Annotated in this window: 67 protein-coding genes and 1 pseudogene (2 of these 68 cut by a window edge); 66 read left to right on the forward strand and 2 right to left on the reverse strand. The window is 31.3% G+C overall.

Annotated features, from left to right (window positions below; all coding sequences use genetic code 4):
- The 40 genes and pseudogenes from MSU_RS00315 to MSU_RS00495 form a co-directional block, all read left to right on the forward strand.
- Nucleotides 1-32 carry the 3' portion of a thymidine kinase gene (locus tag MSU_RS00315; protein WP_013609589.1) on the forward strand. Its footprint begins 598 nt before the window's first position, so the window shows 32 of its 630 coding nt (coding positions 599-630); its start codon lies off the left edge, out of view; the stop codon is at nucleotides 30-32.
- 5 nt (nucleotides 33-37) lie between these two features.
- Nucleotides 38-565, forward strand: a complete 528-nt coding sequence (locus MSU_RS00320) for a hypothetical protein (protein ID WP_013608759.1) — start codon at nucleotides 38-40, stop codon at nucleotides 563-565.
- Between the two features lie 4 nt (nucleotides 566-569).
- Nucleotides 570-2,414 (forward strand): GTP-binding protein, encoded by a 1,845-nt coding sequence (locus tag MSU_RS00325; protein ID WP_013609590.1) that lies wholly within the window; start codon nucleotides 570-572, stop codon nucleotides 2,412-2,414.
- A gap of 38 nt (nucleotides 2,415-2,452) precedes the next feature.
- Entirely contained in the window at nucleotides 2,453-3,232 is a 780-nt protein-coding gene (locus MSU_RS00330) for a hypothetical protein (RefSeq protein WP_013608761.1), read from the forward strand.
- Nucleotides 3,233-3,299: 67 nt separating this feature from the next.
- Nucleotides 3,300-4,298, forward strand: coding sequence for a hypothetical protein (locus tag MSU_RS00335; RefSeq protein ID WP_013609591.1), 999 nt, complete (start codon nucleotides 3,300-3,302; stop codon nucleotides 4,296-4,298).
- Between the two features lie 16 nt (nucleotides 4,299-4,314).
- Nucleotides 4,315-5,025, forward strand: a complete 711-nt coding sequence (locus tag MSU_RS00340; RefSeq protein WP_013608763.1) for a triose-phosphate isomerase family protein — start codon at nucleotides 4,315-4,317, stop codon at nucleotides 5,023-5,025.
- Between the two features lie 76 nt (nucleotides 5,026-5,101).
- Nucleotides 5,102-6,604, forward strand: coding sequence for a 2,3-bisphosphoglycerate-independent phosphoglycerate mutase (gpmI, locus tag MSU_RS00345; RefSeq protein WP_237696914.1), 1,503 nt, complete (start codon nucleotides 5,102-5,104; stop codon nucleotides 6,602-6,604).
- Between the two features lie 7 nt (nucleotides 6,605-6,611).
- Complete coding sequence (locus MSU_RS00350) at nucleotides 6,612-7,358, forward strand: phosphorylase family protein (RefSeq protein ID WP_013608765.1); 747 nt, start codon at nucleotides 6,612-6,614, stop codon at nucleotides 7,356-7,358.
- Nucleotides 7,330-8,616 carry a hypothetical protein gene (locus MSU_RS00355; RefSeq protein WP_013609593.1) on the forward strand — a complete coding sequence of 429 codons (1,287 nt, stop codon included), beginning with the start codon at nucleotides 7,330-7,332 and terminating at the stop codon, nucleotides 8,614-8,616. Before MSU_RS00350 ends, MSU_RS00355 begins: the two co-directional genes overlap by 29 nt.
- On the forward strand, nucleotides 8,616-9,914 hold the full coding sequence (locus tag MSU_RS00360) for a hypothetical protein (RefSeq protein WP_013608767.1): 1,299 nt from the start codon (nucleotides 8,616-8,618) through the stop codon (nucleotides 9,912-9,914). Before MSU_RS00355 ends, MSU_RS00360 begins: the two co-directional genes overlap by 1 nt.
- 67 nt (nucleotides 9,915-9,981) lie before the next feature.
- Nucleotides 9,982-11,103, forward strand: coding sequence for a hypothetical protein (locus MSU_RS04610; protein ID WP_013609594.1), 1,122 nt, complete (start codon nucleotides 9,982-9,984; stop codon nucleotides 11,101-11,103).
- Between the two features lie 143 nt (nucleotides 11,104-11,246).
- Nucleotides 11,247-12,656: an ABC transporter ATP-binding protein gene (locus MSU_RS00370; protein ID WP_013609595.1), complete on the forward strand. Its 1,410-nt coding sequence runs from the start codon at nucleotides 11,247-11,249 to the stop codon at nucleotides 12,654-12,656.
- Complete coding sequence (locus MSU_RS00375; RefSeq protein ID WP_013609596.1) at nucleotides 12,647-13,567, forward strand: spermidine/putrescine ABC transporter permease; 921 nt, start codon at nucleotides 12,647-12,649, stop codon at nucleotides 13,565-13,567. Before MSU_RS00370 ends, MSU_RS00375 begins: the two co-directional genes overlap by 10 nt.
- 123 nt (nucleotides 13,568-13,690) lie before the next feature.
- Entirely contained in the window at nucleotides 13,691-14,464 is a 774-nt protein-coding gene (locus MSU_RS00380) for an ABC transporter permease (protein WP_237696896.1), read from the forward strand.
- A 2-nt stretch (nucleotides 14,465-14,466) separates the two neighbouring features.
- Nucleotides 14,467-15,951 carry a type 2 periplasmic-binding domain-containing protein gene (locus MSU_RS00385; protein ID WP_013608772.1) on the forward strand — a complete coding sequence of 495 codons (1,485 nt, stop codon included), beginning with the start codon at nucleotides 14,467-14,469 and terminating at the stop codon, nucleotides 15,949-15,951.
- Nucleotides 15,952-15,965: 14 nt separating this feature from the next.
- Nucleotides 15,966-16,934 carry a tRNA (adenosine(37)-N6)-threonylcarbamoyltransferase complex transferase subunit TsaD gene (tsaD, locus tag MSU_RS00390; RefSeq protein WP_013609598.1) on the forward strand — a complete coding sequence of 323 codons (969 nt, stop codon included), beginning with the start codon at nucleotides 15,966-15,968 and terminating at the stop codon, nucleotides 16,932-16,934.
- 14 nt (nucleotides 16,935-16,948) lie between these two features.
- Nucleotides 16,949-17,188, forward strand: a pseudogene (locus MSU_RS04885) (S-adenosylmethionine synthetase N-terminal domain-containing protein); the annotation flags it as partial.
- 78 nt (nucleotides 17,189-17,266) lie between these two features.
- Nucleotides 17,267-18,097, forward strand: a complete 831-nt coding sequence (locus MSU_RS00395; RefSeq protein WP_237696897.1) for a methionine adenosyltransferase domain-containing protein — start codon at nucleotides 17,267-17,269, stop codon at nucleotides 18,095-18,097.
- Complete coding sequence (locus tag MSU_RS00400) at nucleotides 18,075-19,109, forward strand: tRNA ligase subunit PheS family protein (protein ID WP_013608775.1); 1,035 nt, start codon at nucleotides 18,075-18,077, stop codon at nucleotides 19,107-19,109. The genes MSU_RS00395 and MSU_RS00400 overlap by 23 nt, the downstream gene beginning before the upstream one ends.
- Nucleotides 19,109-20,497 carry a hypothetical protein gene (locus tag MSU_RS00405; protein ID WP_013609600.1) on the forward strand — a complete coding sequence of 463 codons (1,389 nt, stop codon included), beginning with the start codon at nucleotides 19,109-19,111 and terminating at the stop codon, nucleotides 20,495-20,497. Before MSU_RS00400 ends, MSU_RS00405 begins: the two co-directional genes overlap by 1 nt.
- Before the next feature lie 36 nt (nucleotides 20,498-20,533).
- Nucleotides 20,534-21,298 carry a PhoU domain-containing protein gene (locus MSU_RS00410; RefSeq protein WP_013608777.1) on the forward strand — a complete coding sequence of 255 codons (765 nt, stop codon included), beginning with the start codon at nucleotides 20,534-20,536 and terminating at the stop codon, nucleotides 21,296-21,298.
- Nucleotides 21,299-21,353: 55 nt separating this feature from the next.
- On the forward strand, nucleotides 21,354-21,779 hold the full coding sequence (locus MSU_RS00415) for a hypothetical protein (RefSeq protein ID WP_013609601.1): 426 nt from the start codon (nucleotides 21,354-21,356) through the stop codon (nucleotides 21,777-21,779).
- Nucleotides 21,772-22,695, forward strand: a complete 924-nt coding sequence (locus tag MSU_RS00420) for an ABC transporter ATP-binding protein (RefSeq protein ID WP_013609602.1) — start codon at nucleotides 21,772-21,774, stop codon at nucleotides 22,693-22,695. Before MSU_RS00415 ends, MSU_RS00420 begins: the two co-directional genes overlap by 8 nt.
- A 30-nt stretch (nucleotides 22,696-22,725) precedes the next feature.
- Complete coding sequence (locus MSU_RS00425) at nucleotides 22,726-24,516, forward strand: ABC transporter ATP-binding protein (RefSeq protein WP_013609603.1); 1,791 nt, start codon at nucleotides 22,726-22,728, stop codon at nucleotides 24,514-24,516.
- 283 nt (nucleotides 24,517-24,799) lie between these two features.
- On the forward strand, nucleotides 24,800-25,159 hold the full coding sequence (locus tag MSU_RS00430) for a hypothetical protein (protein ID WP_043885135.1): 360 nt from the start codon (nucleotides 24,800-24,802) through the stop codon (nucleotides 25,157-25,159).
- A gap of 22 nt (nucleotides 25,160-25,181) precedes the next feature.
- Entirely contained in the window at nucleotides 25,182-25,745 is a 564-nt protein-coding gene (locus MSU_RS00435) for a hypothetical protein (protein WP_013609605.1), read from the forward strand.
- Between the two features lie 109 nt (nucleotides 25,746-25,854).
- On the forward strand, nucleotides 25,855-26,409 hold the full coding sequence (locus tag MSU_RS00440; RefSeq protein WP_148221826.1) for a hypothetical protein: 555 nt from the start codon (nucleotides 25,855-25,857) through the stop codon (nucleotides 26,407-26,409).
- 171 nt (nucleotides 26,410-26,580) lie between these two features.
- On the forward strand, nucleotides 26,581-26,787 hold the full coding sequence (locus tag MSU_RS04425) for a hypothetical protein (protein ID WP_237696898.1): 207 nt from the start codon (nucleotides 26,581-26,583) through the stop codon (nucleotides 26,785-26,787).
- 174 nt (nucleotides 26,788-26,961) lie between these two features.
- Complete coding sequence (locus MSU_RS00445) at nucleotides 26,962-27,849, forward strand: hypothetical protein (RefSeq protein ID WP_013609608.1); 888 nt, start codon at nucleotides 26,962-26,964, stop codon at nucleotides 27,847-27,849.
- A 44-nt stretch (nucleotides 27,850-27,893) separates the two neighbouring features.
- Complete coding sequence (locus tag MSU_RS04325) at nucleotides 27,894-28,076, forward strand: hypothetical protein (RefSeq protein ID WP_013609609.1); 183 nt, start codon at nucleotides 27,894-27,896, stop codon at nucleotides 28,074-28,076.
- A 5-nt stretch (nucleotides 28,077-28,081) separates the two neighbouring features.
- Nucleotides 28,082-28,777 carry a hypothetical protein gene (locus MSU_RS00450; RefSeq protein ID WP_013609610.1) on the forward strand — a complete coding sequence of 232 codons (696 nt, stop codon included), beginning with the start codon at nucleotides 28,082-28,084 and terminating at the stop codon, nucleotides 28,775-28,777.
- Nucleotides 28,778-28,781: 4 nt separating this feature from the next.
- Nucleotides 28,782-29,810 carry a hypothetical protein gene (locus tag MSU_RS00455; protein ID WP_013609611.1) on the forward strand — a complete coding sequence of 343 codons (1,029 nt, stop codon included), beginning with the start codon at nucleotides 28,782-28,784 and terminating at the stop codon, nucleotides 29,808-29,810.
- A gap of 3 nt (nucleotides 29,811-29,813) precedes the next feature.
- On the forward strand, nucleotides 29,814-30,866 hold the full coding sequence (locus MSU_RS00460) for a hypothetical protein (protein ID WP_013609612.1): 1,053 nt from the start codon (nucleotides 29,814-29,816) through the stop codon (nucleotides 30,864-30,866).
- Nucleotides 30,867-30,869: 3 nt separating this feature from the next.
- Nucleotides 30,870-31,454, forward strand: coding sequence for a hypothetical protein (locus tag MSU_RS00465; RefSeq protein ID WP_013609613.1), 585 nt, complete (start codon nucleotides 30,870-30,872; stop codon nucleotides 31,452-31,454).
- Between the two features lie 3 nt (nucleotides 31,455-31,457).
- Nucleotides 31,458-31,991, forward strand: a complete 534-nt coding sequence (locus MSU_RS00470) for a hypothetical protein (protein ID WP_013608791.1) — start codon at nucleotides 31,458-31,460, stop codon at nucleotides 31,989-31,991.
- Nucleotides 31,992-32,126: 135 nt separating this feature from the next.
- Nucleotides 32,127-32,876: a hypothetical protein gene (locus MSU_RS00475; RefSeq protein ID WP_013608792.1), complete on the forward strand. Its 750-nt coding sequence runs from the start codon at nucleotides 32,127-32,129 to the stop codon at nucleotides 32,874-32,876.
- Nucleotides 32,877-32,883: 7 nt separating this feature from the next.
- Nucleotides 32,884-33,630 (forward strand): hypothetical protein, encoded by a 747-nt coding sequence (locus MSU_RS00480; protein WP_013608793.1) that lies wholly within the window; start codon nucleotides 32,884-32,886, stop codon nucleotides 33,628-33,630.
- Nucleotides 33,631-33,640: 10 nt separating this feature from the next.
- The gene (locus tag MSU_RS00485; RefSeq protein ID WP_013608794.1) at nucleotides 33,641-34,660 is read left to right on the forward strand and encodes a hypothetical protein; all 1,020 of its coding nucleotides are present in this window, start codon (nucleotides 33,641-33,643) and stop codon (nucleotides 34,658-34,660) included.
- Between the two features lie 4 nt (nucleotides 34,661-34,664).
- On the forward strand, nucleotides 34,665-35,639 hold the full coding sequence (locus MSU_RS00490; RefSeq protein ID WP_013609614.1) for a hypothetical protein: 975 nt from the start codon (nucleotides 34,665-34,667) through the stop codon (nucleotides 35,637-35,639).
- A 131-nt stretch (nucleotides 35,640-35,770) separates the two neighbouring features.
- On the forward strand, nucleotides 35,771-38,215 hold the full coding sequence (locus MSU_RS00495; RefSeq protein WP_013609615.1) for an HsdR family type I site-specific deoxyribonuclease: 2,445 nt from the start codon (nucleotides 35,771-35,773) through the stop codon (nucleotides 38,213-38,215).
- A gap of 82 nt (nucleotides 38,216-38,297) precedes the next feature.
- Here the strand turns inward: MSU_RS00495 and MSU_RS00500 are convergent, their stop codons facing one another.
- The gene (locus tag MSU_RS00500) at nucleotides 38,298-40,295 is read right to left on the reverse strand and encodes a hypothetical protein (protein WP_148221827.1); all 1,998 of its coding nucleotides are present in this window, start codon (nucleotides 40,293-40,295) and stop codon (nucleotides 38,298-38,300) included.
- A gap of 208 nt (nucleotides 40,296-40,503) precedes the next feature.
- On the opposite strand from MSU_RS00500, the gene MSU_RS00505 reads away from it, so the two are divergent.
- The 15 genes from MSU_RS00505 (at nucleotide 40,504) to MSU_RS00575 (ending at nucleotide 49,911) form a co-directional block, all read left to right on the forward strand.
- The gene (locus MSU_RS00505; RefSeq protein ID WP_013609617.1) at nucleotides 40,504-41,523 is read left to right on the forward strand and encodes a hypothetical protein; all 1,020 of its coding nucleotides are present in this window, start codon (nucleotides 40,504-40,506) and stop codon (nucleotides 41,521-41,523) included.
- 11 nt (nucleotides 41,524-41,534) lie between these two features.
- Nucleotides 41,535-42,122 carry a hypothetical protein gene (locus tag MSU_RS00510; RefSeq protein ID WP_013609618.1) on the forward strand — a complete coding sequence of 196 codons (588 nt, stop codon included), beginning with the start codon at nucleotides 41,535-41,537 and terminating at the stop codon, nucleotides 42,120-42,122.
- A gap of 8 nt (nucleotides 42,123-42,130) precedes the next feature.
- Nucleotides 42,131-42,640, forward strand: coding sequence for a hypothetical protein (locus MSU_RS00515; protein WP_013609619.1), 510 nt, complete (start codon nucleotides 42,131-42,133; stop codon nucleotides 42,638-42,640).
- 32 nt (nucleotides 42,641-42,672) lie between these two features.
- Entirely contained in the window at nucleotides 42,673-43,143 is a 471-nt protein-coding gene (locus MSU_RS00520) for a hypothetical protein (protein ID WP_013608802.1), read from the forward strand.
- Between the two features lie 16 nt (nucleotides 43,144-43,159).
- Nucleotides 43,160-43,900, forward strand: a complete 741-nt coding sequence (locus tag MSU_RS00525) for a hypothetical protein (RefSeq protein WP_013609620.1) — start codon at nucleotides 43,160-43,162, stop codon at nucleotides 43,898-43,900.
- 23 nt (nucleotides 43,901-43,923) lie between these two features.
- Nucleotides 43,924-44,400, forward strand: a complete 477-nt coding sequence (locus MSU_RS00530) for a hypothetical protein (protein ID WP_013609621.1) — start codon at nucleotides 43,924-43,926, stop codon at nucleotides 44,398-44,400.
- A gap of 7 nt (nucleotides 44,401-44,407) precedes the next feature.
- The gene (locus MSU_RS04615) at nucleotides 44,408-44,959 is read left to right on the forward strand and encodes a hypothetical protein (RefSeq protein ID WP_013609622.1); all 552 of its coding nucleotides are present in this window, start codon (nucleotides 44,408-44,410) and stop codon (nucleotides 44,957-44,959) included.
- 15 nt (nucleotides 44,960-44,974) lie between these two features.
- Nucleotides 44,975-45,487 (forward strand): hypothetical protein, encoded by a 513-nt coding sequence (locus MSU_RS00540; protein ID WP_013608806.1) that lies wholly within the window; start codon nucleotides 44,975-44,977, stop codon nucleotides 45,485-45,487.
- 3 nt (nucleotides 45,488-45,490) lie between these two features.
- On the forward strand, nucleotides 45,491-46,024 hold the full coding sequence (locus MSU_RS00545; protein ID WP_013608807.1) for a hypothetical protein: 534 nt from the start codon (nucleotides 45,491-45,493) through the stop codon (nucleotides 46,022-46,024).
- 6 nt (nucleotides 46,025-46,030) lie between these two features.
- A complete protein-coding gene (locus MSU_RS00550) occupies nucleotides 46,031-46,552 on the forward strand; it encodes a hypothetical protein (protein WP_013609623.1) in 522 nt (173 codons plus the stop codon).
- Nucleotides 46,552-47,088, forward strand: coding sequence for a hypothetical protein (locus MSU_RS00555; RefSeq protein ID WP_013608809.1), 537 nt, complete (start codon nucleotides 46,552-46,554; stop codon nucleotides 47,086-47,088). The genes MSU_RS00550 and MSU_RS00555 overlap by 1 nt, the downstream gene beginning before the upstream one ends.
- 43 nt (nucleotides 47,089-47,131) lie before the next feature.
- Nucleotides 47,132-47,920, forward strand: a complete 789-nt coding sequence (locus tag MSU_RS00560; RefSeq protein ID WP_013608810.1) for a hypothetical protein — start codon at nucleotides 47,132-47,134, stop codon at nucleotides 47,918-47,920.
- 6 nt (nucleotides 47,921-47,926) lie between these two features.
- Nucleotides 47,927-48,550 (forward strand): hypothetical protein, encoded by a 624-nt coding sequence (locus tag MSU_RS00565; RefSeq protein ID WP_013609624.1) that lies wholly within the window; start codon nucleotides 47,927-47,929, stop codon nucleotides 48,548-48,550.
- Nucleotides 48,551-48,770: 220 nt separating this feature from the next.
- Entirely contained in the window at nucleotides 48,771-49,259 is a 489-nt protein-coding gene (locus MSU_RS00570; RefSeq protein WP_013608812.1) for a hypothetical protein, read from the forward strand.
- A 4-nt stretch (nucleotides 49,260-49,263) separates the two neighbouring features.
- Nucleotides 49,264-49,911 (forward strand): hypothetical protein, encoded by a 648-nt coding sequence (locus MSU_RS00575; protein ID WP_013609625.1) that lies wholly within the window; start codon nucleotides 49,264-49,266, stop codon nucleotides 49,909-49,911.
- Between the two features lie 136 nt (nucleotides 49,912-50,047).
- Here the strand turns inward: MSU_RS00575 and MSU_RS00580 are convergent, their stop codons facing one another.
- Entirely contained in the window at nucleotides 50,048-50,269 is a 222-nt protein-coding gene (locus tag MSU_RS00580) for a hypothetical protein (RefSeq protein ID WP_013609626.1), read from the reverse strand.
- Nucleotides 50,270-50,363: 94 nt separating this feature from the next.
- Between MSU_RS00580 and MSU_RS04725 the strand changes: the two genes are divergently transcribed.
- The 11 genes from MSU_RS04725 to MSU_RS04335 all read left to right on the forward strand — a co-directional run.
- The gene (locus tag MSU_RS04725; protein ID WP_013609627.1) at nucleotides 50,364-50,657 is read left to right on the forward strand and encodes a hypothetical protein; all 294 of its coding nucleotides are present in this window, start codon (nucleotides 50,364-50,366) and stop codon (nucleotides 50,655-50,657) included.
- 81 nt (nucleotides 50,658-50,738) lie between these two features.
- The gene (locus MSU_RS00590) at nucleotides 50,739-51,374 is read left to right on the forward strand and encodes a hypothetical protein (RefSeq protein ID WP_013608815.1); all 636 of its coding nucleotides are present in this window, start codon (nucleotides 50,739-50,741) and stop codon (nucleotides 51,372-51,374) included.
- A gap of 2 nt (nucleotides 51,375-51,376) precedes the next feature.
- Nucleotides 51,377-52,006, forward strand: a complete 630-nt coding sequence (locus MSU_RS00595) for a hypothetical protein (RefSeq protein ID WP_013608816.1) — start codon at nucleotides 51,377-51,379, stop codon at nucleotides 52,004-52,006.
- 12 nt (nucleotides 52,007-52,018) lie between these two features.
- The gene (locus tag MSU_RS00600; protein WP_013609628.1) at nucleotides 52,019-52,681 is read left to right on the forward strand and encodes a hypothetical protein; all 663 of its coding nucleotides are present in this window, start codon (nucleotides 52,019-52,021) and stop codon (nucleotides 52,679-52,681) included.
- 18 nt (nucleotides 52,682-52,699) lie between these two features.
- On the forward strand, nucleotides 52,700-53,338 hold the full coding sequence (locus MSU_RS00605; protein WP_013609629.1) for a hypothetical protein: 639 nt from the start codon (nucleotides 52,700-52,702) through the stop codon (nucleotides 53,336-53,338).
- A 13-nt stretch (nucleotides 53,339-53,351) separates the two neighbouring features.
- Complete coding sequence (locus MSU_RS00610) at nucleotides 53,352-54,020, forward strand: hypothetical protein (protein ID WP_013609630.1); 669 nt, start codon at nucleotides 53,352-53,354, stop codon at nucleotides 54,018-54,020.
- Nucleotides 54,021-54,222: 202 nt separating this feature from the next.
- A complete protein-coding gene (locus tag MSU_RS00620; RefSeq protein WP_013609632.1) occupies nucleotides 54,223-54,798 on the forward strand; it encodes a hypothetical protein in 576 nt (191 codons plus the stop codon).
- A gap of 165 nt (nucleotides 54,799-54,963) precedes the next feature.
- Complete coding sequence (locus tag MSU_RS00625) at nucleotides 54,964-55,485, forward strand: hypothetical protein (protein WP_013609634.1); 522 nt, start codon at nucleotides 54,964-54,966, stop codon at nucleotides 55,483-55,485.
- Nucleotides 55,486-55,490: 5 nt separating this feature from the next.
- Nucleotides 55,491-56,387, forward strand: coding sequence for a hypothetical protein (locus MSU_RS00630; protein WP_013609635.1), 897 nt, complete (start codon nucleotides 55,491-55,493; stop codon nucleotides 56,385-56,387).
- A gap of 2 nt (nucleotides 56,388-56,389) precedes the next feature.
- Entirely contained in the window at nucleotides 56,390-57,250 is an 861-nt protein-coding gene (locus MSU_RS00635) for a hypothetical protein (protein WP_013609636.1), read from the forward strand.
- A gap of 158 nt (nucleotides 57,251-57,408) precedes the next feature.
- Nucleotides 57,409-57,671, forward strand: partial view of a hypothetical protein gene (locus MSU_RS04335; RefSeq protein WP_013609637.1) — the start only. It continues 418 nt past the right edge of the window; only the first 263 of its 681 coding nucleotides appear in the window; the start codon lies at nucleotides 57,409-57,411; the stop codon falls past the right edge of the window.

Raw genomic sequence — 57,671 nt, forward strand, 5'->3', positions numbered from 1 at the left:
TGGCTGAGCCTACAACATCTAATAACTCCTAATTAAAATGAATCCATTTATTGGAATCATTAGCTGATTTTCAGCTAAGTTTAGAGCTATTTCAAGAGCTTTCAACTTCTTTTGATGAATAGTCTATGATAATGGAATCCTTAGATTCCAGAATTATGTAAAAGGTATTTGAAATAAATATGTTTGAGTTCACATAACTTATGTACGTGACATTATTAAAGCTAAGTTATCTTTTCTTGCTTGGAAGGCTTTTCCTTCCAGAGCAAGTATGGAAGAAGTTGAAAAATATCAACTTTTTGTAGAAGCTATGGGAGGATGAGCTAATGTTTTAGCTTGCTCTTGTTCTGCCAGAAGCTGGCATTTCAAAATACTTCATAATTTTTTAATTGATTCCGAAAAAATAGAACAATTCGGAATGGAAATTCTCTTCTGAGAATGACCTTACCTTAAATTAGTTCCTAGAACATATTCAAAGTGAATCTTTAAGAGACTTAAAAGATTCACTGATATGCCAATAGGAATACATATTAGATATAAGAAGTCTTTCTATCATCCTAATTATTAATTAGATGTTGAAAGTAAGAAATTTCTGTATCATAGCTCATATAGATCACGGAAAGTCAACACTTTCCGATAGATTTATAGAGCTATGTTCTAATTTACCTACTTCTTCTATATCTAATTGTTTTCTAGATAGTATGGATCTAGAAAAAGAAAAGGGAATAACTATTAAGCTAGCAGCTATTAGATTAAGCTGAAAAGACTATTTCTTTAATCTAATAGATACTCCAGGACATATAGACTTTTCAGCTGAAGTATTTAGAAGTCTTAAAGTAGCAGACTCTGCTCTGCTACTTATAGATATAACTAAGGGAGTTCAGGCTCAAACAATATCTTTATTTAAGACTGCTCAAAAAGAGGGATTAAAAATAATCCCTGTCTTAAATAAGATAGATTCTCCCTTAGTTTCTGAGGGAAGAAAAGAGGAGGTTTTAGCTCAATTGAGAAAACCTCCTTTTTCTTTTGAAAAGTTTCACTTTATATCGGCTAGAACAGGAGAAGGAGTTCCAGCTTTGCTGGACAGCCTAATAGAGGAAGTGTCTTCCCCTGAGAGTCATAAATATGTATCTAAGTTAAATATCCCCTTCATAAAAGAAGGAGGATTGTGTGCTCTTATTTTTGAGGCAGAATATCACAATCAAAAGGGAACAATCTTAACAGTTAGATTGTTCTCTGGAGAAATAAAGAGAGGTGATGAAGTTTATTTAGTGAGATCAAAAATAAGAGTTAGGATTCGAGAAATAGAATTCCTAACTCCTAAACCTGTTAGATTTGACAAGATGGTAGCAGGAGATGTAGGAAGAATATATCTATTTCTTCCTAAAAATATTCAGTTAGAAAGTGGAGAACACATTTGTTCTTTTCCTCCACCAGAGGAAAAGCAATTAAGTCTTCTTCCGCTAGATAAGATTGGTGGATTAAAGCCAATGATATTTAGTTTTATAGCTCCATATGATGAATCACAGAGAACTTCTTTTTCTAGTGCTTTGCAAGCACTGAAGTTATCTGATTCATCATTTCAATATAGCTTTACACAGTCTTCTTCACTTGGATTCGGAGCAAATATAGGAGCTTTAGGCCCACTACATCTGGAAATACTTATTTCCAGATTGGAAAGAGAATTTAATGTAAAGCTAATAAGTGGACCTTCCACTATTGAGTACAAAGCAATTATGAAGAATGGAGAAGAATTCTTTTTCTCTGCTAGTTCACAAATGCCTGATGTGACTACAGTTAAAGAATTCTTCGAGCCTTATATATTCTTAACTCTTTCTCTTTCTGCCGAATATGAGAAAGAGTTTATGAGTTTCATTTCATTTAGGAGATCAACTTATTTGATCTCCTTACAAAGAGAAGGAATAGAAGAAGTTAACTTAACTGTAGAGTATTCTCTACCGTTAAGTGAGTTAAATTCTCACTTTGTACATTCCCTGTACTCTATAACTAAGGGATATATTACATATAGTTACATAGTAGGGGATTATCATCCCCTATCTTTGTCTAAGGTAACTATATGAATAAATAATATAGAGTACGCAGAACTTAACTTCTTAGCTGAAAGCAGCGAAGCTGTTTCAAGATCAAGAGAAATTCTCTTGAAATTAAAAGATAATGTTCCCCCACAACTTTATGAATTGGCTTTGCAAGCCAAAATTGGGGGAAAAGTAATTGCAAGAGAAAATGTTAAAGCTCTTAGAAAAGCAGTAGCAGCTAAGTGCTACGGTGGAGATATTTCTAGAAAAAAGAAACTTTGGGAAAGACAAGCACAAGGTAAAAAAAGAATGAAAGAAAGTTCTAAATTACAACTTCCTCATTCTTTTTTTAGGTCACTTATTTCTACTAACACTAATTAATAAAATAAACTTAATTTATAAGGTTTAGGGGTTAAAAAATGTCTGTTTTAGAGCTGAAAGAGAAGGAAAAACAAGACCCAAACTTTAGCATCGAATGATGCTATTCAGACTCTAAAACATTAGAGGAGAAGATAAGTAATACCTTACTTCTCCTTTCAACAGTAGATGGTATTCCTAGTATTGAACAATTATTAGGAGATCTAAAAGTACAAAAAAGTAATGCTTTATCTTCGTATGATGCACTCTCTTCTTCCATAAGAAGTGAGTTGCTGAATCATATAGATAATTTATTTGAGTTAAAACTAAGTAACTCAAAGTTAGAAAAGAATATGGATTCCCTTCTTTATACAATTAGAATTTCTTCTCCTTTTACTGCTAACTTTTCGCATGAAAAGTTACCACAATCTAGAGAATATAGGCAGTTTTTACAGTTATATAGTGAACACATGGAAGGTGTTCAAAAAACTGTAAAACTGAAATCTAAGATTTCTCTTTTATTAGATTCTCAAAGAGTATTGGATAAAAACTATGCATCTAAAATGGCTCACATAGATTATCAAATTATTTCTTTGGGAAAAATACTAGATAATTTAACTGAATCCAATAAAGAGGAAGTTGGATCTTTGTATTTTTCCCAATTTAATAAGTTAGATGGATTAATAAAAGAAATAACTGATAGTGAAGAGAAATTTACAAAACTAAAGAGAAGCATGAATATTATTCATGAAAATCTCTTTAGTCAGGGAATACAAAAAGAGTTTGTAAATGATGTAACTGAAGTAGTTGATGATTTTCCATATAAGGAACTTGGACTTTAAATTAAGTAAAAACCCCTTTAATTTAGGAGAAGTATAGTAAGAACTCCTAAAAGGGAAATAAGCTAGTATGGCTCAAATTTCCCTTCCATTAGCTTCTTCAGGGCTACTGGCCCCAGCTCCCGTAAGTGAACAATTAGGAGCAGAAGATAGAAAAAGAATGACGGCTCCTCAGGAGCCCATAGATGCTTCTGGCCCTAATCCATTTACTCCTTTTGTTCGTTTAGACGAACTAAAGAAATACTATGTCAAAACAAATAGAAACTATACTATCATGTTTTGATTTACACTTATTTTTTTCTTAGTTTATGCATTTTGAATGTTGGTAGAAAGTGGGGAATTATGAGGACAGAGTTCTATGTTGGGTTTTTCTCTGGATTCATGTTATGGGGGTAGTGGGTGTTTAAAAAATGCCAGCAGCTCAGGTCCAGCAGCTCAGGTCCCCATTCAAACTGGGTTGACGGGAGTCTTATTAACTTTATTTAGAAATGTTTTTAGTCTCTACTCTAAGAGACAACAATTCAGAAGTGAGTTGGCTTTTAGCCAACAAAATTATTACCCAATGGGAATGACTAGTGGTTTTGTTAGAAGATTAGTAACTTTGTATGGTTGAAAAACAAATCTATTTTGAGGAGGTGTGTGTATTGCTGGACTTGGTTTAGTGAGTCTTGCTTATGGTAATGCAGCTTGGGGTATTTCTGAATTGTGTTCGAGCAGTTCGAGCAGTTCGAGCAGTTCGAGCAGTCAATGGTACTCTTCATGATTTTCTGTAACCGATTACCATCAATGGATGGCAGTAGGTGGTGTTTTGGGAATAGGTACAGGTTTGGTAACAATTCTTCTTTCAAACCCAATATTGAGGTTGAAAATTAAAAAAGTGTTAAGTATCTTTGGTCAGAATGAATACAATATGGCTCCTGAAATTAAAGAAAGAGTATTCAGAATAAATAAAAGAGATAAGATGTTTTGTTGCGTAGTCCTATGTGTAGTAGGATTGGCAATTTATATAATCTTTAAAAGGTTAATAGTTACTGTATTCAATAAGAGCCTTAAAAGAACAAAGATTTAAGGCTCTTTAAAAAAGTATGGCAAGAAAGGTTATTATTGGAAATCTGAAAATGAACCTTTTGAGACATGAACTTAATTTCTACTTAACAGAGTTAAGAAAGAAATTACAAAATGAAACTCCAAAACATAAGTTTGGTTTGTCTTTTCCATATATATATCTGGAAAAGACTGCCGAAGAAATAGGAGGACAACTTCAAATATTTGCTCAAGATGTACACCACGCAGAAAAAGGAGCATATACTTCCTTCATTTCTGCCCCTCAATTGAGTTCTATTAAGGTTTACTCAACCTTAATAGGACATTCTGAATGTAGAGAAATGGGCCAAACAGAAGAAATTGTTTCTAAGAAGGTTAGATCAGCTCTTCTAAATGGATTAGAAGTTATTTATTGTTGCGGGAAAGATCCACTGAAAGAAATAAAGAATGAATTATTCTTTTTGAATTCAAAGACTGTAGAAAAAATTTCTATAGCCTTTGAACCTATTAGTGCTATAGGTACTGGAGAAGCAATGCCCCCAGAAGTAGCAGTAAAAAACTTAAAAGCTATAAGAGAATTGGCTATAGATATGTGGGGAGAAAGTGGTAAAAAAATAACTTTACTATATGGAGGATCAGTAAATCAAAAAAATTATCAAAGTTATCTTTCAGAACCTGCTATAGATGGAATACTAGTAGGTTCTGCAGCCTTAAATATCAATTCCCTTTGAGAAATGGTTATGGGAAGATAGTTTTTGATTAGTAGCTTTTTAAGTAGTTAAATAAATAGTTAGTATTTCTTCTAACAAAAAAGTAGTTCTAACCATCTTAGATGGTTGAGGACTAAGAGAAGAAAAAGAATGAAATGCAATAGCTAATGCAAACACTCCTAATTTTGATTCACTAAGGGAAAACTTTCCCTCAACTTCTTTAACTGCTTCTGGGGAACTAGTAGGATTACCCCCATCTCAGATGGGGAATTCAGAAGTAGGGCATCTAAATATTGGTGCAGGAAGAATTGTAGAGACAGGTCTCTACAGAATTAATCAATCTATAAAAAGAGGGGAATTCCCTAAAATACCAGCAATTCAAGAATTACTTAAAGACTTAAATGGAAACATTAAGTCCAATCTTCATGTATTCATATTGGCTTCTAAGGGGGGAGTTCACTCCCACCTAGATCACTTATATGAATTCCTTAGAGTTGCTAATAGTTATGGAATTAAATCCTTTGTTCACTTATTCAGTGATGGAAGAGATGTAGCTCCATCACAATTCTTAGTAGATTTGGAAGAAATTCTTCCAAAACTAAAAGAAACAAATTCTCTTCTAGCTACTATCTCAGGAAGATACTTTGCTATGGATAGAGATAAAAACTGAGATAGACTAGAAAAAGTTTTAAGAGTAATGACTCTTCAAACTGAAATAGATCGGTTTGAAAATCCAAAAGAATATGTTTCTAGTCAATATGAAAAGGGAATAACTGATGAATTTATTAGTCCAGCAGCTTCAAAAGAATTTATTTCTTCTGAAAGTGGACTAAAAGAAGGAGATCAAGTAGTATTTCTTAACTTTAGACCCGATAGAGCAAAACAACTATCTCATGTACTAGTTGGTTCTAAGGGACTATATTCTCATGAATCAGAATTAGTCCCTAAGAACTTATCACTTCACTCTATATCTGAATATGAGGGAATTTCTTCAACTAGTGTATTTTTTCCTTCACTAGAACTAAAAAATACACTAGGAGAAGTAATTCATTCTGCTTCTAAATCACAATTAAGAGCTGCCGAAAGTGAGAAGTACCCACATGTTACTTATTTCTTTGATGGAGGAGTAGAAAAAGAGTTTTCTAATATTCAAAAAATAATAGTTCCTTCTCCTAAAGTAGGAACTTACGATAAAGCTCCAGCAATGTCTATTGAAGAGCTGTGCACTTCAATAGAAGAAGCTGTACTAGATAAAAAACACGATTTAGTAGTTATTAATTTTGCTAATCCAGACATGGTAGGACATTCTGGAGATTTTGAAGCTACTGTCAAAGCTTGTGAAGCTGTTGACAGAGCTCTAGGAAGAATATATGAACTATCTAAAAAAACTGGACATACTCTTCTCATTATGGCTGATCATGGAAATGCAGACATAATGAGAGATGAAAAAGGATTACCACATACTGCTCACACACTATCTCCAGTACCTTTTATAGTGTGTGACTCTTCTTATCAACTTAAAAAAGAAGGTGGTAAACTTGGAGATATAGCACCTACTATATTAGAAATACTAGATTTGGAACAACCTAAAGAGATGACAGGGTCATCTCTTCTAATCTAGTATTTATATGTCTACAGTACACAATAGTGCTCCTAAACAATCAATCTCCAAGTTAGTTATTGTTACTGGAGATCCTCTTAGATGTAAGAGAATAGCTAATACTTACTTAAAAGATGTAAAGCTTTTAAGTGAAGTAAGAAATGTTTATTGTTTTACTGGAACCTATAAAAATATTGAAGTATCAATAATGGCTCATGGAATGGGTATAGGTTCCATGGGAATATATAGTTATGAATTATTTGCTCCAGAAATATATGATGCAGATTTATTAATTAGATTAGGAACTTGTGGTGGAATGTCAAAACATATTCAACTAAACGAATTAGTTTTAGTTGAAAGTATTTTTTCTAATTCCAATTATGGAGAACTTCTTGGAATTAATTCACAAGAAAATATTCAAGTTGATTTTGAATTAATTCAACTAGCTAAAAAGACTGCAGCCAGTCTTAATTTTCCCCTAAAACCTGTTAAGAATTTCTCAACAGATAATTTTTATTCCAAATATTCTCTTTCAGAATTAGGATTAAAAACTGGTTGCGATACTGTTGAGATGGAAAGCATTGCACTAGCAGTTAATGCTATGTATCACAAGAAGAAATTCTTAACAATACTAAGTGTTTCTGATATAGAAAGTTCAAATAAAGAAATTATTGAACTTTCTAGAAAGGAAAGAGAAGAAGGTCTAAGTAGAATGTTCTTACTAGGACTAGAGATACTAGTTCAATATGCAAAAAAAACTTCTCACACTAGTTAATCAGTTTTTAGGAAAGGGGGATGAAGCCCCCTTTCCTGAATTAACGATTAACTCTATTGATTGAACAAGAGATTACACTTCTAGTGTTTTAGCTGAAAGAAAATGAATAATAAAGTCACTGCAGAATGACTTTAATACTTCAGAAGAGGAATCAGAATTTTTCAAAAATGAAAAATACTGATCTGAATCTAAAGTTAAAAAACTATATCAGTTATCTAATTTCCCACATTTACTAGAAAATAGTTATTTTTATAGAAGACCAAAGTCTTCTGGTCTTCTATTTCTAGATCATTTACATTATCATGACAAAGAATTAGAAAAATCAATTCATAAATCACACCTATCTTTTTTAGATAGGTTTGAAAGTGATTCTTCTTTTATTGATTTTGAAAATTCAAATTCTTATTCACAATTAATTAACTTTGAAGATTTCAAAGAAGAAAAAGAAGATAAGAGAAAACAAGTTCAAAAAGAAAATCTATTTTCTGAATTAGTTAAGCTAAATCTTTCTCGCGAATGCGAGGATTTAGCAAAAAAAATATCTGAGATGTCCACAAGTATTATCTCTTCATCCCTGAAGAGAGAAGTTCAACAATTTAAGCCTAAAAAGTGAAAGAATTGAGCTACAACAACTTCTCTTATCCCAAGAAAAATGGTTTCACTCGATACTTCTATTCCACACCTCTTCCTTAAGAACTTTCTTCAAACAGGATTGACTCCTGTTGAAAGTTCTCTTATTCCTGTTGGAGTTCTTACAAGAAATTTTGTGAAATTTACTGAGAGATTCTCAGTATTGAGACATATTAGTAAGGAAGAAGTAGATAAAAAAATGGAAGGAGCTAGAGGTCTTAATGTACATAAAGATTATGTACAGTGAGTTGATCCAGAGGAAAAATGATTCTATACATTTTTACCTCTGTTAAATCTTTACTTTGATAGATTCAGAGAAAGATATGTACATACTTCTATTACTACTTGAGAGGAACCTGAAGGATTCCTCTCATTAGCAGATGTAGAAACAGGAGATAGTTTATCTTTCTCTGAAGACTATAGGAGACCTGTATTCTTGTATGAGGGAATTCCTCCCCTAACTATAGGGGAGGATCTTCATACTATAGGAAACTTAATAGATTCCTATGAAAAGGAAAGTCAAGAAATAAATAAGAAAGAACTAGAAGAAGGCGGATTAGCCATCTCTAGTTCTTCAATTGATTTAGACAACTGTCTAAAGTGAATTAAGCAAGAAATGGTGGATTAGTGAAGAAACTTAGAAGGAAGAAAGTTCAACCTTCTAAATTTGAACTTTCTCCTGAAAGTTTCTTTCTTCCAAACAAAATCTCTCAGGAAAATCAAAGAAATCTTGAAAGTTTTAGACGAATTTATTGAAGAACAAGAGAAAGACTTTTATTTCTTTGAAAAAAAGAAGCTTCTGAAAAAGAAATAAAAATAAGTAGTAGGTTTGAACATATATGTTCAGAAAGTTGTTCAAACCTAAAAGCAAAAAAATTAGAAAAGATTCCCTATAGGGTAAGCGCAATACCCTTAGAAAAAAGTGCTATCAAACATAAAACTCTTGGAGCTAAATCTAAGAGAAGCTCCAAGAAAACCAAAAAAGAATTATGACCAGTTCAGGAATTTAAACCATTTGATGGTTTCACTACACCTTCAGAAGTTATTCCAACTTCTGAACCCTCTAAAACTTGTGTATTAAGTGAAAGAGAAAAGAAGTTACCTGAATACTGGAAAGACTTAAAAAGTTCTTCTAAGTATTCAGCTACTTCTCTTCACAAAGTATTTAATGAGAAATTCAGTGAGTACGATGTACTTCACTATTCAATTGATGATGATTTTTCAATGAAATATTTGAAAAATCAATATTTTGAAAATTATTTAAGTGAAAAAGAATTGGAAGTTCCTATAAATAGGGAGCTAGCTCCCATATTTAATAGTCTGAATAAGTTATTAAATGAACAACCTTTTCTTGTACTTCCTATTAGACCTTCAGCTCTAATATATTCTTTACTTCCAGAGCTGGATGGAATCCATGCTGAATTTAAGAAGTACAAGATTGATAGAAGTAAAAGTAAAAGAGTTTCACTCAAAGATGTTTGAGTGCAAGGTAAGGGACTTCTATCAAAAAATCTATTGAGCTTTTCTCCTTCTGTTTCTTACTTCTCTACAAGCTTGATTCAAAGCTTGAATAGAAGAGAATGAAGAAGCTTCGCTAAAGTAAGAGAGTTTGATATAAATGATTTCTCTCTTACTTGTTATAGCGCAATGAATCCATTCACTAGTTCAAGCAATGACAGATTACTTAAGCTAAGTGAAAAACTTACTAGAAAGGTTTATTGAAGAGGTAAGCTTACCTCTGGATTCCTAATCACTAATAATGCACTAGAGTGAGAAGGAGAAGCTCCTAACTTCGAGAGAGAAGTATTAATGGATAATTATGAATTTACTTCTTTCTCTCAACCTAGTTTTTATTGGGCAAAAGAATATCAAAATTCTTTACCCAATAAAAACAGTGTTAGGGTTATCGGGAATAAGCGGATCTAAAAGGCTAAAGAGTTAAAAAAAGCTTTAAAATTCAGCTTAGAAATAATTAAACTTTAAGAATTATGTTTTGAATTTGAAGAAAAAGAAAAAGAAACCAGACTACCTCATTAAATTAGATCTTCAATTTGAAAATGAGGTAGTCTGAGGAATAAAAAATGTATCAGATAAGTTCTTTACTTTCTATCTCCATCATGGAGAAAAAATTCAATGAGATAAGCAACCATCTGAAGAGATAAAGGAAGAAAAAGAAGTTCTAACTGATGAACAAATATCTGAAAAGTTAGATTCTCTTCCTGAAAAGGAAGGAGAATCAGAAAAACTAGAAGAAAGAATAGATACTGAATCTATTACTTTACCTCCTTATCCTACATTAGAAGAAGAACAACAATCTAAAGAAGAGGAGGTAAAGGAAGAAGAAATAGTATCTTCTGTAGAAACTCCAGAAGAACCAAAACAAGAAGAACAAGAAGTTAATAAAATGCATCAACCTCTTCAAGAGCCTGTAGTAGATAAGAGGAGAAGAGGTTGATTAAGTAAAGAAAAACAAGAAGAAGATGTGAAGCCAGCTCCTCTTGATCTTCTTAAGATGCAAACAATTCAAGAAAATCTTGATACTGAACAAGTGTTTCCGGAGGGATCTCCTCTGGAAAGAGATGCAGATGCAGATCTAGAAAGTGAAGAGCATGAAAAGATGGCTAAAGAGAAAGAAAAAGATAGTCTCGAAGATAAGAGACTATCTATAGCCTATAACATAAAGGATTTCCCACTTGCTGAACCTCCACTAATAAATGAACTTTGTGAAGCTCACAAAATATTCTTTGATTATCTATCAAAATTGCAAGAAACTCACACACCTACTGATTTCCAAACAGCTTACAACATTCAAGACAGAATAGCTTATTTGATAGATAATCAAACATTACTTTACAAGTCTTTAACTAAGCAATTAATTAAGTATCTAAATAGAATAAATGAAAAATTAAAGAACTATTATGATGAGATAACCTTAAAACAAGAAGATTTGCGCAAATTAAATGCTCAAATATCTAGATTTAATGAATATGATAGAAAGACTAGAGAAAGATTAAGTTTTGCAGAAGAAGATACACAAACTCTTAAAGTACAAGCTAAGACTTATCAAGATCAAATTGAATCTATTACAAACTTACAAGAAAGTACTGGAACTTAAAAAAATACTAACTACTAGAAAAAGTAGTTAAAAAATGTTTTTTTTAACTAAAAATGTTTTTCTAAAACCACTAAGTCATTAAAAATCTTCCTTAAAGGAAGATTTTTAGTGTGCTAGCTATTCTTATGTTTTTGTAGCAGTACATGACTGCTTGGGAAGAGTCTGTACCTCTTCTTGAATTGCAGTCGATAACCAAGAGATACGAGTCTAAAGGACAAATAATATTAGATAACTTCAATTTAAAAATTGAAGAAGGATCATTTGTAACTATTATTGGTCCTTCCGGATCTGGAAAGACCACAATACTTAATTTGATTGCAGGCTTTATAAAGCCTGACAAAGGAAGAATACTTCTTTCAGGAATAGACATCAAAGATATTCCCCCTCATAAAAGACCTACATCTACAGTATTTCAAGACTATGCTCTTTTCCCGCACATGGATGTCTATTCCAATATAGCTTTCGGTCTACGTAAAAAAAGAATTCAACTGGAAAATCCTTTAGACCAAAAGATAAAAAAAGTAAATTACTTACTTAGTAAGTCCAAATTAAAAAGTATTAGAAAGCTGGAACAGCTTTCTAGAGAAACTACTAAGTACACTAACTTACTTAAAAAGTGAATAACTTATATATCTAGGGAGAGCACTCCAAAGAGAGGGCTCTACTATAAGTGCATAATGTTTTATTCGGGAATCATTAAGTCTAAGTTACTTGACTTAGACTATTGAAAATCTTGATGGGAATATTATCCCATCCTGAGAGAAAAAGAACTTAGATATAAATATCTTTCTAGACCTTTTTCTGAAGAAGAAATGAGAGAAAAAGTAAAGCAAATTATCTCTCTAGTTGGACTAGAGAGTTATGAACATTCTGATATAGATACTCTTTCTGGAGGTACTAAGCAAAAAGTGGCTCTAGCTAGAGCTCTTATAACTGAACCTCAAATAGTTTTGCTAGATGAGCCACTTTCTGCAATTGACAAAGATATGAGAGAAAAAATGCAAATAGAACTTAAGAGATTGCACCAAACTCTTAAGTTAACTTTCCTTCTAATTACACACGATCAGAAAGAAGCACTTCTTCTTTCTGACAAAATAGTTGTTCTTAAAAAGGGAAAGATAGAGCAAATAGGAACTCCCTCAGAAATATATGACTCACCAGTTAATGAATGAGTTGCTAACTTTATGGGTAAATCCAATATATTTGAGGGAGTCTATCTTTCCCCAGAAGAAGTTAGAGTAAATCAACTTCTTTTTCAAATATCTAATGTCAGGGGATTTAGGCAGAATGAGAGAGTAAAAATAATGATTAGGCCAGAAGACTACGATGTAGTCGAACTGGGAAAAGGATTTATATCCGTTGAAGTAATTGACACTATATATAAAGGTCAATTATGAGAGCTTAAGTGTCTTTTTTTTGATTCCATTATTTATGTTGAAAACTTCAATGAAATCAAAAAAGGAGCTCAAATAGATCTTCTTTGAGATCCTATTGATGTTCACTTAATGAAATTTGAAAGTGAAGATAAAAAAACTTCTTCAATATGAAACTAGTTTTTAACTGAGTTTCTTCTAAGGTAAGAAGGGTTGAACCCTTCTTGATACCTTTCATAATTTTTGTATTTTTAGCAATAGTAGTGCCAGCACTACTATTGACTAAATATAGTTTTCAAGCCATTGGATCTCCTCAGTTAGCCGAAAGACTAACTGGAAATATATTTGGAACATTAGGATTAAGTTTTTTTGTTTCTATTTGTGCTCTTCTATTAACTCTTTGCATATCTTTTCCACTAGCTGTTCTTATTTGATTTGCTTGTTCAAGCAAATCTAAAAAGACAATATTACTTCTCTTAACTTTTCCCCTATTAAGTAATTACTTTGTTAAGTTAATAGGGTTAAAGAGTGTATTTGACTTCTTTAATGGAAGTCTAAATAGCACTTCTGGTATAGGTTACACAATAATAGGGCTAACTTATTTAGCCCTACCTCTTGTAACCTATAACTTCATAAATACTCTTTCTAGCTTACCTAAAGTAAAGAATTGAGCTGTTAAAGATTTAGGTTATACATTCTGGGGAGAATTATTCTTTTTAATTCTCCCCTGATCTAAAACAGCTTTTTGATCTTCCTCAATTCTTTTCTTCTTACCTTCTTTATTTACTACTTTTATATCTGAGTTCCTGAATCACGATACAGGAACTCAGATGATAGGAGAAATAATTTCTCAAATTTCTAATATGGCTATTGGTTCAGATGAATCTAAACCATTTGTAGCTTTTCTAGCTAGCTTTTTATTTACCATCGCTATTCTCTTTCTAGTATTTAGCTCTTTAATTGTTCGTTCTATTAAGAGTGTTGCGAGTTGAGTGAAAGAACGAACAACTCTAAATAGAAATAAAAAACTTCGACAGCAAAACAAAATAGATATTCTCTTTCCCCAAAGATTGGGGACAGGAAATATCTAGAAGTTGCAGTACTTTTTAAATTTCAAACTTCTTGATAGTGCTAAATGACTAACACTATCGAAACGAACAGTTATTTTTCTTTTTTTCGCTGCCATTTATTTTCCCTGACTGACAATAGTTTTTTTGTCATTCAAGGAAACTAATGAGAAGGGAATCATTTCTACAGATTTGAGTGATGTCACTCAAAAGTGAACATTTCAAAATTATTTCGACTTATTTTCCCTTCAACCAGGGAAAAATGATTCTTTTTGAAGAAGTCTTTGAAATTCTCTAACTATTGCTTTTGCTTCAGTGTGCCCCGCACTCTGAATATCTATTATTAGCTCCTTCGCTATTTGAAAGAAAGGAGGAAGACTAAAACCTTTAGTCTTCAAAATATCTAATCTTTCTATTTCTTCTCCAGAGATAATTCAAGGATTATCTTTTATGCTTTTATTTAGTGCAGTTCTACTACCACTAGGATTTAATTTTGGATTTCCAACTATAATCCTTTCTCATATAGCTTTTCTAGTTCCCTATGGGATAATACTTATTTATCCCAAACTAGAAAAGCTAAATAAAAAACTATTACTAGCTAGTTTTGATTTGAATTGTGGAGAAATAGAAACATTACTTAAGGTAATAATTCCACAATTAAAAGGGTCAATAATATTGTCTTTCTTAGTATTGACCCTTTTATCAATGGATGACTTTATTATTACTAACTTAGTTAAGGGAAGAATTATTACCTTAACTACTCAAATGTACACAATGAAGAAGGGAGTAAAAGTATGAGCCCTTACTTTTGGCTCATTACTTTTACTAGGTTCTATGTTCTTCTTTTTTGTAATTAAACCTTGTTTTAAGTTCAGAAGAAAGAGAAATAAGTCTAATATTTCTCTTTTGAATTTTCTTTAGAGATGGGACTAAAACTTTTAACTGTTCCTATATTAGGAACATTTGTTTTGCCCATCTCAATAGTTAATTTGAATTTTCAGTCAGGAGATATAGTATTAGCCACTTATCAGTCTTATATAAGTGATGACATAGCTACTGAAGCGAGCAGTAGCTATGGAGTTCAAACAGTTTATTTTGAGAATGATAGAGATATTTTGAATGGCTTCAGAACAGGAGCTTATGATTTGGCAATTATGAGTTCCTCAACTCTTGAAGAAGCCATAAAGAAAAATATAGTGAAGCAAATCCAGTGGGATAAGCTCCCTACTGTTAAGGATCTTTTAAAAGTTGAAGATGGAAATGGCTCATCTCATCAAACCTCTGGTTCCGGAAATACAAATAACCAAAATACAAGAAATTGGGAAAAAGTATTTTCCCCAATTGTTACTCAATTTTTTAAACAAAAACCAGAATTAGCTCAATATGGTCTCCCATATTTCCTTAGTTATTTATTGTTTGCATATAGATGTCAGAATTGCGACAAAGAAATAAAAACTCAAGAAAACTTGAGTTGACAAGAAAAGTTCAAAAAAATTATTGAACATGAAGAATTTAAGAACAATAATCCCTTCAAATTAGGGATTATTGAAGATGAAGTAACAATCCTTTCTCTCTCTAAATTAGCTAGTCAAGAAAACAATAAATTTAATGAACAAAATTGAAAGGTTGAAGAAAATAAACCTTTCAATTTTTTTGACAAATATAAAGATCTTTCAAAGCTGGGAGTAAGTTCAAGAACAAGAGGTAATTCTATGTTCTTGAACTCTGATTCAGCTTTGATGTCAGAAATGCTAACTAAAAAACAATTAGATGGAGTATTTATGTATAACGGAGATGCTCTTTATTCTTATCAAGAGATAAGAAATGAAAAAGAAGGAGGAGAAGTTCAAGATTTCAAAATATTGGAACCCACTCCTTCTCTTTGATTATTAGATCAAATAGCTATTTCAAGTAAAGTTTCTGAATCTAAAGAGAATGAAATTTATAAGTTCCTAGACAAGTTATTGTTTGAGGGAGCTATTAAGAAGACTCAATCGGATCAAGCTCAAGGACAACAAAGTCAAAATTCTGAAGCCCAGGAAAAATCTTGAGCTTGACAAAATTTTGATTATTTAGGTTACACTCCAACTCTAAAAGATATGCAAGAAACTATAAAAAGTAAACATGAAGAATTCAAAAAGAAAAAAGAAAAATCGGAACAACAAACTCAATCTTCAGAAAAATCTGAGGATGAAAAAGAATATGATGATTTAACTATTCAACTTCTTTTTGGGAGACAAAATGAAGATCAATGTAAAAAACCAGTTTCAAATGGTCAACCACAAACTACAGAAAATCAACAATCAGAAAATACAAAGTGCAAAATTTTATTTGAGTCGGGAATGACAGATAATCAAAATTTAGATTTGGCTTTAGCCTTCCAAAGATGAAAGAATAATTGGTTTTAAGTAATCTTTTCTAAGTGGCAGAAAAGACTAAAAAAGGACTAATTCTGGGAATAGAGAGCACATGCGATGATAGTTCAGTTGCTATTTATTCCCTAAAAGAAAAGAAAATACTTCAAGAAGTGAGTTATTCTTCTAGGAAAGAATACCACAAATATGGTGGTATTGTTCCTGAGATTGCAGCTAGAAATCATGAAGATAAATTAGTAGTAGCTTTAGAAGAGTGTCTCTCTAAAGCTAACTTAAAACTAGAAGATTTAACTCATATTGCTTATTCAGCTGAACCTGGACTAGAATCTTCTCTTCTAGTTGGAAAAATGTTAGCTACTACTTTATCTGAGACTCTAGATAAACCTTTATTTCCAGTAAATCATCTAGAGTCTCATGTATTATCAGTAGGGCTACAAGAGAAACTTGATTTCCCTTCTCTTTGTTTACTGATTACTGGAAAAAACACAATAATATATCACCTGACAGGTGATCATATTATTAATAAATTAGAGGAATGTCAAGATTGTGCATTGGGGGAAGCCTATGATAAAGTAGCTAGAATTATGGGACTAAAGTATCCTGGAGGACCTTTATTGCAAGACTACTATAGTAAGTACAAGAGTTTTCCTCCTTTAACTAAAAGGAGTAAAGATTCTAGTAAATTAAGTCTTAATTTTTCTGGTTTAATTACTGCTTCTTCTAGATATTGAGAATCATTAGATAGTAATATGTCACTAGATAAAAAAAGAGAAGCACTAAGTACAGCTTTTCAAAAAGAAATAGTAGAAATTATTTTTGTTAAATTGGATTATTGAATTAAAAAGCTGTCTATTTCTTCTCTTTATATAGTTGGGGGAGTAAGTAAGAACACTGTAATAAAGGAATATTTACTTCGCTTTTGCGAAGTAAAGAATATTAAGTGTTCTTTTGTTAGTGAAAAGCTAGCTGAAGATAATGGATCTATGATAGCTTATAGAGCTAGCTTTTTAATTTAGGGACTATTTCTACTATTTCAGGTAGATATTCTTGTGAAAGTGTAGGGAGAGGTCATCCAGATAAGATCGCTGATCTTATCGCTGACAGTATATTAGATGCTTTAATTCAAAAAATTGGAATTAAAAAAGCTAGATTTGCTGGAGAAATATTAGTAAGTTATAGAAAGATACTAATAGCTGGAGAGGGAAGCTCCCATAGTGAAGTTAACTTCCAAGAAGTAGCTTCTAAAGTATTAGAAGGACTAGGATACGATCCTAGTCTATTTGAATACATCATTGATTACAAGAGTCAATCACAGGAATTATTCCAACTAAATAGTGATTCCTGTAAATTGACTCAAGATCAAGGTATAGTATTTGGATTTGCCTCTTCAGAAACTCCAGATTATTTACCTCTTGAGTATTACCTTGCAAAGAAGTTAATATTCAAGACTAAAGAATTAATTCAGTCTGGAGTTTTCTATTGAGCTAAAGAGGACTATAAAGTATTAGTTGACCTTGAGGTCAACAAGAATAGTAGTCCTCATAAAGTGAGACTTAATTCTCTTGTGTTCTCTATTCAGCATTTAACAAATGTGACTAGAGAACAAATAAGTGAAGAACTTAAAGAAAAGGTAATATATCCTTTCCTTCAAGAACTAAATATTAGTTGGGATGAGAAAACTTTCTGATTTATAAATTCATCAGGAAGTTTTCAAATAGGGGGATTAATAGCAGATACTGGAGTAACTAATAGAAAACAAATAGCTGATAATTTTGGGCCTATAGCCCACCACGGAGGTGGTGGACTATGTGGAAAAGACCTTACTAAGATGGATAGATTAGGTTGTTATTTTGCTAGATGAGTAGCAAAAAATCTAGTAGCTGCAGGACTAGCTACTGAATTGGAGTTAAAAATTACATATGCTATTGCTCAGGAAAAAGCACTAGCATATGACATAACTTTTTCTAGAGATTTAAAGATAAGTCACAAAGACTTATTGGAAATACTAGAAAATTGTTTCCCAACAAAAGTTAGTGAAATATTTCAGTTATTTACTTCAGAAAATATTTCTTTTCTGAAGTTAACTGAAATATCTAACTTTGGAAATTTTGTTCCAAATTTACCTTGGGAGCAAATAAATAAAGTAGAAGCTATTAATGACTGATTGCGAAGAACTTAATCTTTTAAAACAAGAAGTTCTAAAAGCTTCCTCTAGGGAAGCTTTAGATTCTTGTTTTAAAAAGTGAAGGGAAGAAAATTTACTTCCACTAAGAAAAAAATTACAAAATACTTCAGATAAAGAAGAAAAAAGGAGAATAGGTCTCCTTTTTAAGGAATTAAAAGAAAGTTCACAAAAAATATATCAATTAAAGAAAGAAGAACTTTCTAGTTGAAAAAATATTTCTTGTGAGCCTAGAAAGAGTTTTAGGATAGAAAAAAAAGAAGTTGACTATGAATCAGTCAACTATCTTTCTGAAGTTATGGAAAGAGTATCAAATTTTATCGAGAAATATAACTTTGATTACTTAGAGGAAAGTGAAATTGTCAGAGTATCTGACAATTTTGATTCTCTTTTAATTCCGGAAAATCATCCAGCTAGAGCTACTAGTGATAGTTTCTTTTTAACTAGTTCTGGAAAAAAGAAACTATCTGAAGAGTTTATGTTGAGAACTCATAACACTACTAGCACTTTAAAAATTCTTGAAAAATTTAAGGGAGTTAATTTCAAGGGAGCTTCTTTCGGGACTGTATATAGAAAAGAAGATAATGATCCTACTCACTTGTCTCAATTTACTCAACTAGATTTAGTTTGAGTAAATAAAAATTTAAGTATTGAAGAACTTAGAGAGCTTATAGAAGCTCTCTTAGAAGAGCTATTTAAAGGTTTTGAGTGAAAGAAAATATATTGTTTAAGGCCTTCTTATTTCCCTTTTACGTCCCCTTCTTTCGAAGTGGACTTAATGTGTTTGTGTAAGGGAGATGAGGATTGCAGACTATGTAAAGGAACTAGATGGATAGAAATATTGGGTTGTGGTTTCCTAAGAAGTGAAATCTTAGAAAAAACACATCCTAATTGTTGTGCCCTAGCTTTAGGGCTAGGAATAGAGAGAATATGTATGATCCAAAATTTGATTTTGGACATAAGAAGTCTATACGAGAATAATTTCAAATCAATAGTTAAGGAAAAATAATGATTATTCCAGATAAGATTCTGGAATTTTTATTACCAGAAATAAAGAATTTACCTTATGAAGAAATAAGAAGTTCTTTCGTGAAAATTCACTTAGAAGTTGAAAATATTCTTTTTAGAACTATTCAAACAGAAATGTCTGAATTTATATATTGATTAAAGCCAGTTTGTGGATTGTTTGACTATCCATCTTTATGGGTAGTTTCTCGTGAACTTTCTTTACTCTTGGATATTTCTCACTCAAAGAGAGTTTCTGAGAAAGAAATGAAGGAATTTCTTTCTAATAGAGAATTAATTTCCTTCTTATTAAAAACTTGCGAAAAGAAAGTTTCTGAAAATCATTCAGAAAATGTTTGAACTTTCTTGAAGCTTATTTTTGGAGATCCAGAAAAAAACGAATCAATTTTTAAATTAGGTATTCGTTCTTTTTTCAAGAATAGAAATATTGAATGGCTTGAATGTGATTCAAGTAAAAAAGAAATCATTGAGTCTATAAAAATGTCTGAGGAAGAAATTTCTCAGAATAGAGCAGCCTCTATAGTTTCTCTTCCTTCTCTTTTGCCAATTTTTAGTGATTTAAGAAAAAATTGAGAAAACTTAGTTATTCAAAAATTGATCCCACATTATTTTTCTTTCAAATCACTAGATTTTTCAGAAAAAAATTTTGAAGTTCAGTGACCTATTTGATATAGGCAAGATAACTTGCCTTCCTTCAATGAAATACTTTTTAGATTAACTGATTTCCAATTGGTATCAAAGGAAATTGGAAATTCAAATTACAAAAAATTATCTGATGGAAAAAGTTCATCAGATAAACCTCTCACACTTATTTCAGGGATAAGAAAATGTCTCTTATCTAAAGGTTTTGTTGAGTGTAATACAACTAAATTTAGTCCTTGTCAAGAGCTAAATAATGAAGTAGATTTAGTTCTTGAATACAATCCAACATCTACACTAAGAGATGACATTGTTAACTCTGTAGTTAAACAAGTATTACTTAAGAACTTAAATCTTGGAAATAATTTATATCCAATATTTGAGTTAGCTTATTGTCCCTGAAAGTCTAGTTGACAATTAGCTTTACTTTCTACAGTTCTTTTAGAGGGGGGAGATGAAAAATATATTACTCAGAAAAATATATTTTTCTATGACTTAGAAGAACTATATGAAATTCTTAAAGAATTATTTAAGGGGAAATTAAATGTAAAACCCCTGAAAGAATTAAAGAAAATTGAAAATAGTTCAGGAGCTACTGAATTTGCTCATATTGTTAATTCAAAAGATGAACAAATTGGAACAGTTAGAGTTCACAGATTAGAATCTTTTGAAATAAGACATATGGAGATAATCTCCATATGTATAGATCTAAAAATTTTTAGAGATCTTTAATCTTTAAAATTAATTGAAGCCTTCGTTTTTTATGATATGCCGATTAACTCCGAACTTTTAGAAAGATCAATTCAGAAGTGTTATTCTGATTTTCTAAGCTATTTTCAACTAATCAAAAATTTCACTAGATACTCTCTTCTCTTCTGAGAAGAAAAGGTAGACTGATCAGAAATAGTCAAAATAGAGGCAGAATCTAATTTACTTTACAACAAAAACATATTAGAAATTGAATGACAGTGCACTAAAAATACACCATCAAATGTAAAGCTTAGATTTTTTCTAGCTCTTTTCCTTTCGGTAAAAGATCTAGAAAGATGTGGAGATTATCTTTACTCTATAGCTAAGATAGCTACAAAAGATGGAAACTCAGATCTTAAAAAAATTATTTTGCACTCCCAACTTTGGGAAATAGTTTCAGAATATTGTCAGAGCATTTACAACTTATTTGGTAAATCTTCTGGAGAAATTGAACAATTTTCTTATGAAGAAATATTGTCCCAAAAGTCAGTTCTTCACTCAAAATTATCAAAAATTTCTATTCAATTAAATGAAAGACTTCTTAAATTCACTGGAATAGAACCTTTTACAAGTTATCAAACTCCCTGAAGGGATGAAGAAGAACACTCTGAAAGAATTAAAAATATTATTGCTCTTTCAGGGCTACTACAATTAATTCTTGTTAAGATTGACAGATTCCTAGATCATGTATTCAATATAGTAGAAAATTTCTACTATATTAAGAATCAAGAAATGCAACTTCATTTAAGTAGTCTACTTAAGGAAAGTCACAGACCTGACTAATTCAGATTCCAAAAGAACTAATTTAGATTTCTTTCTAATAGAAAGGAAGCCTTTTATGGCTACCTTTAAGCCTTATAGGTTTGCTCATTTTTTAGAATCCAAGCAAAACTATTGCGCAAAAATAATTCACTTCTATTTTTCTATTAGACCAGTAATAGAAAAATATTTAGAAAAAATATTGTCCCCTCTAATAGAAATAAAGAATTATTTCTATGTTCCTGAAGAAACTCACAGAGAAATTCTTACTTTTCTAGAACAAGATCCTAATCAAAAATTCGAGGAATTAACAGGAAGCATAAAACAAGAATATAAAAGATATAGAAGATTATTCAATAAAAAAGAAGTACATGCTAAATCTTTTCAATTACCCTTTATACCTAATATCTTTAAACCTAAGATGACTGTACCTAATCTACAGGGAGCTATAGATTATTTCAGATCATTGTATTCTTCTGAAAATACAGAAGAACACAATGACTAAGTTAAACACTAATTATTTTTTCAGTCTTTTTCAAAAAAAAGTAGTTCCAGAAAAAAAGTTAGATTACAAATCCTGATTAAAGACTGAAAAAAGAAATAATAAGAAATTAAGGAAAGAACACTCTAAAGAAGTAGTAAAGCAAGTAGTTCAACTTAACAAAAAACATAAGGGAACAATTATTTATCCCAATAACTCAGGATACGCAATTGAATGTAGAAATTTAGAGAAGTGATATCACAATAAAAAAACGGGCGAATATATTCGTATCCTGAGAAATGTAAATCTAAAAGTTAAGTTTGGTGAATTAGTAGTTATATTAGGAGAGTCTGGGTCTGGAAAGACCACTCTCCTAAATATACTAGCCGGAATGGAAAGAGCTTGCAATGGAGAATCTATTGTGTATTCTCATTCCTTAACTACTATGAATCAGGAATGACTTTCCTATTTCAGGTCTAAATATCTTTCTATTATCTTCCAGAATTATGCATTAATTCCAGAATTAACAGTTAGAGAAAACATCTTAGTTGGGCAGAGAATCCAAAAAGATGTTGATAAAAGATTGGATATAGATCAAATTGCTGAGCTATTGGGAATATCTCAGCAAATGGCTAAGAAACCTAGAGCTCTTTCTGGGGGACAACAACAAAGAGTATCTATAGCTAGAGCTTTAGCTAAAAATCCTCAACTAATATTTGCTGATGAACCTACAGGTGCTGTTGATGCAGACACCTGCAGAGATATTCTGAATATCTTTGTAGATATAAATAGGAAATATAAAACAACTATCTTTTTGATTACCCACAATAGATTGATTGCAAAAATTGCTCATAAGGTAATCAAAATAGACAAGGGAATGATTGTTTCAACTACCTCTCAAATACCAGTACATCCTAACAGTATTGACTGACACAGTTAGTTAATTTTTTCAAGATAATCACTTAAAAAAATGTACTGAAATTCTTTTGAACAGGTCTCCTTAAGGAGACCTAAGCCAAAAAAGATTAGTGAGGAGAAATTAAAGAATAAACAAGTTATTGTTCCTAATCAGAAGTTTTTAGTAGAACAACTTAAAAAATTTGAGTCCAAAAGGGCTCAATTTAGAAATCAATTCCCTCTTAAGTTCTGAGTAACTAACTACAACTTCCTAATCAATATATTCTTCTGATTGTTTTTTATTTGGTCGTTCTGAGTAGTAAGTGCTATCGCATTTCCTACTAGCAGAACCCCTATTATGCAAACCAATAACTTGGTTATTGTGTTTGAAACAGTATTCAATTACATATTCAGGGAGCACAGTCTTGAATCTATAAAAAATAACTATAAACTGCATACACCACAGTGGAATGCAGATACTTACTACTTTATTTCTTTAGCTGCAGGACTATTCCTAATAGGTGTATTCTTGCTATTTATTATCAAAGATTTTTTTGTAGAAATGGAACACATTCTAAAAAAATCTAGAGCAAGTGTTTTGCTCAAGAAAACAAGTAATTTTTCTCAATTACTTTTCAAATTGTCATTTGTTCAGCTATTTAATATAGCTTGAACAACATTTGCGCTTTTAATGTTGTTCGGAGAAGGAATATATACAGATACTCAGGATCAAAGCAAAGTTTGATCCTTAATTTTTAAGGGAAGTAGTGCAAGTACAGAAGGATTAACTTCTCAACTTCCACTAACAACATTAGGATACATAACTTATGTATTTAATTTCTGTTCTTTCTGAAGTGCAATAGTTGTTTATAGAAAATATCTAAAGGAATTTTTTGCAGGAAATCCTTTCCTGCTTCCTTTCTTTAGAGTTATTTTTATTCCTTTGCAATCTAAAAACATTAAGAAAACAAAAGATGCTCTTCAAATGAAACGAACCAAGCCTATGAAGATTACAAAAACAGAAAAACAAAGAATAGAGAAAGAACAACTATCTTTTATTTCTCTAAAGAATGTAAATAAGCATTTTGGTTCGTTTCATGCCCTGAGAGACATTAATTTAAACATTGAACAGGGAGAGTTTATAGCTATTCTTGGTCCTTCTGGATCAGGGAAGACAACACTAATTAACTTATTGTCGGGAATTGACATCCCGACAAGTGGTCAATTAGTAATAGATAAATGTAATACAGCTATCTTTTCTGATAAGAAGTTGACTTCTTTCAGAAGAGATAAGATAGGATATATTTTCCAAAATTATGCATTAATCCCCTATCTTACTGCTAGGGGAAATATAGAGTTATCAGTAGCTCTTAGAAGTGGAATGAAAACATTATTAGAGTCTTTTGTATCTGTAATTATCAGATACAAAAGATTTGTTAAGGGAGGATTAACGCGCGTAAAAGCTGTAAGAAAAATTTTGAATCAAATCTTTATAGCTTCAGATACTGAAGATATAACCCATTTAGTTAATGCTTTCAATTTGCTACCTCATCAAGATAAATATCCAAATCAACTTTCTGGGGGACAACAACAAAGAGTATCTATTGCTAGGTCTCTAATTAAGAGACCTAAGATACTCTTTGCTGATGAAGCTACAGGAGCACTAGACCATGCTTCTGCAAAAATCATTCTTAAATTCTTTAAGTTGATTAATGAGTATGCTAAGACCACCATTATTATGATTACTCACAACCCAGCAATAGCAACTATTACTGATAGAGTAATCAAAATAGATGGTGGAAGAATAGTAGAAGACTATAGAAATCCTAATCCTCTATCAGTAGATAGTTTGACTAATCTTTAAAAGTTTTTAAAAGTTGATTAGTTTAAAAATAAATTAGATAGATTATGAAAGTTCTTATTAAATTAGTTCCTGTAGTTGTTGGAACTCTATCTGTAGGAGCTGCGGGGGGGGCATTTATCTAGGTAACGTATCTAAGGGGCTTTCAGCCCCTAGTTACCCTAAGATTGAACAATCAGTATTATGAGAACACATCTCTTTAAGTAGAGAAGAAAATGAAGAACAACAAAACATTAAATTAACAAAAACTTGTCAAAGAAAAGTTCTAAAAGATCCAAAAGTTATTTTGGGAGGTTTGAAGACACAAAATCCTAATTCCGATATTCAAGATCAAATCAGCTCAGGAGAAGAACAACTATTAGCTGAAATTGATAAGCAACAAAGAGAAGATGAAGAAAACATCGAAAAAACATGTGGTGAATGATCTAAATATGTTGGAGATAGTGAAAATACTGAGAAAGAAATCTTTAGAGGTAATAAAGAGGCAATTAGAAAATTAACTGAAGGTTATGGTTTAGAAAATAAATTAGGAAATCCTTCCGGAAATACAGTAGTGGGTTGAAAAGTAGAAGAAGGTAACTGTGTTGAAAAAGATCTAAGAGATGGAAATATAGAAATTACTTGTCAGAGAATTTCAAAAGAATAGATTTTGAAATTCCTAAGGTAGAATGGTAGGAGTTACTAAATTATTAGGAGTGGCTGCAGCCGTAGTATCTATTGGAACTGTTGGGAGTGGTATTTATTTAGGTAATTTACCTAGAGATAGGGTTAAGTTAGAAGGACCTCAAAAATTTGATAATGTAGTTTGAGAACATATCTCAATAGGAGAAAATGGAGAAAAACTGAATGGTAAATATGAAAAACAATGTTGAAGACAACTTAGAGAAGTATTTAGTACAAGTATTGTTCTAAATACAGAAGAATTTGAACAACCAAAGAGTGAACATGATTCAGAAGAAGGAATCCAATTTGGCTGTGGTTATTGAGCAAATAATATTGGAAATTTAAATAGACCTCAAGAGATATTTAGGGGAAATAAAGGAGAAGTTAATGATTTATTGAAAGGTTCAATTTTTGAAAAGAAAGTAGAAAATACTTCTCCTGAAGCTCAACAACAAGAAGCTAAGTGAACTTTTGGAGAGAATGGTAATAAGGGAGAATGTAATCAAAAAGATTTGGGAGGTGGAAAAATAGAAATAGTTTGCCAAAAGATTGAAAATCAAATCACTTAAGTTTTTTAAGCATTCACTAAAATTCCTAAGGTAATATGTTAGGACTTACTAAGTTTTTAGGAATTGCTGCAGCAATAGTATCTGCTGGAGCTGTCGGGGGGGCGTTCTATTGAGTAGTAATTTAAATAGAGGTCTTATGACCTCTAATTACTCTAAGATGGTTGGAACATCACTGTGAGAGCACATTTCTATTGGAGATGAAGATGATGCTTCCAAGGGAAGCAACGGAACATTTAGTAAACAATGTCAAAGAAAAGTATTTAAGGGATTAGAAATGACTGAAGAACTTCAAAGTCAAATTAATGAATATGGTAGAGAAGTTGTTTTGGGAGAATCAATAAGACAACAAAAGGAAGAAAAAGCTTATGAAGGAAATATTGAAGATGGTTGTGGTTCTTGAGCAGATAATATAGGAGATTTAAGTAAACAACAAGAAATATTTAGAGGTGAAGAATCAGAAGTATATAAGTTATTAGAAGATACTCAAATATTGAAAAAGAGAGAAACAGGAAGTGCAAGAGAATGAAAAATTGGAAGTGGTGTATGTACTCAAGAAAGTCTAGGAAACAATAGAATAGAAATTATTTGTCAAAGAACTTCAACACAAGAAACTCAAGAAGGAGAAAGAGGACAACAAACTTCAGGAACAGAACACTCTAAATAAATTAATTCTTAGAAAAAAGACCCTTAGGGGTCTTTTAGAAAGAATTAACTTAAAAATTAATTAGTAAAGGGACAAATTATGAGAAGAAGTAGTTTCGAAAGACAAGCTGACGCTAATTATAGGTGAATTCGGAATTGAAATAGAAGAAACACAATAAGGTTTTTTAGAGCAATGAGATTAATAAAAAGGTATTCTGGTAAGTCATGATACAGAAAACCTTTTTATTATTACAAGACTTGAGGAACTAAGTATTATAGATATAGACCTCCTAGAAGTTATACCTACTATGACTTTAGACCTAAAAAGAGTTATAGTAGTTATAAATTAAGAAAGCCACGTTATAAGTCTTATAAAACAGGTAGATACGTAACTTATTAGTAATAAGACTTATCTAGAAGTCTTATAGCTAGTTAGAAATTATTTATTTTTCTAGTTCCAAAAAATAAGAAATTAGGTATTTATTATAATTTAAAAAATTTGTCTTATTTTTTTGGAAAATGAATGTAAGTTTTCAGTTAGTTAGCTTTTAAAGCTAACTTGATTAACTAGAAAATGATAGGGACAGCTACCTGAGCAAAAATAGCCTTAGCTATTTTTTCTTTGGGCGGAGCTGCCGGTGGAACTTATATTTATAAAAATTTTTCCCCAAATAATGGTTTGGATGAGAAGCAAGAGCCTGCTTCTAGAGAAAGAAGAAGTACTGGAGGACATGATTCAGCAAGTTCAGGAACTCCTGAAGTTTCTGCATCTCAAAGAGTTCAAGGAGAGGGAACTTCTACCACTCCAAGCGTAGATACAAGCCCAACAAATCAAGAGGTTACTCAAACTGGTAGTGAAGTTTCTGTAACAGATACTCAGAGATCTGATAGTTTTGAAGCATCTCAAGCAGAAGGAGCAGATAATTCTTTAAATGGCGCTCAACAACAAAATCCTAATTCTGAAACTTCTAACGATAATGCGAATGTTTCTGAAGGGCAAACTTCAGAAGTTTCAGATTTAAGTCAATCTAGAGATCCTAGCACAACTTCGTTAGAACCATCTTCAGAACAAGTAAGTTCAAATTCTGGAGAAGGAGAACCTCAATTACCTACCACCCAAGAAGGAAATTCTAGAAATGATCAAGTCGTTGAACAACAACCAGAAAGTACTTCCGCGCCTTCTTCTCAAATTTCTACAAATGATGGAATTCAAACTAATGATTCCACATCAGCAATAACTAATGGAGGTTATAGTGGAAGACAAGTCGATAAAAAAACATTTGGAGAAAATGGAAAAAATCAAAACATAAATGGTGAGTACATAATTTCCAGAGAAGAAGGTTCAAATAATACTATTTGTTCGAAAATTAGTGGAGGAGAGGAGGAAGGAGCAAAAGTTGGAGAAGAATGTAATGCAACAGTATCTCAGAACTTAAATAGCCTAGAGAATAAAGAAAAATAAGAGTTTGACTTAAGACAGAAAACAAGGAAAATGCTAAGGAAATTTTGAAAGGATTACAAGTTATTTCCTCAGATGAAAATTGATTTTCTGGCGAAAGAAAGGAAATAAATGTGAATTTTGATTTAGTTGGAACATTGATTTGTAAGCTTTCAGAAAATAATTCAGATTCAGGAAATAATGGAGTTACTGTAAGTTGTTATTCAAAAAATTTAGAAACATCTTCTTAGAGTAAATGTTTGCAGTAGCTACTTGGGCAAAGATTGCCCTAGCTATTGTTTCTTTTGGGAGTGCAGCTGGAGGAACTTATTTAGTTAAAAGTAGTTCTTATGGCACAAATTCAGTGAATTCGACTGAAAAGCAATGATTAAGTCCGAGAGATGACGAAAAAGTATATGTTACTGGAAATAATGGACAACTCGCACTTTCAAATCCTGAAAATCCTTCAATAACAGATAGTAGAGATACATCAACATTGTCTAGAGGGGCAAATGGAAGTAGAGGTAATGGAAAGAAAACTTTTGGAAAAATAGGACAAGATTCAGATATAAATGGAGAATATATTTTGTCTGGTGGAGATAATTCTGAAGGAGATATTTGCATGACTATTAGTAAAGGGGCTGATGGAGAAAAATGTAATTCAACAATTTCTTCTAAGGTTTCAGAAATAGAAAAGAGTGGTAAGAAATTCAGATTATGGTTGAAGACAGAAAATAAAGAACATGCTGGATATGTTCTGAAAGGATTAGGTTTTGAAAATAAAGGAAATAATGAAGATGCTAATAAGTGATTTGAGAGTAAAGATTCAATTGAAGTGACTCTAAATTTTGATACATTAACTTGTCAGTTAACAGATAAAACAACTTCATCTACTGAAGTTAAAGAAGTGAATGTAAGTTGTTTCAATAAACAAGAAGGAGTTACTACTTAATTAAATGTTTGGTTTAGCCACTTGGACAAAAATAGCGATATCTATAGTTTCTTTTGGTGGAGCTGCCGGAGGTACTTATTTTCTTAAGGGAGTTAATTCAAATATTTCTTCAGAAGAAAAACTAAGCGATAAAAAAGATCCGGAAATTACCCCTCAAGCAGAGGACGTAGGAGATCAGAAAAAGATAATTATTGGAGGATCTTCTAAACAACAAATTGAGCCACGAGATCAAAGAAATGAAGGTGAAGTAAATCAAAAATCTGATGTTCATACGGAAGGAAAGGAAACTGAAAAAACCTCTCCTTTAACTGAAACTAAAAATTCAGTAGAAGAAACAAGTGAAGATATTTCTTCAGAAATTCCCTCAACATCAACTTCTTCTGACGGTAATTCTCTGAGAGAAACTGATTCACTTTCTGTTCAAGGACAATTAGGAAATAATGTTGATTACAGTCGAGAAGTTAGTGCAGCATCTGAAATTTCAGAAACAAGCCAACAACAAACAATTAATCAAGATGATTCATCTTTAAGAATGCAGTCAGATGAATCACGAATAAATAATGGAAACTATAGTGGTAGAAGATCAGAATCAAAAATATTTGGAGAAGGAAATAGTCCTGATTCACAAATATCAGGAGAATATATGTTATTGTCCGGAAATTCCTCAAATGAAGGGAGTATGGGCAATATTTGTTCAAAAATTACTTCAGGAGTTGGAGAATATACAACTAGCGAAGAATGTCAAAAAATGGTTAATGAAAACTTAAAGGAATCTGAAGAGGATAAGAATAATGTAAGAATTTGGTTGAAAACTGGAAATAAAAAACATGCTGAAAAAATTTTGAAAGTATTGGAAGTGAACAATTCAGGAGATAAGTGATTTGATGGAGAGAATCCAATAAAAGTTACTTTTAGTATTTTTGGAAATTTAACTTGCAAATTATCTGAAGTAAATGGAGAAGCAAATAATCAGGAAGTTACTGTTAGTTGCCTTTTGGCAACTACAGATAATTTAGTGGAAACTTCTACTTAGTAAATGTTTGGGACAGCTACTTGAGTAAAAATAGCTCTGGCTATTGTTTCTTTCGGGAGTGCAGCTGGAGGAACTTACTTAATTAAAAATCGCGTTAATGAAGAAGAAATTACAAAAAAACAAAATCCCGATACTTTAAAAAAAGAGGCTTTAGATTCCGGAGATGGTTCTGAAGAAAAGCGAACAATTACTCAAGATGTAAGTGCTAACACCGAAGATACAGAAAAGAGAGAACAAGATTCACATACTTCTTCTCCGGAGCAAGATGATAATGTTAGTTCTACATCTTCTTCAGAACCTAAAAATGAAGAGTTAGGAGATAATTCTGAAAGTACTTCAAGATCTGATACGAATCAAGTAGATTCTTCCCTTCAAGGCCAAAGCGATGGAAAAGGAGGAGCAGAAAACTCACAAGATGTTTTAAGTACTACTAGTACTAATGCAGATCAATTAAGTGAAAAAGACAGTTTAAAGGAGCAAGATACTGAAAATAGAGAAGTTGAGAGCTCATCTTCAAGCACTCAATCATTAGTACAATCCTCTCCAGATTCTTCAGGAGAAGGAATGCAATCCGAAAGATTGTCTATAACTTCAGAAAACTATAGATCAGGTTCAGAATTTAGAAAAACCACTTTCGGTGAAGGGGGAAGAGCTAATACTGACATCTCTGGAGAATATATTCTTTTGTCAGGTGATGATTCTGGATCATCAGGGAGAAAAGATATTTGTTCATTAATTAAAGAGGGAGTTGGGGAAGAACAAAGTGAGGAAGAATGTAAGCAGTGAGTTTCTCAAAAATTAGGAAATGAAGAGCAAAAGAAGAATTTAAGAATATGGTTTAAGACAAAAGATAAAAAACATAGTAAAGAAATTTTGGAAGGATTGTTTGTAAATAATTCAAGTGGTAAATGATTTGAAGATAATTCTGAAATAGAAGTAACTTTTGGAGTTGGAGATACATTAACTTGTAAACAATCTGAAGTTACTTCAGATTCAAGTAATCAAGAATTTACCGTTAGTTGTTACCAAAAGGTAACAACAGAATTAACTACTTAATAAATGTTCGGATCAGCTACATTAGCAAAAATATCTATAGTTGTACTTTCATTAGGAGGAGCTTTTGGAGGGAAATATCTTATAAGTAAATTTCAAGATTCTTTAGAAACTAGAGTAACAAAAAATAAAGATACTTATTCACGACCTAGTGAGAATAAAAAATTCGGAAATAATGGACAAGCAGATGAAAGAATATTTGGAGAGTACGTACTCTCCAATGGAGAAAACAATAATGTTTGTTTCAATATTGAGAAAGGTGTTGGATCTCAAATTGAGGATTCTAAGTGTAAGGAAAAAGTTTCAAACAATTTAAAAGATGAACAGAATAAAAAGGATTTGAGAATATGACTAAGAGTTGTTGATGTTAAAGATGTTGGAATAGTTTTGAAGGGATTGGGAGCCTCAAATAAAAAAGATGAATGATTTAAGAGTAGTTCAACAGAAGTAACTTTCAATTCAGAAATATTGACATGTAAGTTAGATGAAAAAAATCCTTACAACCCTAAAGAAGTCGTTATTAGTTGTTATTTTGATAAAGAAAGAGAATTATCAGAAGCAAGTTGAAATGTTCTTCAACAAATTATCTAAAGAATGTTTGGAGCATCTACTTGAGCAAAAATAGCTTTAGTTGTAGTTTCATTGGGTGGAGCTGCTAGTGGTGGAACTTATTTAATGAAAAATAATCCTTTTAATTTGTTGGGTGAAAGTTCAAAAACTTTAGATTCCAATATATTTGGTGGTTATATTATTTCCGTTGGAAATAAGGATAGTAATATTTGCTCAGTAATTTCTGAAGGTATAGAGGTAAAAAGGGAAGATAAAGAATTGTGCGAAAAGAAAATAATGTCAATTTCAGGAAATAACGAAAGAAATAGAAAGAATTTCAGGTTGTGATTAAAAACTTGAAATTCAGATGATGTGAAAACTATTTTGAGTTTCTTGGGAGTTTCTAGTAAAGAAAATGAATGATTCAGCAAAAAAGATTCCACAGAATTAACTTACAAATATGAAACTTGGGGATGTAAATTAGACGAAAAGAATACTCAAGATCCTAGAGAGGTTGAAGTTTCTTGCTTTTCAAATAAAGATAAGAAATTATCAGAAACTAGTTGAAAAACTCTTTAACAATTACCTATTTAGTAGATGATTTAAGCAACTACTTTATCTAAGATAGTTCTAGCTGTAGTTTCCTTCGGCGGAGCTGCCGGTGGAACTTACTTAATTAAAAATAGTTCAAGTTCCTCTGACTTACCAACAGAATTGAAAGAGTCTGTTGAAAATCCCAGAACAACAAAGAATAGTATTGCTGGTGATGTTGGAAATCCGTCTTCTCAAGATAAAAGGGATTTAATGGGTTCTGTTTCTTCAGAAGGATCTGCAGAAAATCCAAAAGTATCCGATAATGAAGAAGGAAATTTAAAAAAACAAGAAGATCCTAATTCATCTTCAACAGATGAATCTGTTCCTAAACTTTCAGGTTTAGTTGAAGGTTCGGTAGATTCCGAACAAATCCCTCAAGTATTATCTGAACAATCAAATGTAAATCCTCAAACTTCAGAAAAATCAAAAGAAGATTCAGTGACAACTGTAAGCAAAAGAACTTATTCGCCGAAAGTTATTAGAGAAACAATCAATTTACAAGAAGGTGCGGGAGAAAATTTTTCTTGTGACAGATGATATGAAAATAGAGATTCTTCTGAATCTGTAGGTTCTCTAGATTGCAAAAACTTATTTGACTCAGTTTGAAAAGATAAATTAGGACAAAAACCAAAAAGTTTGATATTAGTTACAAAGGAACAATTGAGTAGTAATTTGTTTGGAGATAGTTTGCAGATTTCTTCAACAATTGAAGAATCATTAAGTAAATCCGAAGGATTGAAAGTTAATGATATGGTGTGCAAGAATAAGGGAAATCTTGAGGATGGAAGAATTATTATTGCTTGCTTTTCTGAAGAAAATCAACAGTCATTAGAGCCTGACTTAGAAGTTCTTCGTCAACTTCCAATTTAGTTAAGGAATGTTTACGGCTTCTGCCTGAGTCAAAATAGTTCTGGCTGCAGTCTCCTTTGGAGGAGCTGCAGGAGGAACTTACTTAATTAAAAATAGTTCAGATAATTATTCTGAAAATCATTCAGCAAGTTCACCAAATCAAAGAGATAATGAGATGTCACTAAAAATGAATCCAGAAGAAGGAATTAAGAACGATGAAAAAGGTTTGAATCCTCAAAAAGAATTACAGGGAGTCCCTAAAGATTCTTCTTTAAATTCAGAAAATATTTTGCAGGAACCTCTAGTAGATTCTTTTGTTTCACAAGATTTAAGTGAACAGACAGAACAAGTAGATGTAATTACTAGAGAAGAAAGAGAAACAGTTAGTTCTCGAAAAATTATTGCAGAAACAATTAATTATTGAGAAAAAGAAGGAGGGAAAAAGGAATTAACTTGTGATCGATGATATGAGTTTGGCTCAAATAATCAAGAAACTTTAGAGAGTAATGAGTGCGAATCTCTATTTAATAGTGTTTGAAAAAATAGAGAAGAAAAACCTGAAAAGATATTAGTTGTAAAGGGAGAAAAATTAGTTAACGTATTAGTTCGACTTGATGAATCATTGATGACTAAAGAAACTACAGATATTAGTAAAGAATTAAAGACAGGATTAAGAATTAATGGCGGTGAAATGTCATGTTTGGAAAAAGGAAATATAGATGAAGGGAGAATTCTTATAAATTGTTCTAGTGTTACAAGAACTTTAGAGACTTAAAAGTTAAAAAATGTTAGGAGCAGCTACCTGAGCTAAGTTGGGTTTAGTTATTTTTTCATTGGGTAGTGCAGCTGGAGGAACTTATTATTTTGGAGGTAATTTAAGTGGAAATAAAAATATTCAAAGCTCTTCAGGAGAAGAAGGGAATAAAGAAGATACAAGTGTAAAAGGTAACCCTAATTCTTCTACTTCTGCAGATACTGATGAAGAGAAGAAAGATGAAAATTTACAGGGAAATTCTTTTCTGGGAGAGCCTAAAGAAAAAGATACTTCTCATTTATCTAGCGGCCCAGAAATCACTGTTCCAAAAGAAAAACAAGATTTATCGCACCCTTCAGGGGTAGATTCAAATAATTTAGGAGTTTCAGATAATAATCACAATTCTGATGGAAATGAAGTTACAGAATTAGAACAATCAGGAATGAAATCTTCTGAATTACCTGAACAAACTCTATCAGTAAGTGATGATGAAAGATCGACCAATTTAACAGAAGATGGGAAAAAAGGAACTTCTGAAATCCAACAATCATTAGAAGGACATAATAGTGATACTCAAAGAGTTGAAGTTAGAGATCCAGTGGTTAGTGGATCAAGCGGAAGAACTAGTCAAAGAAGAATATTTGGTAATAATGGAGAGAAAGATACTTCAGTTTCTGCAGAATATGTTCTCTCTATGGGCGGAGATGAATCAGAAAATAAAAGAATTTGCGTAAAAGTTAATGGAGGAGAGGAAGAAGAACAAAAGCAATCAGAAGATTGCAATAAATTTGTAACTGAAAATCTAAAAGATGAAGAAAGTAATAAAACAAGAATATGAATAAAGTCTGGAAATAAAAATAGTGCAGAAAAAGTTCTAGAAGGTTTATTGAAAGATTCAAATCCAGAATTTAAGTGAGAAGATAGTAAGAATCCTGTAAATGTGAATTTTCATTATGGACAATTAACTTGCAAATTAACTGAAAAAAGTAACTCTGAATTTATCGTTAATTGTTCTCCAAAATCAGATGTAAGAGTTGAAGCAACAATCTAATTAAATGTTTGGTTTAGCTACTTGAGCTAAACTGGGTTTAGTTATTTTTTCTTTGGGAGGAGTTGCTGGAGGAAGTTATGTGTTTGGAAGTGATTTTTTGAAAAAAGAAGGTGGATCCATTCAAGAAAAAAGCGCTTCAATACAACAAGGTGATGATCATTCTGAAAGAACAGAACAAGGTAGTGTGAGTGAAGTTAGTTCTGGAAATTCAGATTCTTCAGTCGGGAAAGATACTTTAAAAGAAGAAAAATCTGAAGAAAAACAATTAACTGAAAAAGTAGAGGGGGACTCTTCGAATACATCATTGACAACAAATGCAGAAAATAGTATTCCTTCTGTCACAGATCCTAAAGAAGTTAAAGGAGATTTAGAAAATAGAGGAGCAAATCATGAAGTTGGTGAAGAAAGTAAAAGCATTACTTTGACTCGGATTCAAGAGTCTACAGTAACTACTCAAAACAATCCTGAAAGTAAAGAACTTCATGAAACAACCTCCACAGATAACAATGACAATTTATCTTCAGAAAATGAAAGAAATGAAGGAATTTCAGTTCAAGGAGATGATCCTCAAGCTTCTGCAAGAACATATTTAAGTGGTAGAGAAAATACAGGTTATAGCTTTGAAGAAGGAATAACTGGAGAAGTTATTTTTCCTAAAAATTCTGTAGAAGAAAATTCGGAGGAAAAAATTTGTTTAAAGATAGAAAATGGTTCAGGAATAGAACAACCAAATTGCGAAAATTTTCATTCAGAAAATTCAAAAATATGAGTAAAAGTTAAAGAAAAAGAACATGTTAAAAAAATTTTTGAAAAATTAACAATTACATCTAGAAATGACAAATGATTTGAAGGTGAAGAAAAAAACACTTTGGATGTCGAATTCTTTTATAAAACCTTTACTTGCACTCTAACAAAAAAACCCGAAAATAATTCAGAATCAAAAGAATTTATTGTTAGTTGCGCAGAAAAATCTAATTAACCCAAATTTTTAGTTAGTTTTTCTATCTTTTCCCCAACGGGGAAAAATTTAGAAAAACTCTAAAAAATCATTATTGTTTAGCTTCTCCTTTTAATTAAAAATTGGTATTAACTTTTTCGGAAAAATAGTAAATGATTAAGAAAAATATCTTAAATATTTTCCAAAAACAATTAAGTTGAAAAATTGAAAATTTTTCAGAAATTTATGCAAATGGTAGCTTAAAAGGATCTATTTTTGATAGAGAGTTCAACTCTTCTCTCAAAAAAATAAATTCAGAAATATCTTCTTCGGAAATAGAAGAAGTTAAGGAGTTACTAAAGAAAGACATTTCTAAAGAATTTGATTTAAGAGTCAATAAATCTAAATATTTATTAATTAGAGATGGTATTCAAATCATCTCTAAAAAAGATGAAAAAAAGAAAGTAATTAAATTAATTGACTTTGAAAATCCAGAAAACAATTTATTTACTCTTGTTTCTGATTTTTCTCTTAAAAATAAAGATTCAAAAACATCTAACTTTGTTGGATTTGCAAATGGAATACCATTACTTTTCATTTTTTTAGTAAGTGAATCTCTTAATTCTTTTGAAGAAAAGTTCATAAAAAGTTACAAAGAGAATCTAAAAGATTCTCCTGATCTTTTCTCTTATAACTCTTTTTGTATTTTGACTAACGGAAATGAGTCAAAAATAGGTACTATTGGGGAAGAATTTAGTTCATATAGAAATTGAACTAGATTGAGGGAAGAAGAAAAATCTAACAACAATATTGAAATTTTTTTGCAAGGAACTTGCAATAAAAATAATTTTTTAGATTTACTTGAAAATTTCATTATTTTCCCTAAAGAGAAGGGAAAGCTCAAAAAAATCATGGTACAAAATCATCAATTTTTGGGAGTAAATTTAGCTTTTGAAAGCTATATAAATAAAGAAAAGAATAAAGGTAAATTAGGTATTTTTTACCACACTAGAGGTAGTGGAAAAAAATATTCAATATTATTTTTGGCCGAAAAAATAAAAAGAAAGGCAAAGGAATCCCCTTCTTTTTTATTTATTTCTGATAGAGAGTTCTTAGAGGAAGAACTTTATGAACTTTTTATAGATTGCAATGTCTTAAAGAAAGACAAAGATTACCTAGTAAATAGAAAAGAAGAACTAAAAGGAAAATTATTAAGCAAAAAGAGTTATCTTTTTTGCTTAATTCACAAGTTTTATGGAGTATCTCTGCCAGAGATAAACAATAAAAATACATTAATTATTGTTAATGAAGCTTGCAGAATTTTTGATAATTCAAAATTTGAGGGACTTGTAAAAGTATTTCCTAATTCTGCAAGAATAGGATTTAGTAGTACTCCCCTAGTCAGGGGAGACACTAAAGTAGTTAGATATTTCGGGGAATATATCTCAATTTATGAATTAGGTAAAGCTATTGTAGATGGAATAGCTTTACCTTTAGCTTACGAAAATAGAGCCTGCAAGATTAAGTTATTAGAAAAATCCTCAATTAAAGAGGATTTTTTTGAAATGACTAAAGAAAAATTACCTGAAGAATATTTAAAAATTGAACACTTGATGATGGTAGAGGATAGATTGAGAAGAAATGCTCAAGATTTTGTTCATTTCTTCTCAAATAATTTGAAACAAGGAAAAGGAATTTATATTTGCTTCAATAGCAAAGCTTGTTTGCTAATGAGACACTTCATTAGAGAATATTGAAATGAAGAGATAAAGAAATTAACTAAAACACTTCAACAATTTGTTGGCAATGAAAAAAGAAAAAAGATTGAAGAGCAAATCAAATTAATGAAAAAGTTTGAAATGGAAATCATCTCAAACACTTATGGACTTAAAGCAAAGAATATATATGACTATTATGGGATCAAAGTTGAAATACCTAAAGTAATATCTTCAGAAAAACTCTTAAAGAAATTTAAGAGTAAAAAAGATAATTTAAAAGTTGTTTTTACTACATCCACTTGACCAAGTGGATTTGACATAAAAGAATTAAATTTTGTCTTTATAGATAAGCCTTTTTTAAATGAAAGAGAATTAATGCAAGTAGTATCTTTGCCTACTAGTAAAGATGAAGGAAAAGAAGAAGGAGTAATTATCGATTATTTCGATAATTGCTCAGGAATTAGAGGAGCTATTAGTAATTTATATTCTTCTAAAAGAATTTCTTTTGGGGATATTTCCTTAACTCCCCAAATAATTGGAAAAATAAATACTTATATTCGAGGAATAGAAAACATTTTCTCTTATTTATCTATTTCTCTTAAGAAATTTGAATCTGAAGAGAAAGTTAATAAAAGAAGAGAAATGTTATTGGAATATAAAAAGAAATTATTGTCAGATATTGAAAGTAAAGAAGCTTTTAATGATTATTATGAGCAACTTTCAAATATTTTTAAAAGTTTCTTTTCTCATGAACTTACTGAAGAAATAAGAAATAAATTTTCTTTTTTCAAGATCATCTATAACTTTTTAAATAGAAAAGACTATTTAATGTCAGAGAAAGATGATCTTGAGAGTGATCTTTTTAAATTACTAAATAAATACATTAAGGTAGAAAGATAAGTAATTTCAAAAAGTTAAAAAACTTTAGTTAAGGGTAGATAAAGGGGAGAGTTTCCCCTTTATCTGTTTCCGTTACGTTTTTCTAGTGAAAGTAGTGATTATATAGTCGTCAACCATATCCACATCTTCTCCCCCTTTCAACTCCACAGTATAAGTTTCTTCCACATCTTCCTCTATTATTTGACGGAGAAGAATGTGTTTGGGAATATGATCTATTCGCATATTTTTGTTTTTGTTGTTCTCATCAAGCAGGTGTGTAAATCTTAGTCCACCAATTAGATGATTCATGATCTTTTTGTGTTAATTGTTTCTTCGGAACACTTTTTTGTTGTTGTCGTTGATTACCGTTAGTTTGTGTTGTTCTACTTCCCTTTAACCCTATATTTTTAGAAGGACTTGTATGGGAAGCCGAATAATTGTAATTTCCTTCTTTTAATCTATTCTTTATTCACTCAACACTTATTCTTGAGCAGAATCTATATAATTTTTTTCCTCCACTCTCTTCTAATGGTCTTATCTTCCCACATATATAAGTGGTATTTAATTTTTGGCCATTTTCAGAAACTTCTGTTGTTTGACCAGAAATATCATAAATTAATTCCTTATTTTCACCAATTATCATTAGTTTTTCTTCTCAAACCTTTAGATCATTCTTAATTTTTTTCATTAATTCAGGTTCTTCTTTGCAGTCCTCTTTAAAAGTCTTATTGTTTAGGGCAAAAACATTTGTACATTTAGAGCCTGAAATGGGATTTAACAAATATTCTTGCAGAACAAGCTTTCTAGTTCCTTTAGAAGCAGCTTTTAAATAAGCTTCCGGAATAACAGCCCTTTTAGTTTGTTGTTGTCCTGCTTTCTTGAGAAGTTCTAGAATTTCTTCTAATCTCTTAACTTTTATTGCTTTTGGTTTTTCAACTTCAATTTTTTGGGTGAATGTAGTATTTCCGTTAACTGTTGTAACGGTTAGTAATTGTTTTTCTGGTGTTTGAGAACTATTAGTTTGAACAATTACTGTTGATTTTGGTTGTTCAAGCTTTTTGGATCTCCTAGATTTTCTAGAAGCAGCCTCTAGATAAGTTGCCGGAATATCAGTATTTTTAGTTTGTTGTTGTCTCACTTTTCGAAGAAGTTCTAGATTTTTTTCTAATCTTCTAGTTTTCTCCTCTCTAACTGCTTCCTCATAGGAAACAGTTTTTACTTGAGGAGGAAGAGTTACTTTTTCGGAATCTGCTGTTTCTTCAGGATTTTCTTTTCCCTCAAGAATAATTCCTGTTTCATTATTTTCAACTAAGCTTGAGTCTTCTTCAATGCTATTTCCATCAAGAATAATTACTGCTTCATTATTATTGACTAAATTTGAGATAACTTCTGGTTTTTGGTCATAAATATTTGATAAATCAAGCAGCTCTGCTTGTCTTATCCCTTTTTGAATCTCCACACTTACACTTTCTTGAACCTCAATAATTTGGGATTCATTCTTTTCTGAAAGTGTTGTTATTCTCGAAGAAACCCTTTCAGTTCCTTCCTTAATCTTTAGTTCTCTTTCTTCTTCTCTAGGGGAATTTTCTAGTGTTTGAGTTTGTGTGGTTTCAGGTTCTTTTACTTTTAGCTCCTTCTCAACCTTTTCGGTTCGAGAAGAATCTTGCTTTATTAAGGTGATGCTTTCTTCAGATCTAACTGATTTGTTTCTTGAAGAAATAGTTTCTGTTCTTTCATCATCTCATCTAATAACCATTTCTCTTCTTTCTTCCTCTTCTGGTTGTTGTTTTTTAACAACTTCTTCATAAGTAGAAGTATTTTCTTTATTAGATAAATGCCCCCCCCAAGTAACTGAAGTTGTAGTGGTTTCCTCTCTCTTTCTTTGTTCTTGTTCTATAGGTCTAGCAACAACAACAGAAGAAACATTTTTTGTTAGAGATTCAGTTGACACAGAATTGGAATAGTTAGATTCAGTAAATTTCATTCTTGTTTCTTTTACTTGATCGCCTAGAACAGCAGTCTTAATTACATAGAAAGTACTTCCAGAAGAACATCCTCCCAAAGTTAGAGAGGAAAGTAACTTTATAGCACACTTACACATAGGCATAAAAAACTATGACAAAAATATTTTTAAGTATATTTGAGGGCCTAGTTCCTCTGTTAGAGGTAACACACTTATATGGTTTATAATTTTTCCCTATTTTAGGGAAAAATAATGTTTTCTATAATATATGTAATTTGTCTACGAGAATTAGTAAAAAGCAGAAGTTAAATAGGTTAGTTTAAGGAACTTAAGTTCCTTTTAGAAAATGTTTGGAATAGCTACGTGAATAAAACTAGCTTTAGCTTTGTTTACTTTAGGAGGGGCTGCTGGAGGAACTTATTATTTCCGAGGGAATTTAGTCGGAAGAGGTAATTCAGATTTCTCCACTTCTTTAGGGGGAAATGATGATTCTTTAAGCAATAAAGATGATTCAGGAAAAAATTCTGATGATAGAGATTCTGAAAATAAATTAGATAGTTCAACTGGAAAGGAAATTTCAGATACAGTTTCCAAGAATTCAGATTCTGGCAATGAAGGAGTAGAAAATTCACCAACTAGTCCTGAGCAATCTTCTGTAGAAGGGATGAGTGGCGATGAAACAAATCAAAAACCTGAAGACAGTTCTTCCGTGACATCAACTTCTGAAAATGTCGGAGTTCAAGCAACTAATTTACAAGAATCTCCAGAAACTAATAGAGATGCAGAAGTTATTACTTCTGAAGATGGCGGAACACATGAACAATCTACTATTTCAGATTCTTCGGGAGATCAAAAAGATTTACAAGTAGGAACAGAAATAACTGAACCTGATTCCCAAAAACAAGAGCCATTATCTTTGGATTCAGTAAGTTCAACACCGTCTCTTGCAAATCATTCACAATCTGGTGAATTTTCTAGTGGAAGAAGGGATTCCAATTACCAATTTGGAGGAAATGTAAATGGAGAACTTATTTTCCCGAAAATAAATTCAGAAGGAGAAAGTATATGTGTTGTCGCGACAGAAGGAATTGGAAAAGAATTAGAAGATCTAGAAAAATGTAAAAATATGGTTTCTCAATATCTAAAAAATGTAGAGCAGGGTCAAGAAAAAATATGAATGAAAGTTAAAGAAAAAAATCATGTTAAAAAAATATTCGAAACTTTAGATCCCAGCAACAACAACATATCTTTAGAAAATGATTTTGAGGTAAATCTTTTATATGACAAATTTAGTTGTAAATTCAATTCTCATGTAGAAAATTCCGAGATAGTTGTTAGTTGCTTTAAAAAATTAAATTCAGAATAATTTTTTAGAGAATGTTCAATTCAACTACATTAGCTAAATTAGCTGTGGTAGTTGTTTCTTTAGGGGGAATTGCAGGCGGAGGGGGTTATATTTTCAAAGATCAATTAATTAATGGAATTCAAAAGCTTAGAGGGATAGAAACTAACTATAAGCCAACTTGAATTATCTCTTCATCTAATGAATCTTTAACTTTCTTGAATAAAGAAGGAAAAGATGAAAGTTTGAAGGGAGAATATGTATTTTTCTTTGAAAAGTCATCTTCTAACTCAGAAGTAGAGAAATCTTGCGTAAAGATAGAAAGGGGAATAGGAACTATTCAAAACAAAGAAAATTGTGATAGTATGGCTTCAAGTAATTCATTAATAAAAGATGGAAAAAATACAAAAGTATGAATAAAAGCCAAAGACAAAACTAGCGTTAGAAAAATTTTTGAAGCACTGTCCCTGACATCTACAGATAAAAAGTGATTTGAAGGAGATAACAAAACATTAGAATCAAATTTTCTTTTCAAACCATTAACTTGCAACTTAGAGGAAAAAAGTACTTTTTGAGATAGAGAAGTTTCAGTGAATTGCTCACCAAAAACTATTAGTAATTAATAAATAATATGGTTAGCGGCAGTTACCTAATCCCTTTAGTAGTTGGAGGAGCAGTTGCAGTGGGTGGAGGTGGTTATGGTTTAGTAACTTATTTAAACAATGGACCTGAGACTCAAAAAAATGAAATCACGAAAAAGAGCCAGTTACCTGACAATGTGATTGCAAGATACATCTATAAAGAGACTAATGGAGATCAATTAATTTGTGAACACATAACTTTTGAAAAAAGAGCATTAAGGAATGAAATTAAATACGGACAGGATTGCCAGCAAATGATACAAGATTTTTGAAACAAAAACTTAGTTGATTACCTTAAACAATTAATAGTTGTTAAATCAGAAAATTTAGAAAAAGTTTTGAGAGGTTCTTTTTCTTTGCCTCCAGAGATAAAAAATTCTTCAGATGTTCAAAGAGGAATTAAAGAAGGAATAAAGATAGGAAAAATGACATGTAAAAGAAAAGACTCGGAAGAAAAAGGAAATATTATTGTTAAATGCCTTCAAAATAATACAAATTAGTTTCAAGAGCCGTAAGGCTCTTTAGAGAAAATATGGGAACTTCTACCTTAGCAAAAATAGCAATAGCTATTTTTTCTCTAGGAGGTGTAAGTGGTGGTTATGGTTTAATAAATTATTTAAGAAAAAATGATGAAGAAATTTTCCCTAAATCAATTGGAGAATTTATTTACAAGCAACAAGAAGAGGGGGATAAGTTTATGTGTTCTCAATTGTTAAGTGAAGAATTTCCAATATGATATGCCTTGAACGATGAAAATAAATGTCAAAAATTAAAAGAAAAGTGATGAACAAATAGTTCGGATAGTAAACAACTTAAAGGTTTGGTAAGGGCTGATTCAGATAAATTGGGATATGCTCTATATAGTCTTTTTTCTCTGTCTTTTCCGATAAGCAACTTTAGTCAAGTGGAAGAGCAATTTAAGAATGAAGTTCAAGTTGGAAAAATGAAATGTAAGAGTGATGGAAATTCATGAAATGGGAAAACAATAGTAAAGTGCTATTAACTTAATGATTTAAGAGATGTTGGGATCAGCAAAAATAGCAACTGCTATTTTTTCTTTAGGAAGTGTTGTTGGTGGTAGTTATTTTTTGGGAAGTAATTTGTTGAGTGTTAAAGATTCTCTCCCCGCAAAGAATGATCCTTCTAAAGTCGTTCCATCTCTTCCAATAGATGAAAGTAAAAACTTAGAAACCACTCATAAATCTTTAGTTCCTGAAAGTACCAAAAAAGAAGATGATGAAGAACATCATCCTAAAGAAATAACAAAATCTCCGGATGATGATAAAGCTTCTTCCTCTGAATCAGGAAAAAGTGATCGCTCTACACCCGATTCAATCGTAAGTGGAAGATTAGAAACTAGATATGAATTTGGAAGTGATAAAAAACCAGATCCTGAAGTGTTTGCAGAACTAATAATTTCTGCAGGAGGTAACTCATGGACAGAAGGGATAGATAAATTTTGCATAAAAGTTGAAAAAGGTGTAGGTACAGATATAGGTAATGAACAAAGTAAAGAGTGAGTTTCAAAAAATTTAGATTCAAGGGAAGAAGAAAAGAAATCAAAAGTATGAATTAAGTCAAAGAATGAAGAGCACTTGAAAACAGTATTAAAGGGATTTGCAACTTTCAATAATTGATTTAATGGTGAAGAGAAATTACAAGTTAGTTCACAATGAGAGACATTAACTTGCTCAAAAAGAGAGCAAAATATTTCTTTAAATTCAGGAGAATCTAAAGAAATTATTGTTAGTTGTTCATAAAATTGTTTTCAAGTAATTAAGTAATGGCAATGGGTTTTCAAAGCTACTTGTTTCCATTTGTATTGGGAGGATTAGTTGTTGCTGGGGGGGGCGGTTACACAATTATGAATTACTTAAAGAAGAATGAATTGGGAGATGAAATTGCTTTAAAAATTGAAAAGAAGGGAGATTCAAATCAACAATTAACTTGTGAAAAGTGAGAAGATGGTTATATTTGAAGCAATTATCTAGGAGAACCTAAATGTAAAAATCTTTTCGAAAGCCTTCAAAAGAAGGCTGGAGAAAACAATACCAAACAATTATTAATAATTGAGTCAAAGAATTCTAAGGAGGTTCTAGAATATCTTTTCTCAGTCAAGAATGGAGAAAATAGTCAAAATACACAAAGTCAACAAGGAGTAACAAATGGGCAAGGAGAAAAAAGTTTAAAAATTAGCAGTATGACTTGCAAGAGTAAAGAAAACTTAATTTCTGGAAAAACAGTTGTATTTTGTAGTTAGTTAAAGAATGGCTGGGATCTCCACAATAACAAAAATAGCTGTAGTGGCTACCTCCTTGGGAGGATTAGTTGGAGGAAGTTATTTCTTCAAAAATGAGTTAAAAGGAGTAATTCAAAAACAAATTAATAGATTAGCTGGCTATGAGAATATACAAGATTCAGATGATGTAATGGCTGAATATGTTTATGACAGAGATAAAAATGAAACTTTATTAGTTTGCAAAAAATTAGTGGAAGGAAAAGTTGTTAATCACAATTCCTTAATTAGTAATTGTGAAAGTTGATTTAACAATATGTTAAAAGGTCATCTTGATGAAAAGCCAAAACTACTAATAAAAGTTGAGAAAACAAAATTAGAAGCTGCTCTTAAGGAAAGGTTTTATTCTCAATCGACTACAACATCTAATGAACAGGGAAGTAGCAATAATACTGATAGCGAATATTCCAAGTTAAAAGAAAACTTAAAGGTTGGAGTGATGATTGATGGGAAGTTGTGTAAATGTGATGAATTAAAAGGAGATGAAAAAGCAATTATTTACTGTTCTCTGAAAACTTTTTAGATTAATAGTTAAAAAATGACAATAGGCTTTCACAACTGTTTAATTCCTTTTGTGGTAGGGGGATTGGTTGTTGCTGGTGGAGGTGGGTATACATTATTGAATTATTGGAAAAAAGTAGATATAGGGGAACAAGTTGCCGTAAAGATTGAAAAAGAAAATAATGGTTCCCAGAAATTAGTTTGTGAACGTTGAGAAGATGGAATTAAATGAGAAAGTTATTTAGATGAACCTAAATGTAAGAGTCTTTTTGAGAGCCTCCAAAGAAGATCTTCAGAAACTGAAACTAAAAAGCTAATAATAGTTGAATCAGAAAATTCTTCAGAGATCTTGCAATCTCTATTTTCTTCCAAAAACGAAAATAATCAAGCTAGTTCTGGAACAAGTCAAACACAAGGAACATCAGGGCAACAAAATGGAGCAGGAAAACAAAACTCTCTAGATTTGAAAAAGAATTTCAAAATTGACAATTTGACTTGCAATAGTAAAGAAAACTTAGTAGATAACAAAATAGTTGTGTTCTGTAAATAAGAAATGTCTGGATTAACTACTATAGCTAAAGTAGCTTTAGCAGCTACTTCTATAGGAGGATTGACTGGAGTTAGTTATTTCTTCAGAGATGAATTGAGAGGAACAATAGCCAGATTATCTGGACATGAAGATGTGAAAGTTTCAAAAGATGTGATTGCAGAATATATCTATAAAAAAGACAATAATTCTGAACAAATTTTTTGTGAACAATTATCTAAAAAGAAAGCTTCAACAATCAAATTAACTCCTAAAGAATGCGAGAAATATTCAGGTCTTTGGAAAAATAAATCAAAAGAAAGTGAAAATAAAACAGATGTTTTGGTAAGGGTTAATGAAAAATATCTAGAAAATATTTTTAGAGGAGAATTTAATTCACCCTCAAGAGATAATTTTTCTTTCAGAATGAGAGAAGGTTTAAAGAAAGGATTATTAATTGAAAATTCCAAAAAAATATGTAAGAGTGATCTAGTGGCAAATGATGGAAAAATTATTGTGACATGCGAAACGCAAGAAACTATTCAAATCCCTTCAAGTTAGAAGATTATGGGAGTTTCTGTAATCACTAAAGTAGCTTTAGTAGCTACTTCTTTAGGAGGATTAGCTGGTAGTGGTTATTTTTTCAGAGATAATTTGAGGGATGCTGTTCAGAGTCAAATTTCAAAATGAATTGGAACTAGCTCTCCAAAAGTAATTGTCGAATATGTTTATGGAAACAAAGAGAATGATTCTAAAGTTACTTGCGAGCAAATATTAGAGAAAAAAGCTTCAGCAGTGAAGCTAAATGAAAAGGATTGTCAAAACTTGTTGAGCAATATGTGAAAAAAACAATCAATTGAACAAAGACCAGAAATATTAGTGAAAGTTAATAAAAAACATCTAAAAGATATTTTTGGGGAAAAAGTTTATTCTTCTTTCGAAATTAGTGATAGTGGCGAAAATGTAGTGAAAATAACTAAAGATTCTCATAAGTGCAATTTACTAGGAGAAGAAAAAGATCATATTACTTTGTCTTGTGATAAAAATTTAACTCCTACCGATCTTTCGAATAATTCTCAATATCCTTAATGTGAGCTAAAACAGCTTTACTTATTACCTCCCTAGCGGGAGGTGTTGTTGGAGGAAGTTATTTATTTAGAGATAATTTGAAAGCAATTTTTAATAAGAGAGTAGACGAGACATTGGAAAAAGTAGAAGAAAGTTCTTCCGAAATTATCGCTGAATATATCTATAACTGAAATAGTGATAACTCTAGTGCAACTTGCTCTAGAGTATTAGAAGGAAAAAGTAAAGCAGTTAATTTAACGAGCGAAGAATGTAAGGGATTAGCTGAAAGAATTTGAAAAGATAATGAAGAAGAAAAGAAAACAAAGATATTGGTAATAGTTGGGGAGAAATATTTAAAAGAAATTTTTGGAGGAGGAATTAATCCTCCTTTAAATGAAAATTATTCATATAAATTGAAAGAAGGTTTAAAAGCTGGAATATCATTTCACGGAAAACAATGTAAAAGCAAGGAAGATTTAAAAATGGAAAATAAAGTAGTTGTTTTATGCGAAAAAGAAGTAACAAATAACATTACCGAACAAACCCCCAGAAAATAATTTGATTGTCTTAAAAGAGCTGCAAAGCTCTTTTTAAGAAAGAATGTTAAGTATAGCTGCATGAACAAAAATTGGAGTAACTCTATTAGCTTTGGGAGGTGCAGCTAGTGGAACCTATTATTTTGGAAATGATTTGATTACGCAAAATTCTTCAGTAGATCAAAAACCAACTTCTAGTTTTTCGAATGGAAGGAATGATGATGCTTCTGATTCTCAAAAGCCTTTGAATGAAGATAAAGCAGAAAATAATAGTCCTTCAGAGAATAATGAGCCTGAAGCTTCAGATTCTGTAGGGGAAAGTGGAATTCTTAATTTACTTCCGGAAAAACAACCTAATGAGACACAAAATCCATTTATCGGAAATAAAGAGGAATCTCCTGATTTATTAGTTCAAGAAGATCGAAGAGAAGAAGATGATCGAGTTGGCGTACCAGAACAATCAGGAGCTCATTTTCCAAAACAACCTAATGTAATTGCCGAAAACATTTATAGCTGAAGTGGGGGAGATTCCGATTTAACTTGTGATCGGATAGTTTTGGAAAATAGTTCATCTGGAGATTATTTTTCCAATGAAGATTGCAAAAATCTTTTCAATAGTATCTGGGGAGAAAGGCAAGAAAAAAGACCAGAACTATTAATGAGAATTAGTGAAGAGTATCTTTGAAATGTTTTTAAAGGAAAACTTCCTATACCTTCAGAAATAAATGATTCTGAAAAATTGAAAGAAAATCTGAAATCAGGATTATTAATTGATGAGAAAATATGTACAAGCGATTTAAAAGTACAAGAAGGAAAAATAATTGTGACTTGTAATTCTCAAAGTCTTAGTTAATAAAAAGTGTTAGGAATTTCTTTTTGAACTAAATTAGGATTATCTGCCCTAACAATAAGTGGTGTTGCTAGTGGAACTTATTTTTTCAGTAATGAATTTTTTGGAAATAAATTTCCAAAAAATGAATTAAGTAAACCCAATCATAATGAAGGAAATGATGAAAGTTTAAGGGGAAATGGGAATGTCACTCCCAAAATAGATGTTTCAGAAATAAAAGAACAAAATCCAGAAGTTACAGTAATCACAGGGAGTAGAGAATCATCAATAAGTTTGGATCCCTCTTTAACTGCTGATTATCTAATAACCACTTTAGTTCAAGAAAAAGAAATTAAAAGTTGTTCAACAATAAAAGAGGGAAAAGTATCAGAAAATGTGAATTGCGAAAATATAACTTCCAAACATTGGAATGAACAGGAAAAACAAAAGAATCCTAGAGTTTGAGTAAAAGCTCAAAATGAAGAAAATGTTTCCAAAGTATTAAAAGTTTTCTTCATATCTAGTGGTTGAGAGGAGGGAAATTTAAATAAAGGAAGTTGAGAGCAAAAGAATTATGATCACAAAAACTTAATTTGTTCTAAAAGAAAAGATTCAGAACAACAAATAATAGTTAGTTGTTCTGAGAAAAATTAGGGTATTTGTATATAATTTCCTAAGAAATGTTTAATTTGTTAGGAATAGCAAAAATGTCTATGTCTCTTCTATCCTTGGGTGGAGCCTTCGGGGGGGGAGTTTCGGACTTTTAAGTCTTTTAGATAAAGAAAGTAATGCAAACACATTTAAAAGTGCTGAAAATAACCCAACACAAAATAATTTAGTAGCTTCAGGAGTAGAAAGTTCCCCGCAAGGGAACTTGACATCTCCTAAAGTAGAAAATTCTCAAGAAAATCAGGAACAATCTTCAAAAACTAGAACAATTAGATCAACTGAAACAAGAAAAAATATTTCTCCTGACTCAATAATTGCTGAATATGCTTATGTAGAGAAAGAAAATAGAGGAACTTCATTATCATGCGAAAGACTTAAGGCAAAAATGGAAGGTGAAGGGATGTGATTTTATGAATCATGATGTAGAAATTTATTTAAGAGTATGTGAACAGGACAAGAAGCTGAAGCTCCACAAAGACTTTTCAAAATTCAAGAAGATAAGGTATTCAACACTTTAGCTTATTATGTGGGAGTAAATGGTAGAAGTGATGATGAGAGTTTTAAGAGTGATTTGGAAAGCGGTTTAAAACTTGGTAATTTGACTTGTAAGAGTCAAGGGAAAAAGGACGGAAAAGTAGTTGTATTTTGTGATCCTCAAAATACTTTCTTTGATAGCTTAGTGAGAGCTCAATAGAATAATGACTGGAGTTTTTAGTTTGACTAAAGTTGCTCTCTCTTTATTGTCTCTAGGAGGTACTTTTGGGGGCGGAAGTTTTGGATTAATGACTCTTTTAGAAGGAGAAAAACAAACTAGCCAAAAAGCTAGTTTAGTGGAGTCATCTAATTCCGGAAGTGAACAAATTCCTTCTAAAGAGTTGGGTTCTGAAAATTCCTCCTCAACAATTACTAAAGGTGTTGAACAAACAAGAAAAATACAAAAAAGAAGTGTTGATTCCCCTAAACCTTGAGTAAATACAGAATATGTTTATGTCGAAAGAAAAAATGGAGAAATTGAATTATCTTGCGATAAGTTAAGACCTAATCAATTATTTACAGATTATGTAGAGCCTTGAATGTGTGAGAGATTATTTAAAAACATTTGAAAAGAAAACAAAGAGAATGCTCCTCAAAGAATATTCAGTATTAATGGTGATGGTGCTTTCAATACATTAAATTACTACTTTGGTTTAGGAGAAAGAAAGAATGGCGAACATTTTAGAGAAGAATTAAAGAAAGGAATTAGTCTTAAGGATGATATTGAATGTAAGAGTTCAGAAGAAAAAGAAGGAAAATTAATTGTTACTTGCAATCCTAAAACAGTTTCTGAACAAAACAGTATTAATTAGATTTGCAGAAAAATTCTAGTAACAATAAAAATCAACTAAAAACTTATTTAGTTGTTTAAAAGGGCTTAATAAAGCCCTTTTTCTTAGTATTTAAAAAATGTCAGGAGTTTTTGGATTAACTAAGATTGTTCTTTCACTAGCTTCTTTGGGAGGTACTCTCGGGGGGGGGCAGTTTTGGTTTATTAACTCTTCTAGAAAGAGAGCAAAAAGCTAACTTAAGTGATGTAGGAAATACTGATAAGAGTGAGAAAGCTCACTCTTTAAGTTCCGAAAATTCCCATACATCTCAAGAGCTTCCTTCAGAATCTTTAAAGACAGTTTCTAGAACTTCTCGATCAACGCAGGATAAAAATTCCATTTCTCCTAATTCAATAATTTCTGAATACGCTTATATTTCTAAAGAAGAAAAGGATAAAAGAGATCCTCTTTCTTGCGAAAAATTAAGAGGGACTATGATAGGGGAATTTATGTGAGAAGAAGAATGTAAGTCATTTTTTGAGAGTTTGTGAAATGGTCAAGTAAAAGATGCTCCACAAAGAATATTCAAAATTCAAGAGGAAAAAGTTTTTGAAACTTTGTCCTTTTATTTAAGGGAAAGTGAAAGAAGTGTTAATGACAACTTTATAGAACAATTAAAAGATGGAGTGAATTTTGAAAGAGGTTTTTGTAGAAGTCAAGGAGAACCAAAAAATGGAAAACTTGTTGTATTTTGTAATCCAAAAAATGTTTCTGAGCAAAAACAGTAGTTTTTTGACAAGAAATAAAGAACAATTAATAAATAAGTTAATTGTTGCGAGGGATTTTTAAGCCCTTACATTAATTAAAGGATGTCTACAGGAGTTTTGGGGTTAACTAAGATGGCATTAACTCTGTGTTCTTTAGGGGGAACCTTCGGGGGAAGTGCTTATGGATTAACAACTTTATTCGGAAATGAAATAAAGGTTGTTCAAGAAATTTCAGATAATAATTCGGAAGGAGTAATTTCCGTTCAAAAACTAGGGGAAAAACTGAAGGAAACTTCAAATCCATCGACAGTTAAAGCTTTCAATCCTGAATTACCACAACCTCAAAAACAAGTTAAAACTTCCCCTTCAGTTCTATGAGAATATTTTTCAGAAGAAAAAGAAGAAGAAAGCATTATGGGTTGCCAAATGTTAAAAGAAGGTCAAACTTTCGGAGATATTCGTTGAGGTTTTGATTGTAAGCCTTCCTTTAACAATGTTTGAAAGAATAAGAAAGAGAATTCAGAAAAGCCAGAAATATTATTGAAGATTTCTGAAGGACAAATCTTTAATGCAATGTGATACTATTACAATCAATTCCTAAAAATGGAAGATTCTTCAACTATTGAAGAAAAATTGCAAAACGGTTTAAATCTTGGAAATAATTTTTGTAAGAGTGAATGAAAAGAATCAGATGGTTCAACTATTGTATTCTGTAATTCAATCACAAAAACAACTTAAAAATGTTAGGTATTAATAGTTGAACCAAGATGGCTTTAACTCTTGTTTCTCTTAGTGGTTCTTTCGGAGGAGGAAGTTATGGCTTAGCTTCTTTAGTTGGTGGAGAGAAAATACAAGAAATAAAAGTTATTTCTTCCGGAAAAGAAGAAGTTAATTCTGCAGGATCTTCAACCACAAAAGAAATGAAAAAGAAAGATACTGAACTTAATTCAGAATTAACTCAAAAAGAAGATAAATTTGCTTCAGAAATTTTTTACAAAGATGAGGAAGGTAAGAATTATTCTATTTGCGAAAAGAGAGAAAAAGATCAATGGAACACTAACACTAAATATGGTTATGAATGTCAAGTTTGATTTAGTGGTATTTGAAAAAATAATGAACTAGGCAATAAAGAAAAACCTGAAATATTTTTGAATATTTCAAAGAAAAATGCTTTTGATGCTTTGTGATATTATTTCGGGAATTCTTCCCCAAATATAAAAAATATTTCAAATTTTGTGGATAGTTTGGGAAAAGGATTAAATCTTGGAAGTAATTTTTGTAGAAGTGAAAAAGAGGATGGAAATGGAAATATAATAGCATTTTGCAATTCAATCTCCGCGGTTAGCGGAGATAAATTAACTAAGAATTAATTAATTTAAAAAATGGCTTTGAGTATTTCAGGATTAACAAAAATAGCAACAACTTTGCTTTCTATCGGAGGAACTATTGGAGGTAGTAGTTATGGAATATTGTCTCTAGTTGGAATGGAAAGTAAACAAAATGAAGTTATTAAAGAGGATTCAAAATTAAATTTTCCTGAGACAGGCAATAGAAATCCTTTAAGTGAGTTAAAAGGAACTCAGGCAGGAGAAGTAAATTTTAAATCTATGTCAGAAAATCCTGCACTAAAAGCCAAGAAAGTTATCAAAGAAAATCAAGAAATTGCTGAAATTTTCTATAAAGATTCAGGAGAAGATAATCCAGAATGAATGAGTTGTGAGAAGAGAAGAAAAGGTCAAAACTTAAGTGATGTTTCTAATTGAGGTTGAAATTGTAAAAGTTGGTTTAACCAACTTTGAAGAGAATGAAGAAAAAAGGGAGAACAAGAGCCTGAAGCATTTTTCAAGATTGAGGAAGATTATGTTCGAGAAATATTAGAGATTTATTTTGGCTCATCAAGTTTTGAATATAATTCTCAATTGGTTGAAAAACTAAAAGAAGGTGTTAGCTTAAATTCAGCTAATTGTCAAAGTAAGGAAATAAAAAATGGAAGATTAACTGTTTTCTGTAATTTGAAAAAACAAGGATCACAAACATCTAGATAGGTTTAAGTCCTTTAAGAAATGATTGGCTTAAATAGTTTGCTGAAAATGTCAGCAACCCTTTTGTCAGTTGGTGGAACTTTTGGTGGAGGAATCTATGGACTCGTTTCTATTGTCGGTGACAACAAAGTTCTTTCTACTGTTGAAACTAAAGATAAACAAAATATTTCTCCCGAAGTGTCTCATTCCACCGAAATTAAAAGTGCTGAAGGTGTTGGAGATCCCTCAAGAAATCAATCTTTAATTTCAGAAAAAGTTACGACTCAAATTTCAAAATCAGTTTCTTCAACCCCCAAATTAATGTCAGAATATGTTTATATTCCGAAAAAGGGGGAAGAAGATGATGGTTATTCATGAGCTTGCGAAAGATTAATGGAGGGTCAAAGTATTAGTAATTATTTTTACGGAACTGATTGTCAGAATTTTTTCAAAAGAATTTGAAAAAATAGGGTAGAAGAGAAACCGGAAATATTTTTGAAAATAAATAAAGAAAGTGTTCACAACACTTTGCTGTTTTATTTCAGAAATTTCAAATTAGAAGATTCTTCCAGAATTTATGAAGAATTAGAAAAAGGATTAAAAATCAATAACACAACTTGTCAAAGTAAAAGGCTAGAAGATGGAAAAGTAATTGTTTTCTGTAATTCAGAAAACAATTAATCAAAGAAACTAAATGTTTAGTTTTTCAAATTTAGTAAAGTTGTCCATACCTCTTTTATCTTTGGCAGGAACTATTGGGGGAGGAAGTTACGGATTAATAGCACTTTTAGGTGATAACAGCAAAGTTGAAGTGAAAGATTCTGGACAATCAAAAAGTCAAAATAAAACTCCCGAAACAAGAGATTTAAAGCCTCTCGTTCAAGGGCCAGAAGGAACAAAACAAGAAGCTCCACTCACGCAAGAAGAACCTAAAAAACGAATAATTGATCCAAATAAAGTAGTTTCAGAAGTTTTTTATAAAAAAGTTGAAGAAAGTGATACAGAAGAGGAAGAATGAATGAGTTGTTATAGTAAAAAATATGGAGAAGATTTGGGTGTCCCTGATTGGGGATGACCCTGTAAATATAAATTCTTAGGAATTTGAAATAGAAAAAAAGAGGAAAAACCTGATATGTTATTGAGAATTGAAAAAGAAGAAACTTACAATGCTTTAGGTTTTTACTTTGGAGTAGATGGAATAGAAAATAACTTAGAATTTTTTGGCAAACTAAAAAATGGTTTAACTTTCGGAAGAAAAAAATTCTGTAAAACTGGTTGAGAAGAATCTAATGGAGAAAAAATAATTGTTCTTTGTGAAGAAAAAACTAGCGAAAAGGGAAATATTAAGAGTAGAGTTATTTAAAGAAATAAGTAGAGAAGGGAGGGAAGCCTCTCCCACCCTTCATAAACAAAATTTCCAAAACATTAATAAGGAAATTTTCATAAGGAGTCGCCAAAAGAATCCAAAAAGAAAGATATTTATGTTAGAGAAGAGATTTTTTATTTTTTTGGATAAAGAATTTTTTCTAAACTTATTTCTTTACGAAAAGTAGGAATACAAAAAAATGTTTGGTTCTGTAAATTGAGCAAAAATAACTTTGGCTATTTTTTCTGTGGGAGGAATTGTCGGAACAACTAGTTATTTACTGAAAGATAAATTAATCAAGTCAGACAGTTCCACCTCAATTCCCGAAAGTAAGAGAATTAGTGAAAATTGAGAATCAGGTGCACCAGAACATAAACAAGTAAATAACTTTAAATCAACATCTTCATCTAGAGTTATTGCGGAACATATTGATAATTGAGGAACAAACGATTATCCTTCCTGCAAGAGATGAATAGAGGGAAAAGAAAATGAAAGAAACAATAATTTAAATCCCGAAGAATGTCGAAAATTAATTCAAAATGTTTGAAATAATTTCGAACAAGAAAAACCTGATATGTTTTTGAAAATTGATTCTTCAGGAAATAAACCTGAAGAATTTTTAAGAACAATTTATATAGAAAAACCAAACAATTTATCAGTTCCTAGAGAGGAAACTAATCATTGAATTTTTAAAAATATGGATTGTAATGTTAAGAAAGACAAAATAGATAATGAGAAAATAATAGTAAGCTGCAAATACAGAGATAGTAGATAATTAAAAATAAATGCTTAATGAAAAGCAAAAACCTTTTAAAAATAAAAATCTTGAATTCTTTTATGCGGGGGGGGGCATTTGTTCAACATTCTTCAAACAATAAACAACTTGTAGGGGAAATAAAAATCGGAGGAAACTCCGGTTAGTTAACAAAACCAAAGACTAATGATTGGATTATCTACTTTATCTAAAGTAGCTATTCCGATAATTTCGATATGCGGATTAGCTACCGGAGGCTATATGGCCAATAAATATTCATTAATTCCTTTTGGTTCAACTTCTTTAGAGAAACCACAAGATTCAAGAAACTCTGAAATAACTAATAATGGGGAAGAATTAGTAGCTCTATATATTCAGCAAAGAGTTACAGAAGGTCAAAAAGAAGTTATTCCAGATAAATGAGTATGCGAAAAATGAATCAAAAATCAGGAAAATTTAACTCAAGTTACGGAAGAAGATTGCAAATCTTTAGTTACAAGTAAGTTAGGAAGTGAAAAAACGAAACAACCATTCATATGGTTGGAAGTTGATAAGAATAAAGAAAATGAGATACCGCAAAAATATCACTTAAAGAGTGATTCAGTATTTAGTAGAGGCTCAACAGAATGATCGGAAAGCTTTTTGAATTGCAAAAAAGAAGAAAAGTCAGATAACAAAGTATTAATTACTTGCGAAAGAAATAGTTAACTTAGATGGCTGTAACAGCCATCAAAGCAATTAGCTATATCTGCGCTCTAGCTGTAGGCACTACTAGTACAGCTGCCGCAGGCAGCTACGGAATAGTTAGTTTTTTCAAAAATAAAAATGATTCTTTTCCGTTAAGTTCAGGACTTCCAAAAACCTTACAAGTTTCTGGAGATGGAATGAGTAGTGGTTCATCTCCTGAAAATCATAGAGATAATGATGAATTAAGTCATTCATCTTCTCATTCACAAAGAACTACCAGAAGTGCAGATTCAACAACTCTATCGTCAGGATTGCAAGAAGGTCATCAAGAATTTTCAGGAACTTCTTTGCAAACAGACAATCTATCAGTTCAAGCAAGAAATGATTTTTCGAGCGTGAGCTCATCTATTTCAAGCGAAGGTAAAAGTGATAGAGATTCTTCTGAAGTTGAAGTTTTAAGAAGTAGTCAGCAAGCAAAAGAATATTTAGAAGAAGATCCTAGCGATAATTGAGAATGAAAAACTTATTTGTCTAACGGCAATTATGCCGAGGATGAGGAAGAAGTAGAAAACCAAGATCTTGTTGTCGCAGAATACATCACAAAATCTGGAGACAAACCATTGTGTAAGAAATCTTTTAGAAATGAAGGAATAAGTTGAAGTGATGCAGTTCAGAAAGAATGCGAACAATTAACTTCAATTAGCTTATGGAATAGTAGAAATTCATCAGGAGAAAATCTTTTCTCCTTGCTTTTTGTAAATAAAGAAAAGATTAGAAAAGCTTTAGAAGTGTTTGGTCTTTTAACAGAATCTTTATCTTCTACAAAAAGTAAAAAATGAAACACTAATAATTCTTTGGAATGTAAGAAAGAAAAAGGAAATGAGACCAAATTCTTAATTACCTGTATTCAAAAAAGTAGTTAATTATGTCTTTGGCTGCAGCAAAATTAGTCGGTTATTTTTCTGCCATAGCTGTAGGGACTACTAGTACAGCTGCTGCAGGAAGCTATGGATTATTTAGTTACTTTAAAAAAGATTCCAAAAATAATTCAAATTCTCCAAAAACTCAAGGTGAACAAACAACAAATTCCGCATCCTCCCCATCTAATCCGGAAGGATCTTCACGCTCTCTAAGCTCTCAAACTCAATCCACTTCAGTTTCAGCGGAAACAAGAAATTCTGGTCAAACTCCTTCACAACAACAATCTTCAGGACAATTAGGAATTGAAATTAATAATCACTCTACTAGATCCACATCAGAAGATTCAAGAAATACACCATCACATTCATTAGTTGATGACTCTTCAACTAGAAGAGAAGCTATTCCAAAACTATTAGATCAAAATTCCCCTGAAGATGGGGAATGAAAGTTCTATATAGGAAAAAACAATAGTGAAATAATTCTGGAAGATGATGAGGTAGAAGATGGAGATTTTTTCTTAGCTGAATACATAAAAAGAGAGAGTGGGCAAGAAGTAACTTGTCAGAGATTACTGAAAGGTAATAGTAACTGAAATCAAATGAAAGGAGAAGAACAATGTAAAGTTCTCTCTTCTTGAAGTTGATGATCAGAAAAAGAAAAGGAGAGAGATGAAAAGCTCTCTCACCTTTTATTTGTGGATAAAGAAATAGTTAGAAAAACTCTAGAAAAGTTTGGACTATATGGAGAAAATTTAGCTTCAACAAAAAAGACTACATGAATCAAAGATTCCTTGGTATGTAGCAAACAATCAGGTAGTTTAGGGGGAGATGATGAAAGTAATAAATTTCTCATTACTTGTCAGTAATAAGAATTTAGAGTAGTATTTCAGCTCTAAAAATAGGCAGTTATCTTGCTGCCTTAACTTTAGGAACTACTAGTACAGCTGCCGCAGGCAGCTATGGACTAGTTAGTTATTTCAAAAAAGGTCCTGAAGGAAGTTCTAAGTCTGTTTCTTCTCAATCTTTGTCTGCCCCAAAACCTCTCGGAGATGTTCAAAGAAGTGGAGTAACTCTCGAACAAAAAGGTACTCAAAATTCTAAGGGACAAACGAGAGAAATTAGTTTTGGAACTTCTTCCACTTCTTCTAGAGCAGAACCTTCCTTAAGAGATGGAGAAGAAAGAAATTCTGGAAATCACCAAAGAATTATTTCATCTGCTTCTCCTGAAAGTATCTCCGAGACACTAAATAAAGGATCCCAAAAAGATTCTGCGTGAGAATACTATAT

Source organism: Mycoplasma suis str. Illinois (assembly GCF_000179035.2).
Lineage (GTDB): Bacteria > Bacillota_I > Bacilli_A > Mycoplasmatales > Mycoplasmoidaceae > Eperythrozoon_A > Eperythrozoon_A suis.